This is a genomic window from Chitinophaga sp. 01L420 (assembly GCF_056399985.1).
In genome coordinates, this window is sequence record NZ_JBFTSK010000045.1 from 1 (window position 1) to 57,671 (window position 57,671).

The following is a 57,671-nucleotide window of genomic DNA, read 5'->3' on the forward strand; positions in this document are numbered from 1 at the left end:
GTGCTATGTCCCTTACCGATGTGCCATGAAAGCCCTGATCGGCAAATAGCCGCTCTGCAACTTTTAAAATTGAGAGCTGTTTTTCACTATACTCTTCCATGTTCCTTTTTTAGATTTGACAAAGCAAAGTTAAACAAACGTTTAATTTAAACAAGCGTTTATTTAATCATCTGTTTAAATTTTCTTTTTATAAATTTATATATTAATGATTATCAATAATAACTGTTAAAATTTTAAGCAGTTTTTAATATTTGTTAATAATCCCTTCACATAAGACGTTAAATTTTCACCCTTTTTGCACGTTTTTATGAAAGAATATTATAATTTAAGAGAAGCAACCAAAATCCCTCCTAAACAATCAATCACATGCGTCTTCCGTCCACCTTTCTTGGTATCGTTTTATTTGCCGGCATCATTACCGGTACATTGGATATCTTGTCTGCTTGCGTTTATTTCACGATCGTTTCCCATGGAGCCCCGCTCTCCAAACTATTCGCCTATATCAGCAGCGGCGTATTTGGTAAAGAAGCCTTCAACGGCAATCCGGCCATGACCTGGCTGGGATTGTTATTTCATTACTTCATCGCAGGTACCTGGTCCTATATTTTCCTGAGTATCTATCCTAAAATACCCGGCCTCCGTAACTACCCGGTGGCAACAGGTCTCGCTTACGGCTTGCTGGTATGGACCATCATGCAGTTTATCGTCCTTCCACGGAGTCATGTACCACATAGCCCCCTTCGTTTAGTCGGCGCACTGCTGAATATCGCCATCCTCATGGCCATGATCGGACTACCCCTGTCTTTTATAGCCAGACGGTATTACACAAAGTAAAAGAGCATCATGCGCGGCAGAGATGCAGCTTTGGCCAGTTTCATCTCCCCCCAAAGCACCTGATAATTTAATTTGCTAAATCGATTTTCTAATACAAAAAAATAGTACCTTAGGGCAACAACAGCCAACAACAAGCAAATCATATTTAATAACAGGAAGCGGAAACTAACGGGATGCAAATCCGTTAGCACGACTATTATTGCCGATGATGAATGAAATATCAGCATAGCAACCAAAATTAATAACGCAGGAAATGAGGCATTCTATCAAGCTGTATATCCTGACAGCAGTTATATGTATCGTGGCATTGGCCATTGTTCAGTTTTTCCTGATATACAACACCTATCAGCTGCTCGACAGCCGCTTTAACTACGTGGAAAAAGGCAGGATAGGGGAAGCCTATAACCTGGCCATCGCCAACGATAAACTATTTCCGGGCGGGCAGCCATTGCTCGACAGCATTATTATACCACAATATGCTTACCTGGAAAATTTGTATAAAACCAATCCCCAAAGCTATGATACTGCCGCCCAGCACCTGGTGAACAACATTGTTGGTGAATTAATAAAACATGAAAATGCAGACAGTCTGCTGAAAGCCATCAAAGTAAAAGATGGCATCCAGGATTCCCTGCTCTATGCACTCTGCATTCACCGACTGGACATTAAATTCAAAGACAACCAGTATGTGAACCTCTATAACCGGTTCAAAAAATATCCACTCATCCCGGCTGCCCACCAGTCGGAAATGGGCTTATATATTTGTGGTAACCTGCAACAACTGAGTGAAAGCAGTGCTGCCTCCTCATTAGTAGCCAATTCTCCCCTGCCCTATTCTTATTCACTCTCCTTTTCTTTTTATGCAGATCCATATAACCGCCGTACCCTGGTACTACAACAAATGAGATATACCATTCTACCCGGTATACTCACGCTCCTTGCAGTGATTACCCTCTTTGGTATTACCCTGCATAAATGGATCCGGCAAAAACATTTATCGGATATGAAGTCGGACTTCATCAATAATATTACCCACGAATTCAATACACCTATTACTGCTATTATTGTAGCCAATAAAAATATACAGAACGAAAAAACACTGGACAATAAACAGAGTGTTACTGCTTTGTCCGTGATCATTCACCGGCAGGCAGAACGCCTGAAACTACTGGTAGAAAAGGTGATTAACATTGCCGCCACGGAAAAGCTGCAACTCAAACGCACCACGAATGATCTGCAGGAACTAATCACGGAAATACTGGCGGTATACAGTCTTAATACCTCCAACCAGGCCATCCGCTTCACCTTTAACAAACAAAATTTTCCGGCCAGCATTGAAGCAGATACATTTCATTTTACGACACTCCTGCAAAACATCCTGGACAATGCCGTGAAGTATAATGATCATACACAGAAAGAAATTATGCTCAGCGTCCTGCAACAAAAAGAAGGACTGGACCTGATCATACAAGATAATGGTATTGGTATGGATGCCAATACCCAGCGCCATATTTTTGAAAAATTCTACCGCCATCAACCCCGGCTTTCCAAACCCACCAAGGGTTTAGGACTGGGACTCTATTATGTAAAGCAATGCGTTGATACGCATGGCTGGAAAATCAGGGTCTACAGCGAGCCGGGAGCTGGCAGTACATTTACAATTAGCATACCTACAAAAACATCATCACATGAAACATCACATTCTGCTGGTAGAAGATGAAACAGACCTCGGTAATGTAGTGAAACAATACCTGGAGCTGATGGACTTTGCGGTCGACTGGCAACAAAATGGTCAGGCTGCATTGGAAGCCTTTACTGCCACGCCGCAAGCCTGGCATATCATATTGATAGATATTAACCTTCCTGAAATGGATGGTTTTGAATTTGCACAGCGCATCATGAAAATACAGCCCAATGTACCTTTCCTTTTTCTCACCGCACGTGGTGAAAAGAAAGACCGTTTATATGGTCTGAAGATCGGTGCAGACGACTACATTGTAAAACCCTTTGATGTAGATGAATTGGTGTTGCGCATAAAAAATATTCTTAAACGAAACCAGGTTGTAAACAGCATCGCCAAAGTGAATGCTATTGAATTGGGCGGCATGCGCTTTCATAAAGATTCACTTAAACTGGTAGCACCCAATGGTAAAGAAACCATTCTCACACCATTGGAAAGTGATCTGCTGTTGCATTTCTATCACAACAGTAATAAAGTGATTCGGCGGGAAGATATACTCCACCAGGTATGGGGCGCCAATGATTACTTTGTGGGGAGAAGTCTGGATGTTTTTGTATCCCGCTTCCGCAAATACTTTCAGGGCAATGAAAATATCAGCATCCGCAATATCTATGGTATCGGGTTTATGTTTAATCTTACTTAAGAAAAAAAAGGGCGGGCGCTACATCGCTCAAGGGCCCGCCCCTGCACATCTTGAACCATACAAGATGCTGTGCCTGTTTATCAACCGTATCTTGATTATTTTAAAAAGTAATATCAGGGGAAAAACAAATACAGGAGGGTTAGCCGCTGCAATAGTGTTTTTCATAGTCATACATAGTTAACAGGCGTTGCCTGAAAAAGTTCACCCCGGCATCCGGAAATATTAATCACTGCTTATTTGTAATTTGCTGTACTATTACACCAGTTATCATGCAAGCCATTGAATTAATAGACCAGCAATATTTTTCCAGTCAGTACCGGTTCATGGCGCCGGCAGCTGATCTGTCGGAACATGTGGTATATTACTGGCTGCTGGACTTACGCCAACCAGCCCTGCAACAACAGGAGTTCAGGGAATTACTGCTCGCCAACATGTGTTCTTCACTGGTATTAAACCTGGGCGCTCCTTTTGAAATGTATGACGCCCAAAACCGATGGCTGCATACCAGCSCCCAAAGTGAATTAATCGGCTATCGCCCTACAGCTGTGGCTTACCGGCATCTTTTTAATAACTACCTGGTAGGTATCAAGTTTAAACCAGCCTCTCTTAACTACCTCTTTCATATCAAGGGCGCAGAGATCAATGGGAAAACACTGCCGGCCGGAGATGCGCTGCAACATCTCCCCCGGTTGGAATCTGCCGTGTACGACGCCGCAGCGCCTGACCGTATTAAAGTATTGCTGGATGAATTCCTTCGTAGCCAGGCGCCATTACCCGCATCCGGCAGGCATTTCCGCTATGTACAGCAATCTCTCAACGGGCCGGCATTGCTGCAATCCGGCTACCAGTTAAAGAAACTGGCGGCATTACTCTATCTCTCTCCCCGCACACTGGAACGATATTTTACTACTTCGCTGGACATCAACCCAAAACAGTGCTTGTCTATTCTGCGATTCCGTGAGGCGGTCACACAATACGTACAACACGGCTATAAGGCCGACTGGGAAGCACTGGGTTATCATGATTTCTCACATTTCCGCAAAGAATGGCGGCAGCGGTCCGCCGTCAGGTTCTAAACAATMCCTTATCGCGAAAACTGTCGCATTTTTACACCAACTCCTTCCCCCCTGTCCTTTAAGTTTGTTATGCAATAAAAGCATTCCACTATGTTTTCTAATCAGCGTAAAAGACTGGTCAGCCAGTTTCCCCCAGATGCAGTCGCTATTCTGACGGCCAACGATACTATGCCTACCAATGGAGATGGCACCATACAGTATTTCCCGAACGTAAATCTGTACTATCTCAGTGGTATCAAAGAAGAAGATGCCATGCTGGTGCTTTGTCCCGGCCATCCGGATGCGGCCCTGCGGGAAATACTTTTTATCAAACGTACCGACCAGCTCTTCGTTAAGTGGCTGGGACATACTATCGATAAAGAAGCCGCCGCCACGCTGTCGGGTATCACTACTATTTATTATACCGATGAGTTCTGGACTGTGATGAAGAAAGTAATACCACTTTGTCGCCGCATATTACTTCATTCCAATGAACACGCCCGTTCAGAAAATGAAACACAGACCCGGGAAGACAGGCTACTGCTAACCTGTAAAAATTTATATCCCCTGCATGAATATGACCGGCTGTATCCCTTGCTGGCAAAACAACGCATGGCCAAAACACCGGAAGAAATTGTATTACTGCGCAAGGCATGCAATGTCACGGAAGCAGGTTTCCGGCGATTGCTGAAATTTGTAAAGCCAGGTAAAACCGGCTACCAGATTGCAGGGGAACTGATTCATGAATACATGCAGCAACATACTACCTGGGCGGATTATAAACCTGTAGTAGCTTTTGGGGCAGATACCTGCATATTACACTACCGTGCAAATGAAAAAGCCGGTAAAGACGGCGACCTGGTATTGATAGATGCCGCTGCCAGTCAGGATCTTTACAATGCAGACCTTACCCGCACCATCCCTGTCAATGGCCGCTATACACCCCGGCAACGCGCCTATTATGATGCAGTATTACAGGTACACCAACAACTGCGGCAGCATGTGCGCGCCGGAATACCGTTGATAGACTTGTGGCAGGCTTCCAATGAGCTGATCCTGGAAGCGCTGTGTCAATTGGGTTTATGCACTCCGGCTGACATCCGGAAAAACGGGGCCGCTTTCTATCTGCAGAAATACAGCTACCATAACGTTTCACACTTTATAGGTCTGGATGTACATGATGCCGGCTATTTTCATGAGCCAATGCCAATAGGCGCCGTGATTACCAACGAACCTGGTATTTATAATGCGGAAGAAGGAATTGGTGTAAGAATAGAAAACAATCTGCTCGTTACCGCAGAGGGGTATGAAGATCTGATGGCAACTATTCCGATCGAAGCGGAAGAAATTGAAGAGATAATGAATTAGCTGTTAGCCATTAGCTTTTAGCTTTTAGCAAAATGCCACGGAGAACATAGTATATATGTTCATCTCCGTGGCATTTTGCTAAAAGCTAAAAGCTAACAGCTAACAGCTTACTTCAACGAGTTGATCCAGGTGGCAATTTTCACCGCATCGGCCTGTGGCACCTGCGGGAAAGGAGGCATTGGTGTAGCATATCCAGGCCAGTTTTCCGGCTTAGGATTTTTGATCAGTGCCAATATTTTCGCCACTGAATAATTCCTTTTGGCTACTTCTTTAAAACCAGGACCTACTTGTTTCTTGTCAGGATTATGACAGGAAGAGCAGGTATATTTATTCAGCAATGGTTTTACCTGTTCGTAAGTCAATGGCTTAGCTGCTGCTGGTGTAGCAGCGGTAGATGCAGCTTTTGCATCAGCCACTTTCGTAGCAGTGGTAGCGGGTTTGTTAGCAGAGTTTTTGGTGCTCAATGCAGATACCGGCAGCTTATCTCCGTCAGGAATATTATTCAGCGTATAGTATACATCCGGGTGTACCAGTGAGTATGATTTTTCGGTGGTACGGATACCATTCAGACTCAGTTTGTGAATGTAGTACTGACGCAGCCCATCGATCACCAGACGTACCTTCATGCCATCAGGAGATACCTGTACACCTTTGATGGTCAGCTTTTCTGAGTTAACAGTAGGGCTGCCATATACGGGGTGATATTTATAGATAAAGCTTTCTACATTATAGGAAGCGATATCTTCTGCATATTTCTTGTCTACAGGTTGCGTGAAAGTGATTTCAAAACCATCAGGCATAGCACTAACGGTTCTCATTTCAAAAGGAACACGGTTGTTCCATACAAGGCGTTGAAGACCCTGATTGGCATCACCGGCAGAACCCCATCCACGGTTGGTTTCACCTACAAAGAGGGAACCATCTTTACCCCAGGCCAGGCGCAATACGCCGGACTGAAAGCCACTTCTGAAATCCCAGGCAGCACCCTGGTATTCTCCTTTTACTTTTTCCAGGTACACGCGCATGATTTTGCTTTGTCCCTGGTCACCGATCAGCACTTGCTTGGCAAAAGGACCAAAAGCGCCATCCGGAATGGTGGTAAGCTGTGAGTTGGAGATTCCTAAAACACCGTGTGGCAGCCATACTGCCGGCAGCTGTACTTCAGGAAAATATTTCTTCATATCAAACAGCGTCACAAACTTTTCATTTTCTACGTTTTCCGGTTTGATCGCATTGCCATTGGCATCTTTGCGATAACGGGGATCCACTTTACTGTACAGTTCTTCTGTAGTCAACTTAACAGGAGAGTTAGGCATACCTGTCCAGCGTAAACCGGCAGGGTGGCCTACAAAGCTACCTTTCTTTACATGGGTGAGTCCACCGGAACCCATCCAGTCGCCCTGATTTTCTGTGTAAAACAGTTCACCATCGATGGTACCTAAACCGCAGGGAGAACGGAAACCGGTTGCCCATGGTTCCATTTTACCATCTTCGGTAATGTGCATCATCCAGCCTCTCCAGGGAACGCGGCTTTCACCACGCCACCACTCTTCGTCACCGAAGGCTACGTTGCCGGATACAAAGAAAGAGCCATCCGGGCCCAGTACGGGACCAAAGCTGTATTCATGATAGTGACCGGATAAAGGCCAGGAGTATACGGTTTCGAACAGGTCCATTTTACCGTCCATATTGGTATCGGTCATTTTAGTCAGTTCACCGCGTTGTGCGCAGTAGAGGGAACCGTTCTTGTAAGCCAGTCCCAGTACTTCATGCAGCCCGGAAGCTACTTTTCTGAAGTATGGTTTGTTGCTGGTTGGATTCTCTACAATAAAAATATCGCCACGGCGGGTAGCTACGCCAAGGTCGCCATTAGGCAGGGTGCATAAGCCACCTACTTCCAGCAGGGTCCCTTCTGGTGAACTGATACGCGCAATGCGGAAAAAGTCCTCTTCCTTAGGAGATTCCTGTGCTTTTACAGAGGTGATAGCAGTCGTCATCAGGAACATACCTGCGGCTATTCCTGCTGTAATTCTTTTATAATTCAGTTTCATAATAGTCATTAGTATTGCTGCTTAGAAGATAACCGCATAACCTGTTTTAGCCTGTACCGGCACTATCAGTTCTGCGCGGCCGTTCTGGTTGCGGATGATGGGATTTGCCTTGGCATCGTCCATCTTCACATAATAAGATTTATCACCGATCACATATAAACCCGGAGATACCTGTTCTATACTATCTCCAACGGCTATACGCAGATACAGGTCAGCCGCAGGTTGTTGTACTGTAACGGTACGGTGAATACCCTGATTTTCCGGCAGCACGCTGATATCGTCTGTTACAGCGGTACCATATACATTATAATGGAAAGTCGGCTTGCCGTTTTCATCGAGTGCGTAACCGGTTGGGCGGAAGCCTGTGCCGGTAGTATCTGAACTCCAGGCAGCTTCTTTACTAGCCAGTTTCTCTATGGCCAGTGAAGGCTGATTGGTCAGCACCTGTACCATGCCCATAGGACGGGAAGATCCATCGCCACGGTCATGCCACATCGGGGTGGTGTTAAGGAATTCGCCGCGCCATACCTGGAAAGGTGCACCATTGTCCATATCGTAGGTGTAATGCACTTTAGCAGGACTACCTACTGATACTGCATGTACCACGCGTTTACCACCACGAACATCCATAAAGCTGCGCAATACGGTGTTTTCATTAGCTGTTACCAGGATAGGATCTGTAGGATCATCTACCGGTACGTTGGTATCGCTGATCACAAATTCGCGGATACCCGCTTCTTTTACGGACAAGGTCAGTGAAGCCTTTGCCCAGTCAGTATTTTTAGCATATAACACTTCCACCGGATAGTCTCCTGGCTGCAGGTCAATAGTACCATTACCATCCCATCCACGTGGATTGATTACTGCCTGGTTATTTACCTTCAATAACCCCGGACCACCGGAGGTGTGGAGGTTAAAGCCATATTTGCCCGCCGTTTTTACGGATAATGTGGCGATATAACGTACCAGGAATTCATTATCCGGTAAGCCCGTCACATTGGAAGTCAGTTGCGCGGCGGTGCCGGTAGCAACGGGTTTCAGCGTAGCAAAGTCTGGTTGTTTATCGAACCGGCCTTTGTATACGCTGTACTTCACGTCCTGCAGTGTTGGTTTCGGAGTGCTGTAGTTGTTGATCACAATATTTCTGAATGCTACGAGGCCGTGATCTCCCTGTATGCGGAGTGGGCCGGAGGCTACTTCATTATTTTGCATAGCGCCACGTGTAGGGCCAGACAGTACTACATTTTCCTGGATGGTTACACCATTCAGTTCCAGCTTCAGGATCACAGCATCGGCAATTTTATTACCGGCTGCATCAAAGCGGGGAGCCTGGAAAGCAATTTTCATGTGCTGCCATAAACCGGGTGCACGACTTGCATTCTGGCGTGGCGCATGACCATCATAGCCTTGCTGCCCTTCCGGCTTGCTGTCATTCCAACGTTCGTAGATGCCACCATTATCCGATGCGCGTGGTGTAGTGGTGCCCCAGCTGTCGAGCAACTGGATCTCATATCTTCCCTGTAAATAGATACCGGAATTGGAACCTTTGGCCATCAGGAAGTCGAGTTCCAGGTCCAGGTCACCATGTTGTAACGTGCTGTAAAGATCTACCTGATTTTTTTTATCTGGCTGATTTACCAGGATGCCTGTACCGGCACTGGTTTCCAGCAGGTTGTTCTGCTGCAGGTCTGCTTTAACGCCACCGGCTATACGCCAGTTGCTGGCGGGCTGCTGAAATGCAGATAAATCTGTTAATGGCAATTTGTTTTGTGCCATCATTTGTTGACAACTGCCAATACTTAAAATCAATACCAAAGTTCTCCGGTCGTACACACCTAACTGTTTTAACTTTGGACGGAACTTGTTCCATCTAAGCATAGATCTGGATTTTTTTTAAAAGTTTACATTGATTGCTAAATGCATTTAGCCTTTCAGCCGGTGCATCACTTCTTTTATACAGGTAACCCCAAATGTTAATGAAAATTAAATTATCAACTACCGCTAAAACGTGGAACTGTGCTAAATTTGAATCATGCCAACAAAATAGAAATTAATTGTAACAAAGTAGGTATCAGGGGTTAAAAAATTACACCAACGGCAAAAAAAGGGTACAAATTGACTATGTTTTTATTTTCTATAGATTTTAATATATTTTAAAAAGATGTAGCGAAATGTACATGAACCCTTTACTATTCATTTACATTTCGCTACTGCTCTTATAAATAAAGCCATTCTCCGGCAATAATAAATGGTACATACACCCATAGTCTCTGCTCCCGCGTAGTACCCGTCTCCCCTGTTACAATGTTAGCCCAAAAGCTTCCAGCTTCCTGCGCGTGCTTTCATAATCAGTATGACAAATACCATTTATGCCCAATCCATTTGCCACATCTACAAACATGGACCGGTCTTCGAGGTACACCACTTCACCCGGTTTCACCTGTGCAATATCCAATGCGATTTTATAGATATCGGCATCCGGTTTACGGAAGTGTACAAAGCAGGAAGAAATGTAGAAGTCTACAAAACTGCTGATATTAAAGTGCCGGATCCGGTGTTCATTCAGCTCCCGCCCTTCATTATTAACGATAGCAATCTTCAGTTTATACTTTGCCTTCAGCTGTGTCACCATCTCCAGCATCTCCGGATATGGGGCCGACTGAGCAAACATAAATTCACGGAACTGCTGACGTGTAAAAGAGCGGTCTTCATAAAACACCACCCTGCTCAGGTATTCATCCAGGGTAAGTTTACCTTCCTCATACGTATCGAAGGTAAGGTGATGTCGTTCTTCCATCTCGAGCGCATCCAAACCATAAGTTTGAACAGCCAGCTTGCGGGCAGCCCTGTCCCAGCCATTGGTGAGTAGTACGCCACCGATATCGAGGAATAAGGTGGTAATATTTGCATGGTTAGCCATCACGATAAAAATTTATTGCATCACTAAAATAACGTTATCCTTGCATTAAAAAATCAATATGCAAATACGTCTGGCCACCCTGCAAGATATACCCTCCCTTAAAAACCTGTACCAGGGCACTATCACGCATATTAACAGCCGGCATTATAACCCGGAACAAATAAGTGCATGGGCTTCTACCGGGGAAAGAATTACTTCTCTCGAAAATAAAATACAGGAACAATACTTTTATGTAGCAGTTACCGCAGATAATGTAATTACAGGCTTTTCTTCCCTGGAAAATGATGGAGAGCTGGACATGATGTATGTGCACAAAGATTACCAGGGACAGGGTATTGCCAGGTTATTAATTCAGCAGATCTATACAAAGGCAGCGGAACTGGGATTATCAACACTGACGGCTTATGTGAGTATTACTGCCAGACCGTTCTTCGAAAAGCAGGGATTTAAGGTGATCGCCACGCAGCAGGTGCAATTAGGAGAAGTAGCGTTAACGAATTATGAAATGGTAAAAACTATCTGATATAAGAAGAGCGAAGCCTCCCGGCTTCGCTCTTCTTTTTTAAACGGGAAATCCGCTATTTACTTTTCTTAACTTTTCTTTCTGTTATATAACCGTTAAAACTCATCGCGGACCGGTCATTGCTGGTCACCTGCAAGGAAGCATAGCCTTCGCTTGAAACGGTTAAGTTCATAGACTGCACGGATTTATTGTCTTTTGGCTTCACGGTAATAGACCATCCATCTTTTTTACCTGGCTTGGCGGAATAATCGAAGGACTTGGTTTTAAAGTCCAGCGGTGATTTTGTGAAGCCATAATCGGCAGTATAAGCGCGGCCAAAAAACGGCAGATAACTCACAATAGAATCAGTGGACACGGTGACGTTATAATCTGGCGTGATGCTGCGCATGCGGCCATTCATAGGGAAGGCATTCTGCGCCACAAATACATAATTCTGAGAATCGATCAGTGATTTAATCTGTGCTACCTTTTCTGCTTTTTTCTGTGCTTTTGTGTCCTGGGCAAAAAGACCGGTGGTGGTCATAACAGCCAACGTCAGGAGCATGAAAGTTTTTAAAACAAAGAACCTTTTCATATGGTAAGATTTTACAATTGAGGATATGCGAATATCGTACCATAACAGCGGGTTGCTATTTTTGTTTACCTGCCGGCTGGCACTTTCCTGCTAAATAGTTTAATTTTAGGGCAGATGATTAAACCGGAGCCATGCCCAACCCTTATATTTCTCTACTGAAAACAGCCTGGAAGTATGCCCGGCACGAACGTAAAAAGTACCTGCTGGTCTATGTATTATTTTTCCTGGCCAACATCACCTTTTCGCTAAACCCCGTGTTATTTGGCTGGTTTATTGGCAAAATACAGCAGGACTCCACCCAACTGCCACGATATGCCTTTCTGTATGCGGGCGCCTATTTTGCCTTAAAGCTCGTGGAATGGTGCCTCCATGGCCCTGCCAGGATTATGGAACGACAACTGGCCTTTAACCTGAGCCGCAATTTCCTGAGGGAGCGGTACCACCAGGCACTTCACCTTCCCGTAAAATGGCACCAGGATAACCACAGTGGTTCGGTCATTAACCGTATACGTAAAGCGTACGAATCCCTGAAAGAGTTTTTCGAGCGCGGATTTATGTACCTGCATGCCGTATGTAAACTGTTTTTTTCTATGATCGCCATGTTATACTTCTCTCCTTTGTATGGCAGCATAGGCATCGTGATGGGGGTATTGTGCATGTGGCTACTGCTGCGGTTTGACCGCCCCTTCATCAAAACGCTGAATGAGATGAATGAGCGGGAACATGTGGTATCAGCTACGTTGTTCGACAGTCTTTCCAATATCATGACTGTTATTACCCTGCGGCTGGAAAAGAGCATGGAAAATGGGTTGCTGGCAAAAGTGCAGCGCATCTGGCCACCTTTCAGGAAAAATACACTGATCAACGAATGGAAATGGTTTGTGGCCGAAATGGTGATTGCACTGATTTATTGCGTTATTGCCATCGGTTATATTTTTCAACACTGGGTACCCGGTGAAGTATTCCAGGTAGCGGGACTGGTGATGCTGCTGGGCTATGTAAACCAGTTCACCAGCGTATTCCAGGATGCGGCTTGGCAGTATACCGACGTAGTACAATTCAATACGGCAGTAGAAACCGCCACTAATATCAGCGACGCCTATACGTTGCACCATCGCCCGGATGCTGCACCCGAATTACCAGCCAACTGGCAGAAGATCACCATCAGTGACCTTAATTTTTCACACCTGGCAGCATATGACGATGCGCATGCGCCCCAGAGTTTACATGAACTCCATATCTTAATAGAAAAAGGAAAAAAGGTAGCACTGATCGGAGAAAGCGGCAGTGGAAAAAGTACGCTGCTGGCCATCTTACGTGGACTGTACGAACCAGAGCAAAGCACGGTGTTACAGGTAGACGGAGGTCCGTTGCCGTTAGCCACCCTGAATGAAAGTGTTACACTGTTTCCACAGGAGCCGGAAATATTTGAGAATACCATTGAGTATAATGTCACACTGGGCCTACCATTTTCGCAGGAAGAAGTACTGTCGGTATGTGAAAGCGCTCATTTTTCAGAGGTAGTGGACATGCTGCCGCAGGGCCTTGCTTCAGACATACGTGAGAAAGGCGTAAACCTCTCCGGCGGACAGAAACAACGACTGGCACTGGCACGTGGCATTCTCGCTGCGCGCGACAGTGAAGTAATCCTGCTCGATGAACCCACCAGCAGCGTAGATCCGAAAACGGAGGCCATGATCTACGATAAGATGTTCGAGGCATTTGCTGATAAAGCGGTGATATCGGCCATGCACCGGCTACACCTGCTCCCACAGTTCGACTACATCTATGTGCTGAACCGGGGAAGAGTGGTAGCAGAAGGAACGTTTCATTACCTGCGTAATAACAGTGAGCCGTTCCAGGAACTGTGGAAGCACCAGGAAAATAAATAGTGCTGGTGCCCGATATACCAGGGTGTTACATACACAATAAAAAACGTTCCGGCTGTATTGAACAACCAGAACGCTTTTTTTTTACAATTTCACCAGCTTAAAACGTTGTGTACTATTGACGATTACGAAATAAATGCCCGGTCTCAGCCGGCTTATATCCAGGCGATTACCCGTTGCCTTATCCTGCAAGTATACCAACGCACCTTGCGTAGTATACATCTCCACTTTATATACTTTTCCTCCTATGCCCTGTAAAAGTACATAGTCGCCGGCAGGGTTAGGATACAGCCTGATACCGGTAACAACCACTTCTTCCGGCTTACTTATTTTCGGAGTCGTGATCATATAACTATCCCGGGCAGCAGCAGGCATACAAAGGGAATCCGRGATGTCTGCCGCCACCACTCTATCGAACAATATACTCTGACCCAGCGAATTGAAATGCACATCATCTCCGCTGTTGTAAGCAGGAACAATAAATCCGATACTGGTAGCGAGTCCATTATAAAAATCAATGGATTTATTCCCGAAGTAAGCGATAATTGTGTCTCTCATTTGCCGCAACCGGATGGCCGCATCATATCCCAGGTTACCGCGGGGCTGTGTGGTAGTTACCCACAGCGGAACATTGGCCTGTGCGGCCAGCTGTTTCAATGCCAGGTAGTTGGCTGTTTGTTTCACCAGCGGAAAGCCACGCGCTTCATCATTGGTTGGCATATTGATGATGATGGCATCCGGATTCAGGGCAAGGGCCCTGGTAATATTATGCTGCACATCTACATAAAAAGTATTACCTAATGAAGTATAAGGTGGTGTACCATCCGGCATAATGTGTTGGGTAGTGTACCCTCCAATAGCGAGGTTAATCACCGTATCTGCGGCATTGTGACTGGCTTTCAGATAACGTGCAAAACGGAATGTCCAGGCGCTGTCGCGGGTAGGCAAACCATCACCATATGCAGTAGAGGATCCCAATACTACAATACGCAGTGGGTTACCACAGTTAGGAGCAATGTTATCTGCTTTGCCTTTTACCACTGTACTATAGAAGTGTCTGTTGCCGGTAGCCGTCATGTTCAACCTGTAAAAATAAAGCTGATTAACCGTTACGGTATTGTCGTTATATACATAATGCTGCGGTGTAGCAGAATTACCTGCAGCTCCCACATTTCCGACAGCAGTCCAGGTAAGAGAGTCTGTACTGCGTTCTACCGTAAACGTTAGCGTATTACTTTCCAGCTGCGTACTCCAGTCCAGCTTTATTTTACCGGGTAAACTGGTCAGCGCAAAAGCTGACAGGTGAAATGGCGTGTAGTAGAGCGTGTCAGGAATGCCTTTCACAACTGCACTATAAGTGTGCGCATCCGAAGAATCCACCATGTTCAGCCGGTAATACTTTAGCAGTTTGGGATAAGTCGCATCCATAAGTGAATACGTCCTGTTAGCAGTACTGTTTCCTGCAGCTGCTACCTGAATCAGGAGGCTCCAGTTCAGGGAATCGGTGCTTTGTTCTACCGCGAAATATTTGCTTTTTACTTCCCTAGCTGTGGTCCATTTCAGCTGCAGTGAATCTTTCCATTGGTTCACGGCAAATGAAGTCAGTTGAAATGCAGCGGTAGAAGACGGCGTACAAAGCACTTGCGGGATTTGTTTGGCCACTACTCTGTCGAAGATAATCTGTTGACCGGCGGAATTGAAATGGAAGCCATCGCCGGCACTATATGCGGCGGCTATCTGATTGGTGGCAGAAGTAAGGCCAGTCCAGAAGTCGATGGCCTTATCGCCGAAATAGAACGTGATGCTGTCTTTCATTTGCTTCAGGTGACCGGCGCCGGCTGTACCCAGGTTATCCCGTGGCTGGGTGGTAGCTACCCATAATGGAATATTGGCCTGGGCCGCCACCTGCCTGAGTGCGAGGAAATTAGCCAACTGCGCAGATAAAGGAAATCCGCGTCCTTCATCATCATTGGAGATATTAATAATGATGGCATCGGGCAACAACCCAATAGCGCGGGTGATATTTTTATTTACATCTACTGAAAAAGTGGAACCCAGCACGGTGTAAGGCGGCGTGCCGGTGGCCTGTATATTTTGTGTGGTATAGCCACCCACCGCTAGATTGATGACCGTGTCGGCGGGGTTATGATTGGCTTTCAGGTACCTCGCGAAACGAAACGCCCAGGCGCTGTCGCGGCTGGGAAGTGCATTACCCCAGGCGGTGGAAGAGCCCAACACGACGATCCGCAACGGGTTACTGCAGTTGGCAGGAATATTTGCGACCTGCCCTTTTACAACTGTGCTATAAGAATGCCTGCTCCCTGTAGCTTCCATATTGAGCCGGTAGAAATAAAGCTGGTTAGGGGTTGCTGTATTATCTGTATAGGTATAATTCCTTGGCGTAGTGGTATTACCTGCTGCTGCTACATTTCCGGTAGCCGTCCAGGTGAGCGAGTCTATACTACGTTCTACCGTAAACGTTAGTGTATTACTTTCCGGCAACGTGGTCCAGTCCAGTTTTATTTTACCGGGCAAACTATTCAGCGTAAAAGCCGACAGCCGGAACGGAGTGTAGTACAGCGTATCAGGCGTCCCTTTCAGGGCTGCGCTGTAGGTGTGACCATCTGCTGAATCCACCATATTCAACCGGTAGTAGGTGGGCAGTTTGGGAAACGTTATATCCGTAAGGGTATAGGTCCTGTTTGTAGTACTGTTCCCTGCAGCTGCGAACTGGCTTAACAGGCTCCAGTTTAGGGAATCGGTGCTTCGTTCTACTACGAAATATTTGCTTTTCACTTCCCTGGCAGTGGTCCATTTCAGTTGCAGTGAATCTTTCCATTGATTCACGGCAAATGAAGTCAGTTGAAATGCAGCGGTAGAAAGCGGTGTACAAAGTACTTGCGGGATTTGTTTGGCCACTACCCTGTCGAATAGTATTTGTTGACCGGCAGAGTTGAAATGGAAACCATCACCAACGCTGTATGCAGCCGCTATCTGATTAGTCCCGGAAACCAGACCTGTCCAGAAGTCGATAGCCTTATCGCCGAAATAGAAGGAGATGCTATCTTTCATTTGCAGCAGGTGACCGGCACCGGCAGTGCCCAGGTTATCGCGTGGTTGGGTGGTAGCAACCCATAGTGGAATATTGGCCTGGGCAGCCACTTGCTTCAGTGCCAGGAAATTAGCTACCTGTACTGATAAAGGAAAGCCGCGTCCTTCATCATCATTGGAGATGTTGATAATAATGGCATCGGGCAGGAGCGCAATGGCACGGGTAATATTTTTATTTACATCTACCGTAAAAGTCGTACCCAATACGGTGTAAGACGGTGTACCGGTGGCCTGTATATTTTGTGTGGTAAAGCCGCCCACTGCCAGGTTGATCACCGTATCGGCGGGGTGATGATTTGCTTTCAGATAACGGGCAAATCGGAACGTCCAGGCACTGTCACGGCTGGGTACCCCATTGCCCCAGGCGGTGGAAGAGCCCAGCACAACGATGCGCAATGGGTTACTGCAATTTTGAGGATAACAATACTTAGCCGTAATCAGCAGCAAAGCTAACAGTAAAAAATTCTTCATGGTAATGAGGGATTAATTGATCCGGGTTAATTGATGCTACGTGGGGTGTATCCGTTATAGGGGGGCTGAATATATTTCGTTCAACTCTGGGATCAAAGTAATAGAAAAGTGCTGCAGAGCTTGCGCAGTGTGGGATTTTCTTGCAACATGATAAAAAAGGTGATTCCAATTGCCTACGCACTTCACATATAACGCTCCTCTCCTGAGAATGGCGGACCTAATATATTAAAAATTATTACCTTTGAACACAAACCATTATTGCACCAACTGATTTCGGAGAAGGATAATGAATGTCCAATAGCTGATTTTGATTTTAACTAACTGGCTATCAACTATTACTTTTCTCTTATTTTCATCCTATGAACAGGTTCTCTCCCACCAGCTATTATACACTATGAAAACCATATGCAAAAAATTTCGCTGTACGACCTGAAGCGCAAAGTGAGAATCAGCCAGGAGCCAGATGAAATTATCACCGGGCTTGGATACAATCTCTCTTCCCTTACGCGGAATGAGCGCTCCGAACTACTTTGCGATTTACTTGAAAACCAGGAAATATTTTTTGAGGCGGCAGAATTGCTGATTGAAGAAGGTGGCGCAGATATACACTATAAGAAAGAAGGCATTATTCCTATTATTTTTTGTGCTGTTGGAGCCAACAAGCCACAGGCGGTGCAATATGCATTGAAGAAAGGTGCGCGGCTGATTATAGATAACGCCGATTATCTTTTTGCCATTGCGTATATCTTCAAACATCACCGACTGGCAGCTATTACAGATATGCTGCTGTTACTGATTGAACATAATATTCATTTTAATTTTGTGCTGGCAAGCCTGGATACGCCATTGTTGCTCGCTACCAGGCATAATAATAACCGGGAAGTAGTGCAGTTTTTACTTTCGGAAGAAGTAAATAAATACGTGTATGACGAAGATGGGTTTACCGCTATCCATTATGTTCCTTTTGCCAAGGCCCCTAATTTATACAAGGATATGATCACCTGTATGGCGGATATACAGGTAAAGACAAAGTTTGCCACCAGTATGGAGCCCGTGTTTGAGTGTCTAATCAAGGTGAGTGAACAGCAGACTTTTGAAGAATTCATTCACGAAGCACTGAACGCTTTCCTGGAAAACAGGCACCGCATGTACGATGATATTTTTGAAAAATATTATTATCGTCTTCACCTGATTGCGGAACACATCTCTCATATCCGCGCCAGTGCAGGCGATACCATGTAACATGGCAAACTCAGTTTATCTTTGTAAAGAAAAATAAATGCAACTTTGTTGCAAAATAGTATATTTGCAGTTGACTTATATACAGACGACATATGCAATCATACGACATCATCATTACCGGAGGCAGCTACGCAGGTCTTTCTGCCGCCATGTCATTGGGCCGTTCGCTCAAACAGGTGCTGGTACTGGACAGCGGCGCCCCCTGTAACCAACAAACACCACATTCCCACAACTTCCTGACCCAGGATGGAGAAACACCTGCTGAGATTGCCCGTAAAGCGAAGACACAGGTAACACAGTACCCAACGGTACATTTTAAAAACGGGCAGGCCGTCAGCGCAGAAAAAACAACAGATGGATTTTTACTGACAACTGCCGTTGGAGAAACATTTGAGGCAAAACAATTATTATTTGCCACTGGCGTAAAAGATGAAATGCCTGCCATTAAAGGCTTTGCGGAATGTTGGGGCATATCCGTATTGCATTGTCCTTATTGCCATGGCTATGAAGTAAAGCAAACACCTACCGGCATACTCGCCAATGGTGAAATGGCTTTTGAATATGCCCGGCTGATCCGCAACTGGACCAACGACCTCACCCTATTCACCAACGGCGCGGCCCAATTGTCGGAAGAACAACTGGCAAAACTGGCACAGCACGACATCGCCATTAATGATAAAGAGATTGCTGAAATAATACAGGAACAGGGTCAGATAAAGCATCTGCTGTTTAAAGATGGCAGCATACATCCGTTACAGGCGGTATACAGCCGGCCTGCTTTCAGACAGCATTGTCCCATCCCGGAAGCCCTGGGGTGCAAACTGACGGAAATGGGGCATCTGATAGTGGATCCCTTTCAGGCCACCAACATACCCGGCATCTATGCAGCCGGTGATGCCACTACGCCTATGCGGAGCGTAGCAGCAGCCGTAGCAGCTGGCACCATGGCCGGAGCTTCTATGAACAAAGAGCTGATAACGGCCTCATTTTAACGCGGCGGGGATATTACGGCAAACTGTTGTATATATGGAAAGGTTTTGATATTTTAGACAAACAGACTATTTTATCATCACCTAAATTAACCAGAATGCTCACAACCCTCACTATTTTAGCCGTTGCATTTTTCCTCGCCCACGTTTACCTGCTGTTTACCTCATTTGGAAAAAACGGTTTTCAGAAACAAAAATACCTCTGGTCACATATTACACTATGGATCACTGGTGGCCTGGCCTGTTTGATTGCCATCCTCTTTGCCGGCAAATCTGTTTCCAGTGTGATCGATGTTTTTGACACACCTGGCAAAGCAGCCATACTGATCCTGATTGCACTGGCGTTATCCGGTGCCGCACACAGCATCGTGAAATTATTAGTGCTGCCTAAATACCAGAAAACAGCCTGATTAACGTAAAAGCTTATACGAAAAGAGGGTGCCTCAACATTTCTTGAGACACCCTCTTTTCTATTTCAGGTAATTCCTTATTACCTTTGCGCCGTAGTCATTATTAATACCTATATGTCAATTTACCGATCCCTAGCCGTAACAGCAGTCATACTGCTGAGTCACACTGTTGTAGCCCAAAGTCAGGCACTGTATAATTATCAAGACCTTTCACACTTTTATTATCAACGTCAGAAAGATTCCCTGAAAAAAGCATGGAGTTGTCCATCTCTGTATAAAGAAAAAGAGACACAACGGAAGTACAAGGAAATTTGGGATGGCCGTACCGATTTCATTACCGATGCCATCGAAAATGATGGGTATGTGTATGAAAACGACATCTATAATTACCTTGATGGCGTGATCAGTCAGATTGTCCGCGCTAACCGGCAGCTGATTCCATTGAAGCCGTTTCTGATGATAGACCGCAGCACCTCCGTCAATGCATATGCCACCGGCAGCAGTATGATTGCCGTAAATATAGGGCTGCTTGCATTTGTAAAAAACCGCGAGGAACTGGCACTTGTGCTGGCCCATGAACTGGCCCACAACATCATGATGCACCCTGAAAATGGTATGAAAAAACGGGCGGAATGGCTCACCTCCGATGAATATAAGCAATCGCTCAATGCCGTGCTGGATTCGAAGTTCGAGCGCTTAACCCGCTTGAAAAAGGTATACGAAGACTATTCCTTCGACAGGAGCAGGCATCAACGCTATCATGAAGGCGATGCCGACTCCCTGGCAGTTGTTTTACTTAAAAACAGTCATATTGAAATAGATGCTTCGTTCTTCCTTCGGCTCGACAGTGCAGATATTCAGTACCGTCAACCATTGAAAAAAAATGTAAAAGACTATTTCGCCGCTTACCATCTGAATGTGGAAGATAGCTGGCTGGTAAAACGTACCAAAGGCTTATCCGTTAAAAATTACAGCTTCAACAATAACACCGTCGGCCTCGCCGACTCACTCAAAACGCATCCCGATTGCCAGGAAAGATATAACAAAACGAAAAGTCTGCAATCGGCCAACAGCGCCTTCACACCAGTACCGGCAGCATTGAAAGACAAGTCCATGAAAATGATGATCTGGAGCATTTATTGCAACGGAAATATGACCGCTTGTTTATACCGTGTATTGCTGGAAAAAGACAAAGGAAATACAGATCCCTGGTACGACTTTATGTTTAATAATGTGATGTCCGGATTATATTTTGCAGATAAAAAACTGAACCGCTTTAATGCCATCAATGTAAGGCCAAAAGAATACATCTCCAAAAACTATTACGAGCTGGAAACCATGTTCGAGCAAATGCCCAGACAAAAGCTGGAAGAATTTCATAATACCTTCCAACAGGCAGCATTCTGGAGCAACATGACACCGCCGGAACAGGGATTCAAATCCCTTATGCAAACATTGTTAGCCGATGGCGAAGACAGTGATAAACAAAAGGCTGCCAAAGCTTTTACCACGAACTATCCCAGAAGCCTCTATTGTGAATTTGCAACACCGTTCTCGAGAAAATAGTACTGTAACATTTTATCCCATAAACAACCTACATGAAACATGTAATGCTGGCATTTACCTTATTGTTGTTAACAATAACCGGCTCGAATGCGCAAACTAAAATTTTCAAAGAAGTGGGAGAAGAAATTTCTTCCAGCATGAAAACCATCAGCCAGGATGGAACCCTGGTTGGCTATCTCGTTTTTACGGAACTGGAACGCGCCAACAAAGATTCCTTTAACTACAAGATCAATATCATGGATGAAAACCTGAACGACATCGGCGTGGTTAATTTCAGGGAATTGAAACTGGATCTTCGTTCTGTAGCCTTTGAACAGGAGGTACTTTGCTTGTCTTACATGAAAAGTAACCTGTTGGGACATGCCATCAAGAAAAGGAAGGCCATAAAGGAAGCTGTTTCCCAGGGCTACATGGCGGTATTTACCCAGTTTATTGACCTTACCGGTAAAGTATTAAAAACCAATACCATCAAAGTCGGTGTGGATCTCGCTGACGAATACAGAAAAGGGCAGCTGGATATTGGCAATGGTGGCTTGAAAGAACCGTTACGCGTAAGCAATGTCAGTGGAAGGGGCTTTGCCTGCTTTTTTGGCGATAACCGCGGAAAATTCCTTTACATCTATGATATCACCGGTAAACAGATCTGGCAGAAGAAAATCGGTGGAGAAGAAGGAGACTACAATATGCTTGTTTCCGGTCAGGATGTATATTTCCTGTTAAAGAAAAAAGATAAAAACCAGGGTGGTGGATTCTACGTCTTTGGTTATGGTCTTCAGGACAGTACTTCTATTCCAAAATATTACCTGAAAGATAAAAAGGGTAATCCTTTGCATGTACAGTCATTTATGAATGATCCTGCAACCGGTAAACCTTTCGTTTCCGGTAAAATCATCAATCCCCGCAGGAACGGGCCCTTTCCAACACTCAAATCAATTGCCAAAGGAAATTACCTGGGCGTGTTTACCGTGAATATCGACGGCCGCAGAAAAGACAGCATTAAACCGGTATACAATTACTGGCGCGATCTGCAGAACCCTATCGCCAATTCAAAAGGCAGACTGAATGCAAATAAGTCCTTCCTCATGCCCGGACCTTCTTTTAAAGACTATGCCGGCAACACATATTTCACTGGTTCTGCCTTAAAACGGTCCATGAACGTAGGTCTGGTTGCTGCCGAGGTGGCTACCCTGCCGCTGATCATTGTTTCACCTATGATGGTGGGCTTTTATGGAACCAGGAAATTCACCATCCGCGATGCCATACTGCTCAAACAAACACCAGATGGTACTTTGTCGCTGGACAACACGATTCCGGTAAAGGCCAGTCGTGGTATGCCCTGCAACTATTACCCACTGCTGTCCGATAATAAATCGTACTATACCGTTACTTCATCTGATGCGAAATCTACTTACCTGATCATTACAGATCCTAAAAATATCACCTTCTATAACGTAGACCAGAAGAAAGTACTACGCACCATTTCCCGTAAAGATGGCAATATTGAAACATTTATTTTCCCTGCCAAAGAAGGACATGTGCTCGTATCGGAATACAATAGAAAGGAGAAAACCAAACGGTTCTCCATTGAGGCGATCTGATAAACCAGATTTTCATTATAAGAAAAAGGGTGTCTCCTTTGTTTGCAAAAAACAAGAAGGCACCCTCTCTTCGTATAGTCATTTACGTATTACTTCTTCACAAAATGCAATGCCTGCATGAATTTGGCGAAGATGGTATTGTTATGATAAATCCCCATAAAAGCCTCGGCACCAGGGCCATAGGCAAATACAGGTACCATCACACCAGTATGATCATCTGTTGAAAACTTGCCACTGATCTTTCCGGTCTGTAAATCTCCCTCTGAAATAGTAAGACCGCCGGTTTCATGATCCGCGGTTACTACCACCAGCGTTTCCCCATCTTTCTCCGCAAAATCCAGTACGGCGCCAATGGCACGATCAAAGTCTATCATCTCTTCAGTAACATATTGCAAATCATTTGCGTGGCCGCCATCATCAATTTTGGAACCTTCCACCACCAGGAAAAAACCTTTGTTGTTTTGTTGTAGCAGATCGATCGCAGTTTTGGTAGTTTGCATCAGCTGGTCGCCTCTTTGCGCCACTCGTTTTTCCGTTACTAATCCTACAAGCTTACCCTTTTTTACGGTGGTAATGTCTTCTGTGGTGTATTTCACCTGGTAGCCTTTTTTACCGAATTCTTCCAACAGATTGCGTCCATCTTTGCGTTGATCAAAATGTTCCCTGCCAGCGCCGATCAATACATCTACATCCGACTTTACATAGTCCGCTGCAATTTCTGCCGACATTTCACGTGATGGTTCATGGGTAGCAAAAGTAGCTGGGGTAGCATCCGTAATATCTGTGGTGACTACAATCCCGGTAGCCAGTCCGTGCTGGTGTGCAATTTCTGTGATCGTTGGTTTGGCCCTGCGGGCAGTGTCTACACCAATTGCACCGTTATAGGTTTTTTCACCAATGGAAAAAGCTGTGGCGCCGGCGGCAGATTCTGTAATATAATCATTGGCAGAGTTAGTCCGGGAAAAACCAATACACTTAAATCTTTCCAGGTTCAGCCAACCTTTGTTGGCGGTTAATCCGGCGTAGATCTGGGTGGTGCCCATCCCATCCCCTATCATGAAAATAATATTTTTTATTTTTTTAGGAGATGCAGACCTTGTTTGCGCGTGCAACGGCTGATACACCGCAGCCGCACAAACTACCAGGAGAATATATTTCTTCATATTTTTTTATTTTGGTGAGATAAGATAACTGTTTCCATCATCAAAATCCTGGGTTTTGTTGAAGCACGCCATGACTCAGATTAATCTGCGATTGTGGAATAGGAAACAGTTCATGTATGCCTTCTTTGAATTCCGCACCTTTCTGATCGTTATATTTTTTAGCATAGGCGTTCAGTACTTTGGCTGCTCTGTTGGTGCGCACCAGGTCAAAGAAACGGAATACTTCGGTCGCATACTCCACACGTTCTTCCTGCCAGATAGCTTGTCTTAATTTAACTTTATCGGTGGTCGTAATATCTGCCAGGATCTGCGCATTGCCTTCCCGCGCTCTTTCCCGTACGCTGTTCAGTGCCTTCAGGGCTTCCGTCGTATGTCCGTTCTCGTTAGCAGCTTCTGCATACCACAACAGGATATGCCCGAGGCGGAATACGATCTGGTCTTTAGCCGAACTTTTAGGCTGATCAGACATTTCATTTTTAAGGATCAGGTATTTCGTACACAGGTAACCGGTAGCGCTGGTACCTACTGCACCAATAGTACCATCGGGAAGGATGTCGCCGTTTTTATATACGGTGGCTTTTTTGCGTGGATCGTTTGGTTCAAAGGCTTCTACGAGGTCCTGGGTAGGATCGTCATATCCCCAACCATAAGATAAAGGGCCGCGGGTTCTGCCATCGCCATCACCGGAACCGTTTTCATCATAGAAGCGCGCATCGTACTGGAAATTGATTTCAAAAATAGCTTCTGCACCATATTCTCCATCGATGGTGAAATTATGATAGTATACCGGATCCAGGCTATACTGATGTGCATCGATAATTTTCTTTGTCCAGGATTCTGTTTCCACAAATTTGCCCTGCATCATATACACCCTTGCCAGCAACGCCTGGGCAGCGCCTTTGGTAGCACGGCCATAGTCGGTTTTTGCCTGCGTACTTTTTTCGGGCAGTACAGGCTCGGCTTCCAGCAAGTCTTTCACGATCTGATCATAAATAGCTTGTTTGGAATTACGTGGAATATTATAGTCCGGCAACGTTTCCTGTAACACCAGTGGCACACCGCCAAAAATCTGTACCAGATTGAAGTAATAGTAAGCCCGCAGAAATTTCCCTTCTCCCGAATAAATATCTCTGGTAGCCTGGTCCAAACCTTTTACGGCAGGCACTTTTTCTATGACCAGGTTAGCAGCGTGAATACCCTGGTATAAAGTAGACCATGCATTATCAAAAAACGGGTTGGTAGCATTGGCCACAAAATATTCTACCTGTATCATATCCGGATTATCGCCGCCGTTGGCGCGCGTATCATCAGAACAAACATCACCAAAAACCCATCTCACATAACCCGGGTAATTAGTACGGTAGTTGGATTGCAGGGCTTTGTACGCGGCTATCAGTCCTTGTTTGGCAGTAGCCGGGGTAGTAAAAAAAGTCGCCGTAGTTTGCTTGCCTTGCGGCTCTATTTCCAACAATTTATTGCAGGCGGAGAAAGTACCTGCCATCAGTATCAATAGTGTAACGATAATGCGTTTCATATCTTTCGAAATTAACTGCTTAAAAAATTAAAAACTTACATTCACTCCGGCGGAAACCGTGCGGGGGCGTGGATAATAAGCGCGGTCTATACCTACGTCCAGCGGATCGCCACCATTACCATCGCGCATCCCTACCTCCGGATCAAAGCCGTCATACTTTGTGATGGTGAGCAGGTTTTCACCGGCTACATATACCCTCACTTTGCTAAAGCCCCATTTGTGCAACAGCGTTTTCGGCAATGAATAACCTATCTGCAGATTATTCAACCGCAGGAAACTGCCATTCTCTATCCAGCGATCAGAAGGGCGCATGTTATTGTTAGGATCGAGTACGTTTACACGCGGCTCTTTATTGGAAGTACCTTCTCCCGTCCACGTTTGTGTTTTATCCGGCGCAAAATAATTGGAGATACCGGAGCCATTGGTATTGTTTTTCCAGGCAGTATAAATCTGGTTACCACCGCGTCCATTAAGGGTAAAGGCCAGGTCTATGTTTTTATAATAGAAAGATGCAGAGAAGCCATACGTATGGGTAGCCCATGGATTACCAATATAGGTCTGGTCCTTATCATCAATAATATGATCGCCGTTCAGGTCTTTAAAACGTATATCGCCGGGAGCAGCGCCGGTTTGTTTGGCAGCCTTATCAATCTCTTTCTGGTTCTGGAAGATACCGTCGGTCTGATAGCCATAAAAAGCGCCAATAGGATGTCCTACGGACGTTTTGCTCACGTCTACCCCACTGGTGATTTCGCCGGCATAAAAGGCAGCGCCATCGTTGGTTAAGCTGGTCACTTCATTATGATTGATGGCGAAGTTAAAAGACAGGTCGTAACCGAAATCATGTTTGCGGTTGCTGTGAAAACCTAGCGTAAATTCAAATCCACGGTTCAACACATCCCCTCCATTTACATATGGTGCTTCCGGTACGCCTACAGAGGCCAGGATAGGCAGTTGTACCAGGATGCCGGAAGTAACGCGGTGGTAATAATCTGCTCCTGCTGTAATGCGATTATTGAACAACGTTGCATCAACTCCGAGATCTGTTTCTTTCGTAGTTTCCCATTTGAGGTCCATATTACCAATGCTGGAAGGTGTGGCGCCCAGGTAAATCAGCTGTCCCTTGCCGGCACCCAGCGGATACGGGATATTCACTTTCAGGGTGGATACGGTAGCACTGGTAGACAGTGATCCTTCATTACCCAGGGTTCCCCATCCGCCACGGAGTTTCAGGTCATTGATGAATTTCACATCTTTCAAAAAAGGCTCATTGGATAATCTCCATCCCAGCGAGAAAGAAGGGAAAGTACCAAAGCGGTTGTTGGCGCCAAACTTGGAGGAACCATCACGGCGTACATTAATCGTGGCGAGGTAGGTATTGTTATACGCATAGTTTACCCTGCCGAAGTAAGATAACATGCCCCATTTATCGCCGCCACCACCAATAGATTCACCGGAAGAAGCCAGCCCCAGGTATTGCAGGGAAGGCGACAACGTAGCATCTGCAGGCAGGTTTTGTCCGTAGGCACGGATATAAGTGTCATAGGAATACTGCGCGGTCACACCCAGCAATCCATCTATATGATGACGACCAAAATTGCGGCTGTAGTTCAACATATTTTCCCAGGCCCACTGCGTGCCATTCGAAGCCTCTTCTTCCAGGCTGCTCACATCTTCTTTCTGGGAATTGCTGACAAAGTATACCGGCACGTAAGAGCGTTGACGGCCATTACCTACCGTCACATTAAACTGTGATTTAAAATTTAATCCGGTAAGCAGGTCTGCCTGTCCATATACGGAAGCGGCCAGCTGCCATTGCTTTTCCAGGTGCTGGATATTTTCTACAGCGGCTACCGGGTTATAGGTATTGGCAAAAGGAGATACACCATAACTGCCGTCTGCATTCTTTACAGGAACGGTGGGCGCCATCTGCACAGCAGTGCTGATGATTCCCCTGGAATCACTGTCGTAGTCGGAGATGCTGTTACGGGTAGTATATGCGTAGTTGAAATTTTCTCCGAATTTCAACCAGGATTTCAGCTGATGGGAAGAATTGAATGCCACACCCAGTTTGCTGTAGTCGGTGCCTATCACGGTTCCTTTCTGTTTCAGGTAGCTACCGCTCATGCGATATACCGAACCATCTTTTCCTCCGGAAAAGGCCAGTTCATATTTACTGATAGGTGCATTTCTGAAAATCGCTTTCTGCCAGTCGGTGCCTTTGCCATAGCTGTCGGGGTTGGGAAAAACCGGTGTTTGTCCACCGGCCACCAGCGCGGCATTGTAATACTTTGCATAGGTCGCTGCATCTGTGAGGTCCAGTTTTTTATATACGCTTTGTATGCCGGTAAATGCATGTATGTCCGTTCTCATGTTACCAGCGCTACCCTTTTTGGTGGTGATCAGCACTACGCCGTTAGCACCGCGGGAGCCGTAGATAGCAGCAGCAGAAGCACTTTTCAGGATTTCTACCGACTGAATATCTTCCGGATCAAGGTTGTTGATATTCGCGAAAGGGTTGCCATCTACCACATACAGCGGATCGCTGTTGTTGATGGTACCTACACCACGTATGCGGATCATCATGCCGGTACCCGGAGCACCGGAGTTATTGGAAACGCTTAATCCTGCTACCTTGCCTACCAGCGCCTGATCGAGACTCCCTACAGACCTGTTTTCCAGCTGATCACCGGATACAGATCCTATAGAACCGGTGATATCTTTTTTGGCCTGCGTACCGTAACCTACTACCAGCACTTCATTCAGTGCATTAAGGGAAGGCTTCATGATGATATGCAGTTCTTTGTTCTCGCCCTCTCCTACGCTCACTTTCAGCAGGCGTTGGGAAGTAAAGGAAATAAAACTGATTTCAACAGTATAGGTACCGGGTTCAATGGTCATGCTGAAAGTGCCGTCGTTGGCGCTGACCATGCTTTTATTCAATTCTGGGATGCGGATGCTGGCGCCCGGGAGTGGTTCATTTTTTTCATCCGTAATACGACCGGCGATGGTGCCGGGTGTTTTAGGGATGACTATTTTTTCCTTACCGATGACCACCATATTGTTGATGACTTCATAATCGTAGCCGGTGGCAGCCAGGAGTTTATGCAGTATTTCATCGAGAGCAGTTTGTTTGAAATCCGCGTCCCGGATGGTTTTCGTGCTGAGTGCTGCTTTATCATAGGCAAACGATATTTTACTGGCAGCAGATAGCTCTGCCATGGCGGCTGCCAGCGTTTTATCCTTGAAATGAATCTGCAGCTTAATGTGGCTGAGTTCCTGGGCAGCGCCGGTAGCGGCCTGTAAACAGGCAGTGCCGGCCAGGATCATTCCTAAAAGAAGTGTTGAAATTCTCATAAGGTGTTTGCTTAACCCCGTAAGGTTTTTTTCCATAATTTTGAATCGTTTAAATGATGATAAACTCGTTTAAATGCAGGGATATTCATACACCTTCCCGGGAGCTGAATACCTTGCTGGTGAAGGGCGGAAGTTGTTTCAGCAACTTTCGCTTTTTTATTATTTGTTAGTACATCGTAATGGTCTGCTCATTGATACGATAATGTGTATCTGTAATTCTGGAGATAGCCGGCATGATGGTGTTTATTTTATCTCCGGTCCTCAGCTGTAGTGAGAAACGAATCTGCCTGATCTCTTTTCGTTTGGTTTGCAGCGTATAGCCAAAGTTGTTATACAATACCAGTGACAGTTCCTCAAATGAGGCGCCGTCCAGGTTGATGATGCCTTCCTTCCAGGTGTTGGCTATGGCGGCCGGGCGGTTGCCGGTGCTAAATGTGCGTTTTGTTTTATCCCAGGTCAGTTGCTGATCGGCGTTCAGAGTAGTGAGTGCGCTGTCGCCGGACAGGATGCCTACCTTACCGGTAGCCACCTGGATATGGATATCGGGCAGCTGGGGCCAGGCATTGATATTAAAAGATGTCCCCAGTACAACGGTGCTGATTTTTTCTGTATGCACGATAAAGGGTTGGGCAGCTGTTTGTGCAATGTCGAAAAAGGCCTCTCCTTCCAGTTGTACGGTTCTTGTTTTACCATCAAAGTGAGCCGGGTAATGCAGCGTACTGTTGGCATTCAGCCATACGGCGCTACCATCAGCGAGGGTTATTTTCAGTTGCTTACCCACGGGGGTATGAGTGCTAAGTAACTTTTCGGGAGCAGATGTAGCTGGCTGGTGACGGCCGAAAAAAGAAATACCAAGAATAAACAGGACAAGAATAGCTGCCGCGGCGCTGAACACGGCACGGTAGCGGTTTATTTTCTTTACCAGGGTATGTCGTGGCAGGTCGGGCACATCTGCCGGTACCTGTTGATGGATGCTGTTGAGCAGGCGGGCACGGACCTCTTCCCGGTGTACAGCATCTTTAAATGCGGGGCGTTGTCCATTGTTTTCATCAAAGGAAGCATACCACGCATCCAGCAGCCGGATATCTTCCGGGGAGCATTTGCCCTGCGCTTCTTTTTCTAATAGTTCCAGTAGTTGTTGTTTATTCACCGGTAGCTTTTAGAAACATACTCGAACAACGGGACACAATGTACCGGTTGTATTTCAAGCTTAACGTTGCGATAACATCAGGATCAGTGATGTCTTAATAATACAGCGGTAATAATCATGATTGCCTGGCTGCTTTTATCTTCTGCCAGGTTGTAGTGGTGGAGGGCGAGCCGGATGCGTTTAATGGCTGCGCTGATCTGGTTTCTGACGGTTTGATCGGAAAGGGCCAGTTCTGTGGCAATTTCTTCGTTGGAGAGCATTTTTTTCCGGCTCAGCAGGAAAACGGTCTTCATTTTCTCCGGCATCTTGCTGATTTCGGTTTCCAGTAATGCTTCCAGTTCTTTTTTCATGAGTTGATCGTCCGGGTGGGCGGTATAGCGAACGGCGGTTACTTCTGTGTTGGCCACAAAGGCCTCCTGTACTAAACTTCTCCTGTAGCAGTCGATGATCTTTCCTTTCAGAGCGCGATGAAGCCAGGCCCTGATGGAGCCGTCTTTCTGGAGTACAGCCGGATTTTTCAGGAGTGACAAAAAAACGTCCTGTAAAATATCTTCTGCGTCCTGTGGCGTTGCCAGCCGGCGAAAGGCTACCTCATAGAGTTCCTGCCAGTATTGTTCATAAATTTCGTCAAAATATGGGCGGCTTCTTTCCTTGTTATCAAGGCCGGCATTACGTTGTTCATCTGATGAGTGGTGGTCTGAATTGGAATACATCCTGCTGCTCTTAAGAAATTCAATTGGTTTCTGTAAATTGCACCTGCAAAACTCTGGTATGCAGCGTGAATTAGCGCCGGTTTACAATAATTTAATGTCAGAGTAAAATAATACAAAATGTTAAAAGGAGGAAAATTTTGTTTCTCCATCAACAATATTCATTATATTTATAGCTGTTGATCCTGGTTTCTTATAACCGCCGGCGCTGACCGGCTACCGCAACACCTGCATAAACTCCGCAGGAATCTGGCAGATGATCACCATCAAAAGAAAAAATTGCGCGTTGAAATCATCTTCATAATAATTATTTTATTAGCACGAAAAGAGAGACACATTTTTATGAATAAGAAAGATATCTGGAGATATAAATCTTTAGAGCAGTTGGAGAATAAGACTTGGGGAACGGCCACAGAACAGGATTCGGGAGTACTTCAGAAATGTCTAGCCTTAGTTAAAGTACCTGTAGTAAAATTATCTGCAAGTGAATTGCGGACGTTAATCGGACAATCATTTAATCCTACCTACCTGGTACCTTTAGCACTGGAAATATTAAAAACCGATGTACTGGTTACTGCCGGTATGTATCCCGGCGATCTGCTGAAGAACGTACTGGACGTACCTTCCACGTTTTGGGAAGAACATCCTGACCTTCACAAAAGCCTGATCGATATGATGCAGGACAGAAGTGAAGAAATAGAAACTGAAATCGACTTACCTGAGTTCTGGCGTAAAGCAGAAGCGTAATAAGAAAATTACGAATTACGAATGTAGGAGGGAAAGCAATGATTTTTCTCTACGCTATTATCTGTATTTCATACCCGTAATTCGTAATCCGTAATTCTTTCCTGGCGTATTTCTTTCAGCTTATTCACCAAAGCATCCCCACGCAGATTTTGGCAATGATCTTCCCTTGAGGATCAGGCAGGAAATTTTGTGGAATGTCGTAACGCTGTACAGGCGGGCTGCTTCATTGCTCCATGCTTTAAGATCAGATACCTGCAGCCAGTTGAGATGATCGCTGGCAATGGCACTGAGCCAATAGTCCTTTTTGGAGTCCAGGGAAAACCCCAGGATAGTGAATCCGTTGTCTTTATACTGCTCAAAAGCTTTTACCACATTTGGATTTTCTGCCCTGCAGGGACCACAACAGCTGGCCGGGAATCGATCAGCAGGTATTTACTCCGCAAAGAAGAAAAACGGACTTCATGGCCGGCAGTATCTGCCTCTGCGAAATCCGGCGCCATAGCACCGATGGCCGTGAGCTTACCGGCTTCAATGTTTACAGCCAACCGGTTGCCTTATGCACTTTCTTTTACCTTTGCAGGCAAACCGTTAAAGGTTTTTAAAAGAAATCGTTATTCCTCAAAATCAAAAAGCGATAACTGTGCGGATTGATGGGGCTTTCCTTCGGGGATCGTTGGTTCATGAAAATTGGATAACGTGATGCCCAGCAGGCGTATGCGCTTATCTTCCGGGGAAGAAGCCGCCAGTAATTGTTTGGCGGTATCAACGATCGTATCAAAGTCCCCTACCGGGAAAGGAAAAGATTGGTTGCGGGTAATTTGTTTAAAATCACTGTATTTTATTTTCAGCGTAATCGTACGGCCTTTGAGGTTATACCGTTGCAGCCGGTCGTATACTGTTTTCGCTATTTTTATTAGTTCAGCTTCCATATCAGCAATCTCTGTGAGATCATATGGAAAAGTATCTTCTGCGCCCAGTGATTTTGTTTCGCGGTGAGGTTGTACCTCCCGGTCGTCCAGACCGCGCACTATGCGGTAGTAAAAACTACCCACTTTACCGAAATGCGTTTTCAGGTCCTGCTCCGACAATTTTTTCAGATCGGCGCCGGTAAAGAGTCCCATCCTTTTCATCTTATCGGCGGTAACTTTACCTACGCCATGAAATTTTTCCACCACCAATTGCTCCATGAACCCTTCAATCGCAGAAGGGCCTATAAAAGTAAGTCCGTCAGGTTTATTGAGGTCGGATGCTATTTTCGCTACAAATTTATTGATAGATACCCCGGCAGATGCCGTTAGCTGCAGCTCATCACGGATAGCCTGCTTGATCTGTTTGGCGATTTCGATAGCGGAGCCAATGTTTTGTTTGTCGGTGGTTACGTCCAGATAAGCTTCATCGAGCGACAATGGTTCAATGAGATCCGTGTAGCGGGAAAATATTTCCCGGATATGACGGGATACTTCCTTGTAGGCATCAAAACGGGGACGTACAAATATTAATTCGGGACAGAGTTGTTGTGCTCTTTTGGAGGGCATGGCAGAGCGTACACCAAATTTACGGGCTTCATAACTGGCAGTAGCTACTACCCCACCACGGCCTTCTGGCGAGCCACCTACTGCAATGGCTTTACCACGGTAAAGTGGATTATCACGCTGCTCTACGGACGCATAAAATGCGTCCATATCAATATGAATAATTTTTCGTTGTATGCTATTTACGCTGTTCTCCATTTCTACACCCGGAAGCGATGTAAAGATACAACGAAAAAATTTCCGGGATGCCGGTAAGAGGTATTTCTCCTCCCTCCTTAATCCTTATCTTTATGCACTAAATTTTAGGCTGTGACAGATTATGATCAGGACGTTTCACATGAACACAAGAAATTCGAAAACATCATCTGGGAAGGTAAAACAATTACCGGCAGAGAGTTTTATGAGTGTCAGTTTTATAAATGCAGTCTGAAGGAATGTATTTTTGTAGACTGCTCTTTTGAGAGATGTACTTTTGAAGATTGTGACCTGTCACTTATACAGTTCAAGAAAACTGCTTTCAGCCGGGTCGTATTGCAGCATTCCAAAGCGATCGGTGTTGCCTGGCACAATGCCCGGGATCCGCTTACGGTAGACTTTCATCATAGCCGCATCAGCTACTGCAGTTTTTCAGGTAAAAACCTGAAGAAAGGCGTGTTTATTCATTGTCAGGCGGATGAAGTGGATTTTTCTGCCTGTAATTTATCGTTGGCTAATTTTACAGGAACAGATCTGGCAGGGGCACGTTTTGCCAACACCGATCTTACGCAGGCAAATTTCGTAGGGGCGCAACGATATGCAATTAATGTGCAGGAGAATAAGGTGAGGAAAGCGAAGTTTAGTTTGCCGGATGCGCTGGCATTGCTGGATGGATTGGGCGTGGAGATTGTGGAATAAAAAGCCCCGACCATACTGCCGGGGCTCCTCCTCTGCTTTTTGCTTTCTTCTTATTTCAATGGCTTTATCCAATAACTATAAAACTGATCACTATACGGAATCCTGTATTCTTTCAGTGGCATAGAACCCCAACTGTCAATTCCCTGCACTCCGGATTGCTGCATATCTATATGCATATAAATCATGTTACGCGGTATCAGTTCACCAGAATGATATTGTTTTTTATCTGCTTCCGGATCCAGGTCATCCATACTGTATGGCAGAGCGGAGAAGTTAAACAGTTTTCCGGCTACGTATTCAAACCTCAACCCTTTGCCTTTCTTATTGGTAAGATTTACCCAGCGAACATCAGATTTGTTGCCGCTTTCCTGTGGACGCGCATAAGGAAAGTATTGGCTGTCTACCGATTGTTGATAGATACCAAGGAAAGAAGCCGTCTTTCTATCCCAATAGTTTTCCCATGGACCACGGCCATAGTAGCTGATCTGGCTGAGTTGTCTGCTCAACTGCAAATCGTTCCCTACACGCAGCAGTAACGGATATTTACCTTTGATGACGTTTAACTGATTCTCTACTCTTACCGCGCCATCGCCATATACATTGAATGTTTGGGTAACAGTTGCTTCCCCTTCCAGTAATTCCTTTTTGATAGTAACGATATAGCTACCTTCTGTTTTCAGGAGTGTAGCGCTTATTAGCTTTCCTTCAGCGGCCGCATTACGCCATTTACGCAGGGAGTGATTAAAGCCTGCGCCAATATCATTGTCGGTAGGGGYACGCCAGAATGCTGGCTGAAGACTTCCTTCCAACAAGGGTTCGCCCTGTAGTTCATAATTGTTTAAGGTACCCTTGTTCATATCAAAAGACAATGCGAAACCGCTTCCTTTGATCTGTAAGGATCCGGGCGTTTCTATTGCTGTCAGTGCGGGCTGTTTACGTGCTACGATGCTATCACTTTTCACGGTGGGCCGCCATGTAAACTGCTCTGCTGCTATTTCGTAGCCGGCAGGAATAAATGGTTCTTTCTCTTTTAATTTATAGTGTACAGTAAGAAAATATTCCTTGTCAGTTTTCACTTTAGATTTAAATGGCAATGCGATACTTATCTGTTGCTGTGGTCCGACTTTAAGATCCTTGATGCTGCCACGTTCTATCGGTTTCCCATCTTCCAGAATTTCCCAGGTTAACTGATAGTTAGCCAGGTCCCGGAAGAAATAACCATTACGGATAGTAATAGAATCCCATCCATTAGACGTAGTGTGGATATGCTGATATACTTTTTTCACTTCTACCGCCATAGGCGTTAAACCGCGATGTGCAGTGACCACTCCTTTTACACAGAAATCATTGTCGCTGAAATCCTCGTTCACCGGGCCACTCAGCGGAAAATCACCGCCGTAGGCGAGGATGCGTCTACCATTTTTAACGGTATCAATGCCCTGATCTATCCACTCCCAGATGAAACCGCCCTGTAAGTAAGGATTGTTTTCAATAGCGGTCCAGTATTCCTGGAAGTTGCCGAGACTGTTACCCATTATATGTGCATATTCGCTCATGATCATCGGACGATCCGGATTACGTTGCGAATATTTTACCAGGGAGCCCGGAGATGGATATTGTGGTACGATCATATCCGTGTTATAATCATGCTCTGCACGTTCATATTGTACAGGCCGGGTGCTGTCTTTTGCTTTCAACCAGTCGTACGCCTCATAGAAGTTACAGCCATTACCCGCTTCATTACCTAATGACCAGGTGACTACTGCTGCGTGATTTTTATCTCTTTCGTACATCCGTTGTATCCTCTCCAGGTGTGGAACGCGCCATTGTTTGTCGTTGGCAAACGTATAGGCGAGATCGTAGTAACGTCCGTGGGATTCAATGTTCGCTTCATCAATGACATAAAGGCCATATTCATCGCACAATTGCATCCAGTAAGGATCAGGAGGATAGTGTGAATGACGTACCGCATTTACATTCAGTTGTTTCATCATTTCCATATCCTTGCGCATGTCGTCATGGGTAAGCGTATGGCCTTGCGTGGCGTTATGCTCATGACGGTTCACGCCTTTCAGGAAAACACGTTTGCCATTCACGAGAAAATTGCGGTTGGTGATTTCGATAGAGCGGAAGCCTACCCGCTGCGGAATAACTTCCAGTACCTGCCCGGCTTTATCTTTCAGGGTGATATAAAGCGTGTACAGGTAAGGAGTTTCGGCCGACCAGGTTTGCACTGCTGGTATTGCCTTATTGAATGAAAGGGTGGATTTGTAGTTCCCTAATACTTTCTGTACACCGCTGGTTTCCTCCCTGTAAATACTTTTCCCGCTGGCATCCCGGAGCTCTACTGCCACCGAAAAGGTATCAGGTTTACTATGATTGGTATTTTTATCTATGCGGTAATTATCTACCTCCATATCTATTTTAAAAATACCATTGGTATAGGATTTATCTAATGTAGAAGTGATCCTGAAATCGCGCACATCTATCTTCGGAGTAGCATACAGATATACTTCTCTTTCAATACCGGAGATGCGCCACATATCCTGGCATTCGAGGTATGAGCCATCACTCCAGCGGTATACCTGCAGTGCTACCAGGTTTTCACCCGGTTTTACATATCTGGTGATATCAAATTCTGCCGCCAGCTTACTATCTTCACTATAGCCTACCTTCTGACCATTGACCCAGATAAAGAAAGCAGATTTCACTGCGCCCAGATGAATGAACACCTGTTTCCCGTCCCATTGCTGCGGAATATTAATTTTTTTGCGGTAAGACCCCACCGGGTTATTATCTTCCGGAATATCAAAAGGTGCATTCAGATCTTCACCCGTTTTAGCACGGCCGGCAAATTCATAAGGCTGATTTACATAAATCGGCAGCCCGTAGCCATTCACTTCCCAGTTGGCCGGTACTTTAAAATTATCCCAGGCAGCATCATTAAAATCTACTTTATAGAAATCTACCGGGCGTTTCCGCGGATCCTGTACCCAATTGAATTTCCATTGACCATTGAGAGACAGGAAGCAGGCAGATTTTTCTTTTTCACGTTGCTCCGCCAGGACGTTGCTTTCATAAGCAAAAGCCGTGGCACGCATCGGCATTCTGTTTACCGATACCACTTCGGGTGTTTGTAGTTCTGTGGGTAACTGTTGCGCCCATCCCTTTATACAAAAAGCGGTGAGGGCTACCAGGAGTAGTCTTTCTTTCATTGTTCAGTTAAAAGTTCAGTAACCTATAAAGAAAGGATTATTTTCTTAAAGAGATGGATAAATTTGATGAGTGCAATATATCGGGTATGAGTGAGGAAAGGGGAGGGCGTTATATTATTAATAAAATTCTTTATTCATTCACATTAGCAATGCATCTTTGCTTCTGAGTAAAATAAATGGACTTTGTATGAATGAAACCATTGTCAACCTTACGAAGGGTCTCAGTGAGAATGCAACATTGGACCCAATTAGGTATAATGACTTACTGGCAACTATTGATTGTAAATTTCCACCTGATTACCTGGCATTTATGAAAGCGCGGAATGGAGGTGAGGGCTTTATAGCGGAAGGAAGATATGTAAAATTCTGGCCGCTGGAAGAGCTTTTGGAAGCGAATGAAGATTACTATGTACATGAATTTACACCGGCACTTTTTCTTATCGGCACAGATGGTGGTGGAAATGCTTTTGGACTGAAAAGAAAAGAAGGAATATTTATTGAAATCCATTTTATGGATATATCGGATGGGGATGCGGAGGAATGTGGCGAAGATTTCACTGCGTTTCTAACTTTCCTGTCACAACTTTAATTACCACCCAACAGTTTATGTACAGGCCGTATTCCTTCCGGATACGGCCTGTCTGCAATAAAAGAGGAGTAAACAACCTGGATGAAAGACCAGCTACAACGATACCATACTTCTTTTCTCTTTTGAAATACTCCTGCCTCTGAAGAACAGGTAARGATTAAAAAACAACATCACTCCCAGGTAGATAAAAAATCCGCCTATTTTAACGCTGAGGACTTCCATTAAAGAACCTGTACTTGTGATGCTGCGGGATATTTCCATGATCAGGAAAGCAAAGCCGAGGTTGAGTAAATAAAAACCGGTTTCAAACAGGGTGTTAGTAGCCGTAGCCAATTCTGTTTTGCCGTGAAAAATATCCAACATAAATACTTTACTGTTTTTGAACAGTGTGCGCGCCACTAGCAACGTAACGCTGATCACAACAGGCAGATAGATCAGGTAGGCAATGAAATTAAGAGAGGGTTGCATATACTATGATTTAAGATAAATGTTTCGTTTGCTGATAAAATAGATGATGAGCATGTTAAAGCAATGCAGGATGCCCAAAGAAACGAGGATCAGTCCTGTCATGGTAATGATGACCGTCATCATTTCTGTCCAGTTATGAATGGTATTCCAGGTGCTGATCATCACGGTGGCATAACCGATGTTGACGAGGTAATATCCCACAAGTAAAATATTGTTGATCGCATCGCCAAGGGTAGTATTCCTGTGTAACAAGCCCAGTATAAAAACCCTGCCGTTGCGGTAAAACAGCCACCCCACTTTTACAGTGATCAGGTAGGTGACAATGAGATAAATCAGGTAAGCAATGGTATTCATAACTGTTCATTTGCTTTCAGAAAACAAAGCTATTTTAATTTATTGAATTTTCAAAATGTTCTGAAAGTTTATACGAAAACCAGGTTTGCTTTTGCCCGCCCTCTTTAATATATTGGAGAACATATTGGGAACAATGAACATGAAATCATTACTGCTACTACTTTTAATTGTTAGCCGGCACGTTAAATCACAAGACAAGATTGCTCAATGGAACAAGTTGTTTGATTGACCTTATATTAAAGTGGGCATCGCAGCACAGATTAAGTGGATTTTCTTACTATGAAACAAAATTGGCCACATTCTGATCAGGAAGAAAGAAGGCTTTCAATATGATGACTACAGAAGCAATTCAGGATAATATATTTAATAATAATGCTAATAAGCTTTACATCCCTCCGGAGAAAAAGCTGGAACTTTGCGTTCGCCTGGTATGGGAGAACGCTCAATAATGCCGGGAAATAAAGAATAAATGGATTTTCTTACTTTGAGGTAAAACCAGCTGCGTTATGATCAGGAAGAAAGAAGGCTTTCAGGGCCAGCGTATGATAGTCATACCACGTAACATCCTGAGTAAAAACTGTGCTAAAGAACCGGTGCTGGCACCACTATACATTACCGACATCGGCTATTATCCGAAAGCCCTTTTCCATCACCGGAAACGGGCGCATGGGGCTGATCAGCATATATTAATTTACTGCATCGAAGGCAAAGGATGCATTACCATAAAAAAAGAAACCTTCACTATTCAGGCAGGCGACTGCTTCCTGCTACCCCGCAAGTGGGCACACGAATACAGCGCCGATACGGAAGATCCATGGACTATTTACTGGGTCCATTTCCTGGGCAGCAGCGCCGCAGCGATTGTAGATACCGCCATCAAAGAATGGAACAGCCATAAAATATTTCTGCCCCATTCCATAGAAAGGCTCGAACAGTTTGAAGGCATTTACCAGCAACTGCAGCGGGGTTACAGACAGGAAAATCTCGTTTATTCCAACATGAACTTCTGGTCTTTTTTGTCGTCCTGTATATATCCCGGTATATCAAAACCCGGAAAAGCAAGACAACACCATGATTCGATAGATCAGGTCATCGATTACATGAACAATCACCTCGATAAGATGCTCACCCTCCAACAAATGGCAAAAGCCGTAAACCTTTCACAGTCACACTTTTCCTTCCTTTTTAAAAGTAATACCGGCTTCTCACCCATAGAATATTTCAATCACCTGAAAGTACAGAAGGCTTGCCAGTACTTACTTTTCACACCGTTACGCATTAAAGAAGTCGCCATGCAACTGGGTATGGGAGACCCTTATTATTTCTCCCGGATGTTTACCAAAGTAATGGGCGTTTCGCCCAATCAGTACCGGGATAAGAAAGTTTAATCGTAAGATAATCCATCATAATCAGCGGATCATCTAGCAGCATTTTGTGGCAGCTAACCTATTTTTACAGAGTGTCAATCAATTGCTAATGCATCATTTCTCCACGTTGAGGGCAGTAGTGGCCCTTACACTTACTGCAGGCGCAGGCATTATGTTTACCGCCTGTCATTCCAACAAAAAAGTAGACTTCAGCACGGAAGTAAAACCAGTGCTGAACAAGCACTGTATCAGCTGCCATGGTGGGGTAAAACAAAACGGCGGATTTAGTGTACTGTTCCGGGAAGAAGCCCTGGGCATCACCAAATCCGGTAAACCGGCTATTATTCCCGGACACCCTGAAAAAAGTGAATTCATTCGCCGCCTTACCTGTAAAGATCCGAAAGAACGGATGCCCCAGAAAGGCGAGCCGCTTACCAATGCAGAAATAGACCTGCTCACCCGATGGGTGAAAGAAGGCGCCGAATGGGGAGAACACTGGGCTTACATTCCACCCAAACAAGTACCCGTACCGGATATCACCGTTGCCAATGGTAACAACATTGACCACTTCATACAGGAAAAGCTGAAAACAGAAGGGCTCAAACCCGCTCCTGAAGCGGATAAAATGACTCTGCTGCGCCGGGTAAGCATGGACCTTACCGGCCTGCCACCTACGCCGGAAATGGCCAAACAGTTTGCCGACAGCAAAGACCCAAACGCATATGAAAAAATAGTCGATACCCTCCTGCAATCTCCTCATTACGGCGAAAGGTGGACGGCCATGTGGCTGGATCTCGCCCGCTACTCCGATACCAAAGGTTATGAAAGAGACGAAGGCAGGAGAATATGGCGGTACCGCGACTGGCTCATAGATGCATTCAACAACGATATGCCTTATGACAGTTTCACCATCAATCAACTGGCGGGCGACCTGCTCCCCCATCCTACCAACGATCAGCTCATCGCCACAGCGTTTAACCGCAATACGATGACGAATGATGAAGGAGGTACGCAGGACGAAGAATTCCGCACTGCTGCTGTCATGGAGCGGGTAAGCACTACCATGGATGTATTCCAGGGCGTCACCATCGCCTGTGTACAGTGCCATGCCCACCCATACGATCCTTTCCACTTCGAAGATTATTATAAACTGCTGGCCTTCCTCAATAATACCCGCGATGAAGATACCCACATGGAACATCCTAAACTGCGTTTGTACGACAGCGTTAGTACCTCACAGGTGCAGGAAATCAGCAGTTGGGTAGCACAATACGGGAACAATACACAACAGCAGGATGTACAGGAATTCCTCAAAGTACTGGAACCTAAAGTACATGCCCATGACGCCGATCAATATATCAACGGCGCCCTGCTGGACACCAAATACATGGGCGTGCGCCACAATGGTAGCTGCCGCCTTCCGCATCAGCAACTGGATGGTAAAACACAGCTCTTCATGAACTATTGGACCGGCAATAAGGGCGGCACCATGGAAATAAAACTTGATAGTCTCAAAGGCAAAACGCTGCTCACCCACCAGCTGGCCACCACCAACGGAAGACTGGCCATCAGTATCCCATTGCCAGCTGTAACAGGCACACATGACCTGTTCCTGATATTCCGTAATGCGGCCATCAACCCGGCAGATGCCGTATGTGCAGTGGAATGGTTTGCCTTCCGCGGAGATATACCCGGCAAAGGAAAACCCGGCTACGATAAAATCAGCGCGGAAATGATGACCCTGATTAATCAGAACCCGGACGATATTCCCGTGATGATAGAAAATCCGGCCGTTACCTCCCGCGTCACCCATGTGTTTGAACGCGGCAACTGGCTGGTAAAAGGAAAGGTAGTCACCCCGGATGTGCCACATTCGCTCAACCCCTTCCCGAAAGATGCACCACGCAACCGGCTTGGGCTGGCACAATGGATGACCTCCACGCAAAACCCCCTCACCGCAAGGGTGATGGTTAACCGCTGCTGGGAACAAATCTTTGGTACAGGCATCGTAGAAACGCTGGAAGATTTCGGCTCTCAGGGCTTCTTACCTTCCCACCCGGAACTGCTCGACTACCTGGCTTATCGCTTTATGCACGATTATAAATGGCATGTAAAACCATTACTAAAAGAAATTGTATTATCAGCTGCATACAAACAAACATCTAACGCCACACCGGATTTACTGGAAAAAGATCCTGCTAACCGCCTGCTGGCGAGAGGCCCCCGATTCAGACTTACCTCGGAAGAAGTAAGGGACCAGGCACTCAGGATAAGCGGCCTTTTAAACCAGCAGCTGCATGGTCCGAGTATCATGCCTTTTCAACCGGACAACATCTGGCAAACCGTATACAATGGCGCCAGCTGGAATAAGGCTACTGATGGAAACCAATACCGTAGAGCAGTCTACGTTTATCAGAAACGCACCAGTCCCTACCCTTCCATGATTTCTTTTGACGGCAGCAGCCGGGAAGTTTGTCTGCAGCGCCGCATCCGCACCAACACGCCCTTGCAGGCACTGGTAACACTGAATGATCCTGTTTATATGGAAACCGCCACCACCCTGGCGAAGCATATGCAGCAAAACGGCGGCAACAACGTCACAGCGTGTATCCGTTGGGGTTACCAGACTGCGATGTATAAAACACTGCCCGATAATAAACTGAAAGTACTACAAACACTATATACACAGGCACTGCAGGAATTCCGCAAGGACCCCAATGCTGCCATGAAACTGCTGCAAAGCAAAAACAGTGAACCGCAACAGGCCGAACTGGCTGCCCTCGCAGTAGTCGCCAATGCCATTATGAACCTGGATGAATTCCTAACTAAATCCTAAGCAGTATGACTAAACATGCAAGACTGATAAAGGAAGCCAATGATACTACGCTGCGTTATTTTACCCGGCGCCACTTTCTGAAGGATTGTGTTACAGGACTCGGTGCTGCCGCCATCGGCTCTTTCCTGGCCAGCTGTGGTACCAGCAGCAAAACACTGGTGGATCTCAGCGGCAACCCGATGACACCCAAATCACCTCATTTTCCCGGCAGGGCTAAAAGTGTGATCTATCTCCACATGGCAGGAGCACCTTCCCAACTGGAATTATTCGATTATAAACCTGCCCTGCAGAAACTACATAACCAGTTATGCCCGGCTTCTTTTCTTGAAGGTAAAAAGTTTGCTTTCATCAGAGGCGTACCTAAAATGCTGGGCCCACAAGCGGTATTTAATCAGCATGGAGAATCGCGGGCGTGGATTTCCGATCACCTCCCACACTTCACTACCATGGCCGATGATGTGAGTTTCCTGAAGGCTGTGCAGACAGACCAGTTCAATCATGGCCCTGCACAGTTACTTATGCAAACCGGCAGCGCCAGACTGGGTCGCCCCAGTATAGGCTCCTGGGTAACGTACGGACTTGGCTCCGAAAACGACAACCTGCCCGGGTTTGTAGTACTGACTTCCGGTGGCAAAACACCAGATGCCGGTAAGAGTGTGTGGGGCAGTGGCTTTCTGCCTTCTGTGTACCAGGGCGTACAATGCAGGACCAAAGGAGAACCGGTATTGTTTCTTACCGATCCCGATGGCATGAGCAGAGACCTCCGCAAAGAATCCATCAATGCAATCAACGAAATAAATAAACAGGAATATACCGCCTTCGGCGATCCGGAAACATTATCGCGCATTTCCCAGTACGAGCTGGCTTATAAAATGCAGATCTCCGTACCGGATGTAATGAACATCAACAAGGAACCTGATTACATCCACGAAATGTACGGTACCCAGCCAGGTAAAGAATCCTTTGCCAACAACTGTCTGCTGGCCCGTAAGCTGGTTGAGAAAGGTGTACGCTTTGTACAATTGTATGACTGGGGCTGGGATACACATGGTACAGATGAAGGTGGGTCTATCGACTACGGCCTGCGTAACAAATGCCGGGAAATCGATCGTCCCATTACCGCACTGCTGCAGGATCTGAAGCAACGCGGATTATTAGACGAAACACTGGTGGTATGGGGCGGTGAGTTTGGCCGTACTCCCATGCAGGAAAACAGGGATGGAAAAGACATGCCTTTCATGGGCCGTGATCACCACGTAGAAGCCTTCACCATGTGGATGGCAGGCGCTGGTATCAAAAAAGGATTTTCTTACGGAGAAACCGATGAAATAGGCTATTCTGCTGTGAAAGGCAAAGTGGCCATCAATGATATTCATGCAACGATCCTGCAACAACTTGGATTCGATCATGAAAAACTCACTTATCAGTTCCAGGGACGTCCTTTCCGGTTAACAGATACCGGCGGAAAAGTAATTACACCCATATTAAGCTAAACATGGATCAACACAAACGAAATTTCTTGAAACAATCTGCTATACTGGCCTCTGCGTTATGTTTACCATCGCTGCCTAAGTTTGCCGCCGCTGCAGGCGTACCTGCAAAAGAAGGCTTTAAGTTAATCATCTTAGCCACCAACTGGGGCTACAACGGTAGTATCGATGCTTTTTGCCGCGATGCAAAAAACGCCGGCTACGATGGTATGGAAATATGGTGGCCTACAGAAGCCGCTGCACAACAGGAACTATTTGCCGCATTGGCCAAATACGAATTACAGGTAGGATATTTATGTGCAGGCTACGACAGCGACTATACGAAACACGCACAGCAATTTGAAACCGCGCTGAAGGCAGCCACCAGCAACAGTAAAATCAAACCATTATATATTAATTGTCATTCCGGCAGAGACTATTTTTCTTTTGAGCAAAACAGTGCGCTGATAGATATGACCATTCGCATATCAAAGCAATCCGGCGTACCGGTGTATCACGAAACGCACCGTTCCCGGATGATGTTTGCGGCGCATGTAGCCCGGAAATTTATTGAAGCAAAGCCCGATCTGCGGCTAACGCTGGACATTTCACACTGGTGCAACGTACACGAATCATTGCTGCAGGACCAGGTGGCTACGGTAGCTAAAGCACTGGATCGCGCGTCACATATACATGCACGTATTGGTCACCCGGAAGGCCCGCAGGTAAATGATCCCCGTGCTCCCGAGTGGGAAGGCGCGGTGAAAGCACATTTCGCGTGGTGGGACCAGGTAGTGCAAAAGCATCAGGCCGCCGGCAAACCGCTGACTTTCCTGACAGAATTTGGTCCGGCAGATTATCTGCCTACCCTCCCGTATACCCGTCAGCCGGTGGCTGATCAGTGGGATATCAATGTATATATGATGAAGCAGCTTAAACAACGTTATAGCAAACAATGAAATTACTGATTAGCACCGGCAGTTGGAGTATGTTTATAGGGCGCTCGCATCCTTTACTGGTCCATTTGCCCATAGGCATATTACTGATCGCTTGTATCCTGACATTGCTGGCCCGCCGGGAAAAATGGCGCCATCTTCAGTCTGCATTGCCCACCATATTGCTGGCAGCAGCTTTGTCTGCTATCGCCAGCTGTATTACCGGCTACCTGCTTTCACTGGATGGAGGATACGAAGAAAACCTATTACTAACACATAAATATCTGGGTATAGGCGTAGCCGTTATCAGCACCCTTCTGTACCTGTTGGAAAGAAAGAAAAACAAAGACCGCTTTCGCCGTTTGCAGGTACCGGCGGCGCTTCTCATGATACTGCTGCTGAGTGCTGCAGGGCATTATGGCGGCAGTCTTACCCACGGTGATGACTACCTCACACAGGCCATGCCTGCCGGACTACGGCAGCTCACCGGACTCAATAAATCCGTTGCTAACGTTACCGCGTATACGAACATTGGCGATGCCCGGTTGTACGAGGACCTGGTAAGACCTGTATTAGCAAATCGTTGTTATAGCTGTCATAATGAGCAGAAGCTGAAAGGCGGACTGCGACTGGAGTCAGTGGAACTAATCCGTAAAGGAGGAGAGCATGGCCCGGTATTGAAAGACAGCATGCCGGAGGAAAGCGAGTTATTCAAGCGACTGCTATTACCGGAAGAAGATGACCATCGTATGCCACCAAGAGGCAAACCAGCGGTAACTCCGCAGGAGCTGGAGCTGTTGCATTGGTGGATCGCACAGGGTGCACCTACCGGCAAAACCGTAAAGGAACTGCCCAAAACCACGCTGATGCTGGCAGTACTGGATGGCATGCAACCTGCTACCCCGTTGGATAAACAGGAATTTATTCCGGAAGACAAAGTATCCCCTGTAAGCGCACAAAGCATTGCTGCCCTGGAGGCGAAAGGTGTAAAAGTATTGCGGGTAGGTGCTGCCAGCAATTATGTAAACGTAGATTGTATCAATGCAGCCGCTTTCAACGATCGGGATATGCAGTTGCTGTTGCCCCTGAAAGATCAGCTGGTATGGCTGAATCTGGGTGGTACCCAGGTAACGGACAGCGCATTTCCGGTATTGGGAAAACTCCCGCACCTCGTGCGGCTGGACCTGAGAAATGTAGCCATAAAGGGAAAGGGAATGAATGCATTAAATGCCTGTACCAATTTGCGTTACCTCAATCTGGCAGGAACCGCTGTTACGGATGAGGGTTTATTGTCTCTCCAGAAAAATAAAAAACTACAACAGGTATATTTATATCAGGCAGGTGTTAAGCCGATGGCAGTTCAGCAATTGCGTCAGCAGTTGCCTAAACTGAAGATAGATACCGGTGGTTATCGTTTGCCACAGCTGGTATCCGACACCATGGTGTATCATAAAATTAGCGGTTAGCGATTAGCTATTAGCTGTTAGATTAGCGATGGTTGTGAGCTGGTGCTGTGAGCGATTGTGGTGAGCGATGGCAAACCCTATTCATAGCTTTTTGCGGCTTGCACCAGTCTTTTAGCAATGCGTGTGGCCAGGGATTTGGGGGACAATACTTTCATGTGTTCTCCAAATCCCATAATTTCTCTTTCCAGCTCAAAGTTCAGCACTACCTCAATGCTCACAATGGTACCCTTTTCGTTTTCCCTCAGCACCTGCTGGGAATGGTGCAGTGGCTTTGTCAGCACATAAGGCGCATGTTTCTTATCTATTTCCAGCACCACTTTATGTGCCACCTCTTTCTCTGACTTGGTAACACCGATCAGGTTACCGAAGTATTCTTCGAAAGAAATGCCATCGTAGGCGATGAATTTCTCTTTAGGCAGTTCCTGCAAACTGATGATGCGGTCAAGCGCCATCGTTGTCAGCATGGGCGTGTGTTTGATGCGGGTGATGAGGAACCAGCGGTTGCGGTATTCTTTCAGCAGGTAAGGATAACAGATATGTTCCTTTGCTTCGCTGGCTTTAAAAGATTTATATTCTATCAGTAATGCTTTGCGGTGCAGGGTAGCCTGGTACAGTGGGTTAATATGTGCCAGTCCCAGTAACTGATGGTTATTCTCAAACTGAATACAGTTCAGGTGTGTGTCGGTTGATTTATAGAGATTATTTTCCAGCCGGGCAATCATATCGCTCATATCATCGAAGTAGCTGAAGCCATTAAATTGTTTCAGCACGGCTACTATTTCTTTCATCTTATCTACATCCCCATCGTTAATAGGTGCATTGGTGATGCTATACGCCGGATCACTGTAGGCATAGTACTTACGGTCCTTTACTTCTATGGGAGCATTATATCCCAGCTTATCACTGCGCATCAGCTGAATATCCGCCTGGATGGTTCGCTTGCTCACCCCCGAGCTGATGCCTTCTGCATTATATAATACATCTGCTACTTTATCTATCAGATCTTCCAGGGTCCACTTACGATACCGGTTGCGTAAACAATCATCGATGGCTTTATACCGGATCAGGGCAAGTTTATTGATGGACATACACAGCTTTTATACAAAGAAAACAAAACACTACGCATTCTACCTGCGCACATATCATTCCCTTAAAAACAATTATCTCACAAATTAATGATTATCATCTGTTTAAAATATTTTTTTAAATAAATTTTAAGTGCGCAAGTATACTGCGCACTTACCATTGCATCTTTGTGTCATCGGAAGCGGTCAAGCAAATGTTACTTCAACTCACTCCAAATGAAAAACATTTACGATTACCGCCGAAGATGGAAAAGCAGTAGCGCAATGGTAGCGCACCGTACTAGAAGTTTTAAAATTACCCACAGGTCAATTAAAACTTACTTCTGCAAGGGATGCGGGGGTTGCTGGTTCGAATCCAGCCTGCTTTACTATATCTAGGTCAATTGTTGCTTACTTCTCTTTTTTAGGTAAAGAGCAACAAAATTATCTGATTATTAATAACAATTATTATGAACACTTTATTACAGGTAGGTTTACGTCAGCAGGCAGTTTTTATTCCTGAAACAGCCATTCATTCTAATGAACATTATCTTACGCCTACTACCGGCTTGCTGGTAGCTAATCTGGCGAAGCTGGGCTTCGGCGTATCAGAATCATTACTGCATGCGCTGAATCAAACTACACCTGCCTATCAGGCTACCATACTGGAAACTTTCCGGGAAGTCATGGGCGTTAAAAAAAGCTGGCTCCCACTGATAAAAAACTGGGAAATACCGGTTAATGTTACAATAGCAGATTATATAGTTACTTATTTCAACACGATATTTCAGGGGGAAGGTACCCGCCTTAGCTGCGGACATATTATTCCGGCACAAACCTTTCCACTGGAAAGATATAACGGATGCCCTTTCTGTGGTACCGCCTTTGAGTCCGGCGCAATAGAAAATTTTGGTCAGCATAGTAAAGTACGGGTGCTGGAACTGTGGACGGAAACATCCGCGGCCGCCTACCTGCAGGACTTACTTGCTTCCAAAACGGCACTGGATGCGACCCAGATAGATAGCCTGAAAGCATTACTGTCTTCCCTCCCATTAAAAGAAGTAAAGATAGGAATGAAAGAAACTATGGTTACCGTAGTGGACATATTAATCGCCAGAGAGGAGGCAGATAAAGCCACCGTGTTATTTACTACGCCTACGGATATACTCCGCTACCTGTGGTATAAACAAACCGGCTTCCTGCAGCTAATTGCGCCAAAAACAATTATACAGCGCCAAACAAAAAACAAGGTGCAGTTCCATGTGGTGCAACCGGTTAAGATAACAACGGCTAAAGAAGCCCTGAAGCTGAAATACAGCCGTAAGGAAGGATTGATGGTAGCCAAATGGATGAATAACATCGACATGGACCCTACTACCATGTGCGAAATCATGCACCCAAAACGGGGGATGTGGGTGCGCTTCATCCGTGCACTGCGCCTCGCTGAGTTCAGCCAGCGTCCTGGATTTGAAAGATTACGGGTGGTGATGGATAAATTCTATCGCCAGGATTATACCGTATGGGCCGGACAAGTGAATCACTTCCGTTTACGCTACGATACAGAAAGCACCATGTACCTGTTGAAACAGCGTCCAGGCCTGTTTGCCCGCTCCCTGTTTGCGAACATGCTGTGGTTTGGCCCTGCACCGGTAACGGCTGCTTTTGCCACTATCATAGATAAAGTACCTGCCCGTTTGCTGTTTACTTTGCAGATGTACGCAGATTACTATTTTGATAAAACAATCACCCGTGCAGTGAAGCCATTGGGAGGTGTCAGCAAAAACGTGCCTGCCAACCGACTGTTGTCCATGTACGATGATGCACAGCTGACTGCTATGCAGGATGCCGTAACAGAACTTTGCCTGCTGGCGATGACGAAACGTTTCGCCGCAGTGCCTACTACTGCCAAAAGCATCTATATCGCACCAGCGCTGTTTAAAATACCACTCGCTATCGGCGACCGTAGTGAACAGATCCAGGACCTGCCATCTGCGTTGATGGGTACCCGTTATAAAACAGATGGAAACAAAATCCTCCTGTTCATGCAATGGGGTACAGGGTTAGCCGCCCAGCACCTGGATATGGACCTGAGCTGCCGTATTGCATACGACGAATACTCAGATACCTGTTCTTTTGGAAGATTACAAACCACCGGATGTAAACATAGCGGAGATATCCGTTCCATTCCACACAAGGTGGGTACTGCAGAATATATTGAAATAGATATATCTGCACTGGCAGAAGCCGGCGCCCGTTATGTGACCTTTACCTGTAACGCTTACAGCCAGGGCGCTATCACGCCTAACCTGGTGGTAGGATGGATGGATAGTAAATATCCAATGAAGGTGTCTCAAAAAAACGGTGTCGCTTACGATCCATCCCGTGTACAGCACATGGTGCGTATCACCAGCGGAATCACCAAAGGGCTGGTATTCGGAGTACTGGATGTTGCTACCAGAGAAATCATCTGGCTGGAAATGCCTTTCGGTGGACAAGTAGTACAACAACTGGACCTGCGCAATGTAAAAGCGATCCTGAAAAAACTGGATAGCAAGCTAAGCATCGGACAGTTGCTGCTGGTAAAAGCAGCCGCACAACAGCTGCAGGTCACCGATCAGCTGCCGGCAGATGAGACGTACACCGTTCAATGGGCCAGCAACACCGCCGCCGTGACACAATTATTTATTGATTAATTTGTTATCCCCCATAAAAACAATAGCAGCCGGGCATTTGCCCGAGCTGCTATTTGTATTAAAAGACTTTTTACGGCCCACTTCATCAATTTTCTAAAAATGGTGTTATATTCATTGCGTTGTCATATATGAATAAATACAGCCTACTACTTCTCCTGATTGCGACCCCGGCTATACTGCAGGCCCAGCTCAAGGACAAGGCCGATACCACGGCCACTATATCCGCGCCCAGAGGATTCTTCGATAATATCATGTATTATCTGAGGCATACCAACGTAGAAAAGAAGAAAAAAAAGGTAGACCTCAGCTTCATCGGCGGCCCGGTGTATACACCAGAAACCAGCGTTGGCATCGCAGTAATGATGGCGGCACAATACAAAACAGATAAAAAAGATTCCCTGCTCCCCGTTTCCAATGCAGCTATTTACGCATCCGCTGCACTGACAGGCTTCTATGGAATCGGGATCAGTAATACCACCATTTTCCCGCACGATCGTTTCCGGCTTGCCTTGAAAGCATCCTTCAGCTCCCGCCCCAATAAGTACTGGGGCATTGGATATGAAGCAGGCAACAACAAAGATAATTACACCGAATTTGTACAACTCACCGAAAAAATGCTGGCCGATTTTGCTGTCAATTTAAACGGCAAATTGTTTGTGGGACTTTGTGCACAGATTCATAATGTACAATCCAGGAAGATAGATACTGCCGGCGGCAAACCCCTGATGCAGCCCGAAAAAATACTGGGCATAGGCGCTGGTCCCTTCATTGTGTATGATACCCGCGACTTTATCCCCAATGCCTACAAAGGCATATATGTACGCCTGGGCTATCGCGTCTTTCCTTCTTTCTTTGGAAATAAGGCGGTTTTTTCGCAATATGACGTGCAATTCGACTGGTACAAAAAATTATGGAAAGGTGCCGTGCTGGCTACTGATCTGTATGGAGAAGAACGCGCCGGCGAAGTCCCCTGGAGTTTAATGGCGGAAGCTGGTGGCTCCAACCGTTTGAGGGGTTACTACGAAGGCCGCTTCCGCGACAAAAGCTACCTTGCCGGACAGATAGAGCTACGCCAAAAGATCTACAACCGCAGTGGTATGGTAGCCTGGATAGGTGGCGGCAACGTATTTCACGAATTCAGGGAACTGGCACTCGATCAATCCCTGATCAGCTACGGCATCGGCTACCGCTGGGAATTCAAAAAACGCGTTAATATCCGCCTGGATTATGGTAGGGGCAAGGATCAATCAGGGTTCTATTTCGGTATTAATGAGGTATTTTAAACATTACTTCTCCCCTCCTTTATTTCCTTCCATCTGTTTAATAATATTATTTACCTCCGCTTCGGTGGCACGTAATTTCTGCTGACAGAATTCTATAAGAATAGCTGCCCGTTTTACCTTTTCTGCCAACAGGTCTACGGAAACAGCTTCATTTTCTATTTCCTCCGCTATTTCCTGCAGTTCATTATAGGCAGTTTCATATGTCAGTTCCTGGCTCATGTGTAATATTTTTTGCTGTAATAGTAGCCTCCAGCGATGCATCGTGCAATACCACTTTGATATGGCTGCCCGGCTGAAGAGAAGTGGCATTACTGATGATCTGACCATCCTGGTAAACCATGGCAAATCCCCGTTTCAGGATGTTGGCTGGACTCATCAGTTTAAATAAAGCTTCGTAATGACTAACCTGTCCACGTTTACTTTGTATGTACATCCGGCTGAAAGAACGAAAGTTAGCCACCATATTGTCCAGGTCATTGAGACGGTTGGATACCATGATCCTTGGCCGCTGCAGCACTGCATTAGACACGCCTATCAGCTCCCGGTGGCGGTGCAGCAGTATGGCGGACGAATGCTGCAGCACAACATTTTTGCAGCCATGCAGGTCTTCTTTATGATTCGCCAGCAAAGTTCTGCTTTGATTAATGATAGTGCTGTTCAGGGATGACAGCGCCTGGAAATGACTGGAAAACAGTTGCTGGGAGCGGATCAGGATGTTCTGTTGCATAGAGATCACCGCTTCTTCAAAATTCCTGTTATGCGCAACGATTAACTCTGCTGCCTTGGTGGGCGTTTTGGTAGCCGTATGCGCCATCATGTCTGTGATGGTTTCATTCTTCTGGTGGCCAATACCGGTAATCACCGGAATAGGAAATTTAGCCACTGCCCTGCCCAATATAAAGGTATCGAAAATAAGAAAGTCTGTTTGTGCACCACCACCACGTATGATCACCACCGCATCATACGGCACCTGGCTGTTATAAATATCTATCAGTCGTTGTTGTACCAATTCCGCCTTTGTTTCGCCCTGCACAACGGTGAAGTAGTTGTCAATTTTAAAGGTATAGCCGAAATGGTTATGCTCCAGGGTATGCCTGAAATCCTGGTAGCCGGCGGAATTGCCGGAAGTAATCACTGCCAGCCGCTGTATTACTGACCGGAGAGGTAACTGGTTATTACGTGTAATATAGCGGTCGCCCACTTTACGGACAAAATCCGCGCATTCTGTGGTGAGTCGTAGCAGGGTTTGTTGTTTCTGCTGTTCCAGCAGTCCCACCGTGAAACTGGTATCTATATCCAGCAAGGCGATCTGCAACCCATGTACCTGGTGATAGCTCACCGATACCCGGATCAATACGTGGATATCATTTTTAAACTGCTGTCCTGTTACAATCTCAAATTCCTTTATCCTCACAGCGCCGTTGCCCCAGGCTACCGCAGATACTTTGGCCACGATGCCTCCCGCATTTTCATCTTTCTCTACCAGGTCAAAATAATGATAGCCTTTTTGCTGGTAGAAGGAATGATTGGTGACGTCAGCCACTACCCAGTAGGATTGCTCAGCAAACACGCTGTGAAGCGCCTGCTGAATTTTGCTGGTGAGTGCGGAGAGCTTTATAGATGGAGATTCGTTCATTACTACCGGTAAAGATAAGTAAAACGTTTATTTCCTATGCGGAACGGAATATCCCGGGAATCTAAAAAATGTATATTATATTGCTGCCAGTTGAACAATAGAAAAGATCGCCGAACAACCAAATCCATAACAAACACTTAATAACAGACTTATTCCGTTTTATATATTTTTGCGCCATGAGAGAAAATGAGCAGATAAAATCGCTTTTTCAAAGGGTCTGCTATGATGATAGTATTCAGGCGTACAATGAACTATACATCGCGTTATGCACCCGGCTTATCCATTTTTCTGCATCCATTGTTTCCTCATTTCATCTGGCAGAAGAAATTGTGTCTGATGTATTTCTTTCATTGTGGCAAAAGCGCAATGATTTACTGCATGTACATAACCCGGTAGTATACTTGTATGTAAGCACCAAAAATCTCTCTCTCAATACCCTTCAGCAACAGAAAAGACACCAGCATCATTCGCTGGATGACTTAAACACCGATATGCTGTCCATTGCGCCGGAAGCAGAAAGCGGGATGGTATCTGCCGAAGTATCACAAAAAATAGAAAGAGCAATTCGTAGTCTGCCGGCCCGCTGCCAGCTGATATTCCGTTTAATCAAACAAGACCGTCTCAGCTACCGCGAGGTAGCGGAACTGCTGAATATTTCCACTAAAACAGTGGATGCCCAATTGACGATCGCCGTTAAAAAAATATCCCAGGCCATCCGTTTTGACCTGTCGGATGAAACCGCCCAAACTTATCTCCGGCTGGATTCATAACTTTTTTTAATTTTCTTTAGGGAACTTTCATGTGTTTATTTGTCCTTCTTATAGTAGCAAGGACAAATGTTACTATTCACCCAAAAAATGAGGTCCTCATTTGTCCTTAACCGAAACTATGGATCAGGAAAGATTGTACGCGTTACTGGCCCGCGAACTGGCCGGCATACTTACGGAAGACGAAGCAGCTAACTTACAGCAGTTGCTGCAGCAGTATCCCGATGCCAGTTATATCCGGGAAGTATTTGCACAGAACTGGACACCTGCCGGCAAGCAATACAACGGGCAACAGGTGCAGCAGATGCTGGAAAAGCATCATCTGCGCATGCAGTCATTACCAACTACCACACCTGTGGAAGTACCGGTACAACGCTCCATGTGGAAGCTTTACAGCGGCATTGCCGCCGGCATACTCGTGATGCTGGCTATGGGCGGGTACTGGTGGTATGCTTCTTCCAAAACAAAAATACCCGCACCGCTGGCACAAATGGTGACAGAAAAACGGATGCGCTCACAGGTGTTGTTGCCTGATGGCTCCCGGGTATGGCTGAATGCAGGCAGTAAACTGGACTATCCAAAACAATTTGCCGCACATACACCAAGAGAAGTGACCCTGGAAGGAGAAGCCTTTTTTATAGTCACCGCAGATGCAGAAAGACCTTTCCGGGTACATACCAAAACCTTTCATATCCGGGTATTGGGTACCTCATTTAATGTAAGGGCGTATCCACAGGAAGATAGTGCTGTTACCTCCCTGGTACAGGGCGCCGTGGAAGTGGTGCTTGAAAATGCTGATAACCAGGTAGTGTCACTCAAACCAAATGAAAAACTCACCGTGCCGGTGCAGATAACCACACCTAAAATAAATAATACGGCTAATACCGTGGCTGCACCCACACCGATAGTCATATATAAGAGTAAACTCAGTCCCGTACATGACAGTATTCTTACGGAAACGGCCTGGGTTCAGAATAAACTCGCTTTTAAACACCTGCAATTGGAAAAAGTAGCCGCTATGCTGGAAGAATGGTATGGCGTTGAAATTGATTTTAAAGACAATAGTAAAAAACAACTTTACTTCAGCGGCGTATTTGAAACAGAAAGCCTGGAACAGGTACTGAACGCGCTGGAGACCACCTTATCGTTCACCTGGCATAAAGATGCTGCCGGTAAAATATGGATTCAGTAAAAGGTATGTTCACGAAATTATTGCTGACACACAAAACAACACAGTAAACAAACAGTAAACGAATCGTCTTAACACGTAAGCTTTAACCGAAAAAAAAACGGGAAATGTTCGCACCATTCCCCGTGTAAATATCGGTTAACAGCATTGTATTGGGTAAACTTTCCATCAACAATTAATTAACCAACAAAACAAATGTATGAAAAAAAGTACAGTGGACAATTGGCTTCCGCCAAAGCGGAAGTTGTATAAACTGTTGATTTTTATGAAGCTTTCTATGCTGCTGATTACCGTTGCCTGTTTACACGTAAGCGCATCGGTGCACTCTCAATCAACTATCACCGTGAAGCTCAACCAGGTACAACTGGAGAAAGCGCTCACGTTGCTGGAAAAAAACAGCCATTTCAGGTTTGTTTACAATGATGATAACCTCCCGTCGAATCACAAAATATCATTGGATGTGAAGGACTGGAGCATAGATATGGTATTGGATAAAATACTTGACAATACATCATTGCATTTCAGGAAAATGTCCGACAACCTGATCGTAATTGCGCCCGCAGCCGTGGTTAGCAAGGATAATGTGGTAAAAGGGCATGTGGTGAACCCAACCGGGGAAGTATTACCGGGCGTAAGCGTGCGTTTAAAGAACACCAGTATTGGAACTGTTACTAACGATAAAGGTGACTTTGAATTAAAAGTGCCTGAAAATGCCATACTCGTGGTGACCTACGTGGGCTTTGACCAGCAGGAAGTATCACTCAACGGCCGGGAAACCATCACCATTACCATGGAGCCTTCCAGGAATTCTATGGAAGAAGTGATTGTGGTAGGTTATGGTACCCAGAAGAAAATAAATGTAACCGGTGCGATAGACCAGATTTCCGGAAAACAGCTGGCAGCAAGACCCATCGCTAACGTGATGCAGGGGTTGCAGGGCCTGAGTCCAGGACTGAACATCAGTTATTCCGGTGGCCGGCCCGGACAGGTTCCCAATATTAATATCCGCGGTTTCGCCACTATTGCAAGCTCCAACGGGATGGTAGCACCCTTGATTATTATTGATGGTATCACCGCCTCTACGGATGATATGATGCGACTCAATCCAACAGACGTTGCGTCTATCTCCGTTTTGCGCGACGCTGCTTCCGCAGCCATCTACGGCGCCAGGGCTTCTTTCGGCGTGATCCTGATTACCACCAAACAGGGTGCTACCGGAGGCAAACAATCTGTGAGCTACAGCAACTACTTTGCGATGGCCCGCCGGACAACAATGCCAGAACCGGTAACAGATCCTTATATTTACTCCCGTGTACTCGAAACAGCTACCAATAATACGCCCTGGGATTATGTCAACTTCTCTGATGAATATTATAAATGGGCCAAAGAAAGATCTGACAACCCTTCCCTGCCCGATACCCGGATTGATCCAAGCGACCCGACAAAATGGGCGTATATGGGCAGTAATAACTGGAATAACTACTTCTTCAGCCGAAATAATTTCTCCCAGAATCACAGTATCACGCTGAGCGGTAGCGCAGAAACTGCTAAGAAAGTACCGATCAGTTATCTGCTGTCTGCCGATTACACCAAAGAAAACGGTTTAAATAAGCTGGCAAAAGATGATTGGGGACGTACAGGCATGCGCGCCAAAATTAATGTTAAACCAATCAGCTGGTTACAGATAGACAATAACCTGAGCATCTATCAGATAAAAGCTGATGCTCCTACCTATAATATTACAGACGTATATTATCTGCAACCCACACAGGTGGCAGTAAACCCTGACGGTACCTGGGCCAATACCGGAGCCGGCCGTCTGGCCGCCCAGCTGGTTGATGGCGGACGAAATACCACTACCCGTTTCGGATTCCAGGATGTGATCAGAGGGGTAGTTTCCCTCCTCAACAACGACCTGCAGATTACCGGTGATGCAAGTTTCAAAAGGGAATTATGGAAATACCACGTAGACCAGAACTATTATAAAATTGGTTATGGCCCCAAAGACATCCGTCAGGAAGGTAGTAGTGCAGTAACCGAAAACAATGCTTACATCAGACAGGATGTTTTTGACCTCTACGCTAATTACCATAAAACCATCGCAAAAAATCACACCATTACCTTGTTGGCAGGGTTTAACCAGGAAAACTTTGAAGCGCAGACAATCAATGCCAATAAAAAAGATATCATATCTCCGGCGCTGCCCTATTTGTCGCTTACGAGTGGTGTAGCTTCCGTGAGTGGTAACTATAATTCTTATGCTATCAG

The 57,671-nt window shown here is 45.7% G+C and carries 45 protein-coding genes and 1 tRNA gene (1 of these 46 running past the window's edge); 26 read left to right on the forward strand and 20 right to left on the reverse strand.

Going from position 1 to position 57,671, the window contains the following annotated elements; translation table 11 throughout:
• The coding region (locus tag AC1DP6_RS29470; RefSeq protein ID WP_477058139.1) for a TetR family transcriptional regulator at positions 1-100 on the reverse strand (100 nt) is incomplete at its 3' end.
• 266 nt (positions 101-366) lie between these two features.
• Between AC1DP6_RS29470 and AC1DP6_RS29475 the strand changes: the two genes are divergently transcribed.
• From AC1DP6_RS29475 to AC1DP6_RS29495, 5 genes are all read left to right on the forward strand, one after another.
• A complete protein-coding gene (locus AC1DP6_RS29475) occupies positions 367-834 on the forward strand; it encodes a hypothetical protein (protein WP_477058095.1) in 468 nt (155 codons plus the stop codon).
• A 253-nt stretch (positions 835-1,087) separates the two neighbouring features.
• A complete protein-coding gene (locus AC1DP6_RS29480) occupies positions 1,088-2,554 on the forward strand; it encodes a sensor histidine kinase (protein WP_477058096.1) in 1,467 nt (488 codons plus the stop codon).
• Positions 2,523-3,218 carry a response regulator transcription factor gene (locus AC1DP6_RS29485; protein ID WP_477024183.1) on the forward strand — a complete coding sequence of 232 codons (696 nt, stop codon included), beginning with the start codon at positions 2,523-2,525 and terminating at the stop codon, positions 3,216-3,218. The genes AC1DP6_RS29480 and AC1DP6_RS29485 overlap by 32 nt, the downstream gene beginning before the upstream one ends.
• A gap of 269 nt (positions 3,219-3,487) precedes the next feature.
• Positions 3,488-4,294 carry a DUF6597 domain-containing transcriptional factor gene (locus tag AC1DP6_RS29490; RefSeq protein WP_477058097.1) on the forward strand — a complete coding sequence of 269 codons (807 nt, stop codon included), beginning with the start codon at positions 3,488-3,490 and terminating at the stop codon, positions 4,292-4,294.
• Between the two features lie 90 nt (positions 4,295-4,384).
• Positions 4,385-5,641 (forward strand): aminopeptidase P family protein, encoded by a 1,257-nt coding sequence (locus AC1DP6_RS29495; RefSeq protein ID WP_477058098.1) that lies wholly within the window; start codon positions 4,385-4,387, stop codon positions 5,639-5,641.
• Between the two features lie 107 nt (positions 5,642-5,748).
• Here AC1DP6_RS29495 and AC1DP6_RS29500 read toward each other — a convergent pair whose 3' ends face one another.
• The 3 genes from AC1DP6_RS29500 to AC1DP6_RS29510 form a co-directional block, all read right to left on the reverse strand.
• Positions 5,749-7,692 (reverse strand): hypothetical protein, encoded by a 1,944-nt coding sequence (locus AC1DP6_RS29500; protein WP_477058099.1) that lies wholly within the window; start codon positions 7,690-7,692, stop codon positions 5,749-5,751.
• Positions 7,693-7,713: 21 nt separating this feature from the next.
• A complete protein-coding gene (locus AC1DP6_RS29505) occupies positions 7,714-9,570 on the reverse strand; it encodes a 3-keto-alpha-glucoside-1,2-lyase-like domain-containing protein (RefSeq protein ID WP_477058100.1) in 1,857 nt (618 codons plus the stop codon).
• Positions 9,571-9,991: 421 nt separating this feature from the next.
• Positions 9,992-10,612, reverse strand: a complete 621-nt coding sequence (locus AC1DP6_RS29510) for an HAD family hydrolase (RefSeq protein ID WP_477024188.1) — start codon at positions 10,610-10,612, stop codon at positions 9,992-9,994.
• A gap of 58 nt (positions 10,613-10,670) precedes the next feature.
• Between AC1DP6_RS29510 and AC1DP6_RS29515 the strand changes: the two genes are divergently transcribed.
• Positions 10,671-11,135, forward strand: a complete 465-nt coding sequence (locus AC1DP6_RS29515) for a GNAT family N-acetyltransferase (RefSeq protein WP_477058101.1) — start codon at positions 10,671-10,673, stop codon at positions 11,133-11,135.
• Between the two features lie 55 nt (positions 11,136-11,190).
• Here AC1DP6_RS29515 and AC1DP6_RS29520 read toward each other — a convergent pair whose 3' ends face one another.
• Positions 11,191-11,709: a DUF4251 domain-containing protein gene (locus AC1DP6_RS29520; protein ID WP_477058102.1), complete on the reverse strand. Its 519-nt coding sequence runs from the start codon at positions 11,707-11,709 to the stop codon at positions 11,191-11,193.
• 131 nt (positions 11,710-11,840) lie between these two features.
• Here AC1DP6_RS29520 and AC1DP6_RS29525 point away from each other — a divergent pair, with 131 nt between their 5' ends.
• Entirely contained in the window at positions 11,841-13,601 is a 1,761-nt protein-coding gene (locus AC1DP6_RS29525; protein WP_477058103.1) for an ABC transporter ATP-binding protein, read from the forward strand.
• Positions 13,602-13,682: 81 nt separating this feature from the next.
• Here the strand turns inward: AC1DP6_RS29525 and AC1DP6_RS29530 are convergent, their stop codons facing one another.
• A complete protein-coding gene (locus AC1DP6_RS29530) occupies positions 13,683-17,180 on the reverse strand; it encodes a GDSL-type esterase/lipase family protein (protein ID WP_477058104.1) in 3,498 nt (1,165 codons plus the stop codon).
• A gap of 405 nt (positions 17,181-17,585) precedes the next feature.
• Here AC1DP6_RS29530 and AC1DP6_RS29535 point away from each other — a divergent pair, with 405 nt between their 5' ends.
• The 5 genes from AC1DP6_RS29535 (at position 17,586) to AC1DP6_RS29555 (ending at position 22,985) form a co-directional block, all read left to right on the forward strand.
• Positions 17,586-18,422, forward strand: coding sequence for a hypothetical protein (locus AC1DP6_RS29535; protein ID WP_477058105.1), 837 nt, complete (start codon positions 17,586-17,588; stop codon positions 18,420-18,422).
• Between the two features lie 92 nt (positions 18,423-18,514).
• Entirely contained in the window at positions 18,515-19,414 is a 900-nt protein-coding gene (locus AC1DP6_RS29540) for an NAD(P)/FAD-dependent oxidoreductase (RefSeq protein ID WP_477058106.1), read from the forward strand.
• Positions 19,415-19,509: 95 nt separating this feature from the next.
• On the forward strand, positions 19,510-19,821 hold the full coding sequence (locus tag AC1DP6_RS29545; RefSeq protein ID WP_477058107.1) for a hypothetical protein: 312 nt from the start codon (positions 19,510-19,512) through the stop codon (positions 19,819-19,821).
• A gap of 114 nt (positions 19,822-19,935) precedes the next feature.
• Positions 19,936-21,387, forward strand: a complete 1,452-nt coding sequence (locus AC1DP6_RS29550) for a M48 family metalloprotease (protein ID WP_477058108.1) — start codon at positions 19,936-19,938, stop codon at positions 21,385-21,387.
• A gap of 32 nt (positions 21,388-21,419) precedes the next feature.
• Entirely contained in the window at positions 21,420-22,985 is a 1,566-nt protein-coding gene (locus AC1DP6_RS29555) for a DUF6770 family protein (protein ID WP_477058109.1), read from the forward strand.
• An 89-nt stretch (positions 22,986-23,074) separates the two neighbouring features.
• Here AC1DP6_RS29555 and AC1DP6_RS29560 read toward each other — a convergent pair whose 3' ends face one another.
• The 5 genes from AC1DP6_RS29560 to AC1DP6_RS29580 all read right to left on the reverse strand — a co-directional run bounded on the left by AC1DP6_RS29560 (position 23,075) and on the right by AC1DP6_RS29580 (position 30,902).
• Positions 23,075-24,148, reverse strand: a complete 1,074-nt coding sequence (locus tag AC1DP6_RS29560; protein WP_477058110.1) for an alkaline phosphatase — start codon at positions 24,146-24,148, stop codon at positions 23,075-23,077.
• 40 nt (positions 24,149-24,188) lie between these two features.
• The gene (locus AC1DP6_RS29565; protein WP_477058111.1) at positions 24,189-25,682 is read right to left on the reverse strand and encodes a RagB/SusD family nutrient uptake outer membrane protein; all 1,494 of its coding nucleotides are present in this window, start codon (positions 25,680-25,682) and stop codon (positions 24,189-24,191) included.
• A gap of 27 nt (positions 25,683-25,709) precedes the next feature.
• Positions 25,710-29,039, reverse strand: coding sequence for a TonB-dependent receptor (locus AC1DP6_RS29570; protein WP_477058112.1), 3,330 nt, complete (start codon positions 29,037-29,039; stop codon positions 25,710-25,712).
• Between the two features lie 166 nt (positions 29,040-29,205).
• Positions 29,206-30,189, reverse strand: coding sequence for a FecR family protein (locus AC1DP6_RS29575; protein WP_477058113.1), 984 nt, complete (start codon positions 30,187-30,189; stop codon positions 29,206-29,208).
• An 83-nt stretch (positions 30,190-30,272) separates the two neighbouring features.
• Positions 30,273-30,902 carry an RNA polymerase sigma factor gene (locus AC1DP6_RS29580; protein WP_477058114.1) on the reverse strand — a complete coding sequence of 210 codons (630 nt, stop codon included), beginning with the start codon at positions 30,900-30,902 and terminating at the stop codon, positions 30,273-30,275.
• A 339-nt stretch (positions 30,903-31,241) separates the two neighbouring features.
• Here AC1DP6_RS29580 and AC1DP6_RS29585 point away from each other — a divergent pair, with 339 nt between their 5' ends.
• The gene (locus AC1DP6_RS29585; RefSeq protein ID WP_441576150.1) at positions 31,242-31,646 is read left to right on the forward strand and encodes a contact-dependent growth inhibition system immunity protein; all 405 of its coding nucleotides are present in this window, start codon (positions 31,242-31,244) and stop codon (positions 31,644-31,646) included.
• Between the two features lie 120 nt (positions 31,647-31,766).
• Here AC1DP6_RS29585 and AC1DP6_RS29590 read toward each other — a convergent pair whose 3' ends face one another.
• From AC1DP6_RS29590 to dinB, 3 genes are all read right to left on the reverse strand, one after another.
• Positions 31,767-32,018 carry a peroxiredoxin family protein gene (locus tag AC1DP6_RS29590; RefSeq protein WP_477058115.1) on the reverse strand — a complete coding sequence of 84 codons (252 nt, stop codon included), beginning with the start codon at positions 32,016-32,018 and terminating at the stop codon, positions 31,767-31,769.
• A complete protein-coding gene (locus tag AC1DP6_RS29595) occupies positions 32,012-32,191 on the reverse strand; it encodes a hypothetical protein (RefSeq protein ID WP_477058116.1) in 180 nt (59 codons plus the stop codon). Before AC1DP6_RS29595 ends, AC1DP6_RS29590 begins: the two co-directional genes overlap by 7 nt.
• A gap of 66 nt (positions 32,192-32,257) precedes the next feature.
• Positions 32,258-33,376 carry a DNA polymerase IV gene (gene dinB / locus AC1DP6_RS29600; protein WP_477058117.1) on the reverse strand — a complete coding sequence of 373 codons (1,119 nt, stop codon included), beginning with the start codon at positions 33,374-33,376 and terminating at the stop codon, positions 32,258-32,260.
• 111 nt (positions 33,377-33,487) lie between these two features.
• On the opposite strand from dinB, the gene AC1DP6_RS29605 reads away from it, so the two are divergent.
• Positions 33,488-34,072, forward strand: a complete 585-nt coding sequence (locus AC1DP6_RS29605; protein ID WP_477058118.1) for a pentapeptide repeat-containing protein — start codon at positions 33,488-33,490, stop codon at positions 34,070-34,072.
• Positions 34,073-34,122: 50 nt separating this feature from the next.
• Here the strand turns inward: AC1DP6_RS29605 and lacZ are convergent, their stop codons facing one another.
• Positions 34,123-37,287, reverse strand: coding sequence for a beta-galactosidase, LacZ type (lacZ, locus tag AC1DP6_RS29610; RefSeq protein WP_477058119.1), 3,165 nt, complete (start codon positions 37,285-37,287; stop codon positions 34,123-34,125).
• Positions 37,288-37,474: 187 nt separating this feature from the next.
• Between lacZ and AC1DP6_RS29615 the strand changes: the two genes are divergently transcribed.
• On the forward strand, positions 37,475-37,876 hold the full coding sequence (locus AC1DP6_RS29615; protein ID WP_477058120.1) for an SMI1/KNR4 family protein: 402 nt from the start codon (positions 37,475-37,477) through the stop codon (positions 37,874-37,876).
• A 93-nt stretch (positions 37,877-37,969) separates the two neighbouring features.
• Here the strand turns inward: AC1DP6_RS29615 and AC1DP6_RS29620 are convergent, their stop codons facing one another.
• On the reverse strand, positions 37,970-38,344 hold the full coding sequence (locus tag AC1DP6_RS29620; RefSeq protein ID WP_477058121.1) for a hypothetical protein: 375 nt from the start codon (positions 38,342-38,344) through the stop codon (positions 37,970-37,972).
• Between the two features lie 3 nt (positions 38,345-38,347).
• Entirely contained in the window at positions 38,348-38,698 is a 351-nt protein-coding gene (locus tag AC1DP6_RS29625; protein WP_477058122.1) for a hypothetical protein, read from the reverse strand.
• 506 nt (positions 38,699-39,204) lie between these two features.
• Between AC1DP6_RS29625 and AC1DP6_RS29630 the strand changes: the two genes are divergently transcribed.
• From AC1DP6_RS29630 to AC1DP6_RS29650, 5 genes are all read left to right on the forward strand, one after another.
• A complete protein-coding gene (locus AC1DP6_RS29630; RefSeq protein WP_477058123.1) occupies positions 39,205-40,086 on the forward strand; it encodes a helix-turn-helix domain-containing protein in 882 nt (293 codons plus the stop codon).
• Positions 40,087-40,174: 88 nt separating this feature from the next.
• On the forward strand, positions 40,175-42,901 hold the full coding sequence (locus AC1DP6_RS29635; protein WP_477058124.1) for a DUF1553 domain-containing protein: 2,727 nt from the start codon (positions 40,175-40,177) through the stop codon (positions 42,899-42,901).
• 5 nt (positions 42,902-42,906) lie between these two features.
• Positions 42,907-44,394, forward strand: a complete 1,488-nt coding sequence (locus AC1DP6_RS29640; protein ID WP_477024208.1) for a DUF1501 domain-containing protein — start codon at positions 42,907-42,909, stop codon at positions 44,392-44,394.
• Between the two features lie 26 nt (positions 44,395-44,420).
• The gene (locus AC1DP6_RS29645) at positions 44,421-45,329 is read left to right on the forward strand and encodes a sugar phosphate isomerase/epimerase family protein (protein WP_477058125.1); all 909 of its coding nucleotides are present in this window, start codon (positions 44,421-44,423) and stop codon (positions 45,327-45,329) included.
• A complete protein-coding gene (locus AC1DP6_RS29650) occupies positions 45,326-46,771 on the forward strand; it encodes a c-type cytochrome domain-containing protein (protein WP_477058126.1) in 1,446 nt (481 codons plus the stop codon). Before AC1DP6_RS29645 ends, AC1DP6_RS29650 begins: the two co-directional genes overlap by 4 nt.
• Before the next feature lie 77 nt (positions 46,772-46,848).
• On the opposite strand, the gene AC1DP6_RS29655 is transcribed toward AC1DP6_RS29650, so the two are convergent.
• Positions 46,849-47,859, reverse strand: a complete 1,011-nt coding sequence (locus tag AC1DP6_RS29655; RefSeq protein WP_477058127.1) for a helix-turn-helix transcriptional regulator — start codon at positions 47,857-47,859, stop codon at positions 46,849-46,851.
• Positions 47,860-48,106: 247 nt separating this feature from the next.
• Here AC1DP6_RS29655 and AC1DP6_RS29660 point away from each other — a divergent pair.
• The 3 genes from AC1DP6_RS29660 to AC1DP6_RS29670 all read left to right on the forward strand — a co-directional run bounded on the left by AC1DP6_RS29660 (position 48,107) and on the right by AC1DP6_RS29670 (position 51,811).
• Positions 48,107-48,224 (forward strand) — tRNA-OTHER (locus AC1DP6_RS29660).
• 81 nt (positions 48,225-48,305) lie between these two features.
• Positions 48,306-50,528 (forward strand): hypothetical protein, encoded by a 2,223-nt coding sequence (locus AC1DP6_RS29665; RefSeq protein WP_477058128.1) that lies wholly within the window; start codon positions 48,306-48,308, stop codon positions 50,526-50,528.
• 128 nt (positions 50,529-50,656) lie between these two features.
• Positions 50,657-51,811: a BamA/TamA family outer membrane protein gene (locus AC1DP6_RS29670; RefSeq protein WP_477058129.1), complete on the forward strand. Its 1,155-nt coding sequence runs from the start codon at positions 50,657-50,659 to the stop codon at positions 51,809-51,811.
• Positions 51,812-51,814: 3 nt separating this feature from the next.
• Here the strand turns inward: AC1DP6_RS29670 and xseB are convergent, their stop codons facing one another.
• The gene (gene xseB / locus AC1DP6_RS29675) at positions 51,815-52,030 is read right to left on the reverse strand and encodes an exodeoxyribonuclease VII small subunit (protein WP_133810914.1); all 216 of its coding nucleotides are present in this window, start codon (positions 52,028-52,030) and stop codon (positions 51,815-51,817) included.
• Positions 52,008-53,447 carry an exodeoxyribonuclease VII large subunit gene (xseA, locus tag AC1DP6_RS29680; RefSeq protein WP_477058130.1) on the reverse strand — a complete coding sequence of 480 codons (1,440 nt, stop codon included), beginning with the start codon at positions 53,445-53,447 and terminating at the stop codon, positions 52,008-52,010. Before xseA ends, xseB begins: the two co-directional genes overlap by 23 nt.
• A gap of 176 nt (positions 53,448-53,623) precedes the next feature.
• On the opposite strand from xseA, the gene AC1DP6_RS29685 reads away from it, so the two are divergent.
• The 3 genes from AC1DP6_RS29685 to AC1DP6_RS29695 all read left to right on the forward strand — a co-directional run.
• Positions 53,624-54,217, forward strand: a complete 594-nt coding sequence (locus tag AC1DP6_RS29685; protein ID WP_477024215.1) for an RNA polymerase sigma-70 factor — start codon at positions 53,624-53,626, stop codon at positions 54,215-54,217.
• A gap of 118 nt (positions 54,218-54,335) precedes the next feature.
• Positions 54,336-55,406, forward strand: coding sequence for a FecR family protein (locus AC1DP6_RS29690; protein WP_477058131.1), 1,071 nt, complete (start codon positions 54,336-54,338; stop codon positions 55,404-55,406).
• 262 nt (positions 55,407-55,668) lie between these two features.
• Positions 55,669-57,671, forward strand: partial view of a SusC/RagA family TonB-linked outer membrane protein gene (locus tag AC1DP6_RS29695; protein WP_477058132.1) — the 5' portion only. The gene runs 1,462 nt beyond the window's last position; only the first 2,003 of its 3,465 coding nucleotides appear in the window; it begins with the start codon at positions 55,669-55,671; its stop codon lies off the right edge, out of view.

Excerpts from the sequence above, each read along its gene's own strand:
- AC1DP6_RS29480 (WP_477058096.1), top strand. The coding sequence starts at position 1,088 with ATGAGGCATTCTATCAAGCTGTATATCCTGACAGCAGTTATATGTATC.
- AC1DP6_RS29485 (WP_477024183.1), top strand. The coding sequence starts at position 2,523 with ATGAAACATCACATTCTGCTGGTAGAAGATGAAACAGACCTCGGTAAT.
- AC1DP6_RS29570 (WP_477058112.1), bottom strand. The coding sequence starts at position 29,039 with ATGAGAATTTCAACACTTCTTTTAGGAATGATCCTGGCCGGCACTGCC.
- AC1DP6_RS29495 (WP_477058098.1), top strand. The coding sequence starts at position 4,385 with ATGTTTTCTAATCAGCGTAAAAGACTGGTCAGCCAGTTTCCCCCAGAT.
- AC1DP6_RS29535 (WP_477058105.1), top strand. The coding sequence starts at position 17,586 with ATGCAAAAAATTTCGCTGTACGACCTGAAGCGCAAAGTGAGAATCAGC.
- AC1DP6_RS29540 (WP_477058106.1), top strand. The coding sequence starts at position 18,515 with ATGCAATCATACGACATCATCATTACCGGAGGCAGCTACGCAGGTCTT.
- AC1DP6_RS29555 (WP_477058109.1), top strand. The coding sequence starts at position 21,420 with ATGAAACATGTAATGCTGGCATTTACCTTATTGTTGTTAACAATAACC.
- AC1DP6_RS29650 (WP_477058126.1), top strand. The coding sequence starts at position 45,326 with ATGAAATTACTGATTAGCACCGGCAGTTGGAGTATGTTTATAGGGCGC.
- AC1DP6_RS29665 (WP_477058128.1), top strand. The coding sequence starts at position 48,306 with ATGAACACTTTATTACAGGTAGGTTTACGTCAGCAGGCAGTTTTTATT.
- AC1DP6_RS29545 (WP_477058107.1), top strand. The coding sequence starts at position 19,510 with ATGCTCACAACCCTCACTATTTTAGCCGTTGCATTTTTCCTCGCCCAC.
- AC1DP6_RS29670 (WP_477058129.1), top strand. The coding sequence starts at position 50,657 with ATGAATAAATACAGCCTACTACTTCTCCTGATTGCGACCCCGGCTATA.
- AC1DP6_RS29630 (WP_477058123.1), top strand. The coding sequence starts at position 39,205 with ATGATCAGGAAGAAAGAAGGCTTTCAGGGCCAGCGTATGATAGTCATA.
- AC1DP6_RS29505 (WP_477058100.1), bottom strand. The coding sequence starts at position 9,570 with ATGCTTAGATGGAACAAGTTCCGTCCAAAGTTAAAACAGTTAGGTGTG.
- AC1DP6_RS29690 (WP_477058131.1), top strand. The coding sequence starts at position 54,336 with ATGGATCAGGAAAGATTGTACGCGTTACTGGCCCGCGAACTGGCCGGC.
- AC1DP6_RS29565 (WP_477058111.1), bottom strand. The coding sequence starts at position 25,682 with ATGAAACGCATTATCGTTACACTATTGATACTGATGGCAGGTACTTTC.
- AC1DP6_RS29500 (WP_477058099.1), bottom strand. The coding sequence starts at position 7,692 with ATGAAACTGAATTATAAAAGAATTACAGCAGGAATAGCCGCAGGTATG.
- AC1DP6_RS29515 (WP_477058101.1), top strand. The coding sequence starts at position 10,671 with ATGCAAATACGTCTGGCCACCCTGCAAGATATACCCTCCCTTAAAAAC.
- dinB (WP_477058117.1), bottom strand. The coding sequence starts at position 33,376 with ATGGAGAACAGCGTAAATAGCATACAACGAAAAATTATTCATATTGAT.
- AC1DP6_RS29585 (WP_441576150.1), top strand. The coding sequence starts at position 31,242 with ATGAATAAGAAAGATATCTGGAGATATAAATCTTTAGAGCAGTTGGAG.
- AC1DP6_RS29625 (WP_477058122.1), bottom strand. The coding sequence starts at position 38,698 with ATGAATACCATTGCTTACCTGATTTATCTCATTGTCACCTACCTGATC.
- AC1DP6_RS29550 (WP_477058108.1), top strand. The coding sequence starts at position 19,936 with ATGTCAATTTACCGATCCCTAGCCGTAACAGCAGTCATACTGCTGAGT.
- AC1DP6_RS29525 (WP_477058103.1), top strand. The coding sequence starts at position 11,841 with ATGCCCAACCCTTATATTTCTCTACTGAAAACAGCCTGGAAGTATGCC.
- AC1DP6_RS29510 (WP_477024188.1), bottom strand. The coding sequence starts at position 10,612 with ATGGCTAACCATGCAAATATTACCACCTTATTCCTCGATATCGGTGGC.
- xseB (WP_133810914.1), bottom strand. The coding sequence starts at position 52,030 with ATGAGCCAGGAACTGACATATGAAACTGCCTATAATGAACTGCAGGAA.
- AC1DP6_RS29635 (WP_477058124.1), top strand. The coding sequence starts at position 40,175 with ATGCATCATTTCTCCACGTTGAGGGCAGTAGTGGCCCTTACACTTACT.
- AC1DP6_RS29580 (WP_477058114.1), bottom strand. The coding sequence starts at position 30,902 with ATGTATTCCAATTCAGACCACCACTCATCAGATGAACAACGTAATGCC.
- AC1DP6_RS29475 (WP_477058095.1), top strand. The coding sequence starts at position 367 with ATGCGTCTTCCGTCCACCTTTCTTGGTATCGTTTTATTTGCCGGCATC.
- AC1DP6_RS29640 (WP_477024208.1), top strand. The coding sequence starts at position 42,907 with ATGACTAAACATGCAAGACTGATAAAGGAAGCCAATGATACTACGCTG.
- AC1DP6_RS29560 (WP_477058110.1), bottom strand. The coding sequence starts at position 24,148 with ATGAAGAAATATATTCTCCTGGTAGTTTGTGCGGCTGCGGTGTATCAG.
- AC1DP6_RS29615 (WP_477058120.1), top strand. The coding sequence starts at position 37,475 with ATGAATGAAACCATTGTCAACCTTACGAAGGGTCTCAGTGAGAATGCA.
- AC1DP6_RS29685 (WP_477024215.1), top strand. The coding sequence starts at position 53,624 with ATGAGAGAAAATGAGCAGATAAAATCGCTTTTTCAAAGGGTCTGCTAT.
- xseA (WP_477058130.1), bottom strand. The coding sequence starts at position 53,447 with ATGAACGAATCTCCATCTATAAAGCTCTCCGCACTCACCAGCAAAATT.
- AC1DP6_RS29520 (WP_477058102.1), bottom strand. The coding sequence starts at position 11,709 with ATGAAAAGGTTCTTTGTTTTAAAAACTTTCATGCTCCTGACGTTGGCT.
- AC1DP6_RS29655 (WP_477058127.1), bottom strand. The coding sequence starts at position 47,859 with ATGTCCATCAATAAACTTGCCCTGATCCGGTATAAAGCCATCGATGAT.